The sequence below is a fragment of the Pedobacter sp. 22163 genome, assembly GCF_052045595.1.
Classification (GTDB): Bacteria; Bacteroidota; Bacteroidia; order Sphingobacteriales; family Sphingobacteriaceae; genus Pedobacter.
The window spans coordinates 173,015-230,685 of sequence record NZ_JBQEPM010000002.1 but is presented as its reverse complement, the minus strand read 5'-3'; the positions used below and the strand labels follow the sequence as shown (position 1 = coordinate 230,685).

Below are 57,671 nucleotides of genomic sequence, written 5' to 3'. Positions count from 1 at the left end.
GATAAACATTAAACTCCTGCCCCTTGATGAAAATCTGAACGATGTTGTGATTGTGGGCTACGGCACCCAGAAAAAGGTAAACCTTACCGGCGCGGTTTCACAGGTTTCGGGCAAAGACCTTGCCGCGCGGCCCATGGGACAGACTTCTGCCTCGTTGCAGGGAATGGCACCCGGCGTTACCGTGAGGCAGAGTTCTGGAAGACCTGGAGGTGACGCTGGAACCATCAGGATAAGGGGCATCGGAAATTTTCTCGATTCGAATCCCCTTGTAATGATTGACGGCATAGAAGGCTCTATGAATAACATAGACCCCAATCTGATTGAATCTGTATCCATTTTAAAAGATGCTGCCTCGTCGTCTATTTATGGCTCGAGGGCCGCAAACGGCGTAATTCTGATCACCACAAAAAGGGCAGTTGCCGATCAGGTAAATGTATCTTACAATAACTATATCGGCTGGCAGGAAGCAACGAATATGCCAAATCTGGTTGATGCACTGGATCACATGCTTTTGACCAATGAGGCCTATGTGAACACAGGACGTACTCCACTATATTCTGAAGCACTGATACAAAAATACCGCGAGCAAGGTGGAGTTAGTTCCGATCTATATCCAAATACTGATTGGCAAAAAGAAACCTTAACCGGCTCAGGCTTACAGCAAAGCCATTTTCTAACCATCCAAGGTGGCACCCAAAAAGTAAGGCTATTGGGTTCTTTCGGCCTTTTTGATCAGAAAGGGATTATTGAAAATTCGAGCTTCAAACGCTATACCATCCGGAACAATGCAGACATTACTTTTTCGGATAAGCTGAAAGCAAGAGTGGATCTGCAGTTTGTAAATGCCATCACCACCGATCCTGCAGCCTCTTCGAGTGAAATTTTCCAATGGATGAATGGAATCCCTGCAAATCAGATCGGCATCAACCAAAGCGGCCAGTGGGGTGTTGGATGGAACGGTTCTAATCCGATTTCGGCCAGTAAAGATGGCGGCACCAACCGCACCAGGGGGCCTTTTGGGAGCATTAATGCTACCCTGACTTACAAACCTGTAGAATGGCTGGAAGCTGAGGCCGCGTATTCACCAAAATATGCGCTATCCTCATCAAAAAATTTCAGAAAGGCAATCCAATCCTATCTGCCAAATGGCGCTACAAGTTTCCTTACCCCTGCCCTAACTTCACTCTCGCAAAACAAGAGTGAATCATTCTTTAACAACATACGTGCAACCATTACTGCTTCAAAAGTACTTGGCAGCCACAGCTTAAAATTTTTAGTAGGGGCATCACGCGAGGATTATTTCAATGAATGGACCAATGCCTTCCGTGATACATACATCCTGCCAGATTATCCGGTGTTGAACGCCGGTTCGGCCCTAAACCAACAGGCAACAGGCAGTGAAGAAGAATGGGCATTACAATCGCTGTTCAGCAGGTTTAACTATGTGTATAAAAACAAGTACCTGCTAGAAGTCAATGCCCGTTATGATGGCTCCTCGCGCTTTTCATCGGGAAACAAATATGGCTTTTTCCCATCTGCATCTGCAGGTTGGCGCATCTCGGAAGAAAACTTTATGGCTGGCTTAAAAAAAGTGGTCAACGAAGCAAAACTAAGGCTTTCATGGGGAAAATTGGGCAACCAGAATATTGGTACCTACCCTTCTGTAACCACAATTCTGCTTGAATCGTATACCCTTGGAAAACAGATTGTAAATACTGCCGCCTTAAATAACCTGGCAAACAAGATGATTTCATGGGAAAAAACGGAAGAAAAAAATATCGGTATAGACCTTACCCTTTTCAACAACCTGAGCATAACTGCAGATTACTATAGACGGAGAACAAGTGATATACTACTTCAGTTGGACATTCCATTAATAGTTGGCGTAGGCAAGCCCTTTCAAAATGCCGGTATTGTTGATAATAACGGCTGGGAGCTCGGGCTTGCTTACAAAGGAAAAATAAAGGATTTTAATTATAATGTCAGCTTCAACGTTTCAGATGTAAAAAACACTATCGTAGACACAAAAGGTGTCAATCAGACGGGATTAACGGTAAACCGTGAAGGTTATTCCATTGGTTCTCTTTTCGGTTACCAGGCTGAGGGACTCTTTGCTTCTGACGCGGAGGTTGCTGCCCATGCCAAACAGTTTGGTACGGTAAAGGCCGGAGATATCCGCTATAAAGACCAGAACGGCGATAACCTGATCAATGAGGCCGATAAAATTGTAATCGGCAGCACCATACCAAGATTCACCTATGCTTCAACCCTGAGCGGTTCTTACAAAGGTTTTGACCTTTCGGTATTAATTCAAGGGGTTGGCAAAGCAAATGGCTACCTAGCAGGTCCAGGAATCCTGCCATTTAATGTTGGCGGCGCAATAGGCGGAACCATCAGGGAGGATAACAAAGACCGATGGACACCGGACAATCCAAATGCCAAATATCCGCGCCTTGCTTTCGGCGAAACCAATAACGAACAGGTTTCTACCTTCTTTTTAAAAGATGCATCATACCTGAGGATAAAAAACATACAGATAGGTTACACTCTACCAGTTAGTGTTGCCCAGAAAGTTGCACTTAAAAGGCTTCGGATTTTTGCAAACGGGTCTAACCTGTCATCATTCGACAGGTTCTGGGAAGGATATGATGTAGAAGCGCCAGTTGGCGGTGGGAATATATACCCTCAGGTTAAGGTTTATAGTTTCGGTTTAGAAGCCACATTTTAAAAACAGAACAGATGAAAACTAAAATATACTACTTGATCTTTGCTGTTTTATTTACAGCATTATTATCCTGCCAAAAGGACTATCTGGATAAGAGCCCTTTGAGTGGCCCCTCTGATGAAACATTCTTCAGCAACCAGGATGAACTGATACTGGCGGTAAACGGGCTTTACCGTTATGCAAGTTATGCCCCTTTGGATAATATGCCGCTTAACCTGCTCACAGATAACGGTACCGATATTGGCTGGGACCGGAACAACAGCGCACTTCAGAGTTTGGGCAAGGGGAACCAGGATAGCAATAACGGTTTTTCTCTGAGCGTATGGACAGAGGGATACAAAGTAATTGCCAAATGTAATTTCATTTTGGACAATATCGACAAAGTAAAAGATAAGGCCACCACTGCCATCTACAACAGAAGTAAAGCTGAAGCACGTTTCATGCGTGCCTACACTTACCAGTACCTCATTGATTATTTCGGGAGCGTACCCTTGGTTACCAAGGTGCTAACACTCGAAGATTCACAACTACCCAAAACCCCGAAAGCTGAAGTGCTGAACTTTGTGCTCAAAGAACTGACAGAATCAGCCGCTGATCTCCCTGTTAGCTATGGCGCTGCAGATGTAGGAAGGGCAACCAGGGGCACCGCGCTGGCCATTAAAGCCAGAGCTGCCCTGAACAATGAGAGATGGGCAGATGCGGCAGAAGCTGCAAAAGCGGTTATGGACCTGAAAATTTATAGCCTGCACAATAATTTCGGCACGCTGTTTTCTTACGCCGGACAAAACTCGCCTGAGATCATATGGGCTTTTCAATACCTGAAGGCTTCAAAAACAAAAATGCATTCCACCCCCAATAACCTGGTGTCGCGTAATGGATTGGGTTTCACCAATAAAGTACCGTCCCAGTCTCTGGTAGATGCTTATCCATGTACAGATGGGCTCAATATTGATAAGTCTCCCCTATACGACCCTACATCCCCATACAAAAACAGAGATCCCCGGCTTGGTTTTACCATAGCAGTTCCGGGTTCTATATTTTACAACTATCAATTTGAAACACACAGAGACAGCGTAAAATGCTGGAATTACAATACCACTCCTGCTACACGCGTAGATAACCAGGATGCCCTGAATGCTTTCGCTACTTTTACCGGCTACTGCTGGAAAAAATATGTTGATCTGGAAGATAAGGCCGATCGGACAAATTCAGAACTCAATGTGATCCAGATCAGATATGCAGAGATACTGTTGATTTATGCGGAAGCAAAAAATGAACTCGGACAGCTTGATCAGTCTGTATATGACGCCATAAACCTGGTAAGAACCCGGCCTAGCGTTAACATGCCGCCGATCGCAACTGGAAAAACAATGGTAGAGTTCAGAAGCCTGGTCCGTAAAGAACGGATGTATGAGCTTGCCATGGAGGGATTCAGGCTTTCTGATCTGCGCAGGTGGAAAATTGCCGATAAAGCGATGACCGGAAACTTTTATGGCAGGGTTCAAAAAGGTTTGTTGGTAGCCGCACCACAGATTGATGAAAACGGTCTGGCCGATTACAGCGCTGTACCAAACAGGACAGAACTTAGGGTGATTGAAGTCCGTGTTTTCGATACCGGAAGAGATTACCTTTGGCCGATTCCGAATATAGAGACCGTTACCAACCCGAAACTCATTCAAAACCCCAAATACTGATGATGAAAAATATTCTTGTATACATTTTACTCGCATTCATATGCCCTTTAACAGGTCTTAAAGCACAAAGCTCATTGTATAGAAACTATGATATCTGCATTTATGGTGGAACCTCTTCAGGAGTTATAGCAGCTTACACTGCCGCCAGATCGGGAAAATCCGTTCTATTGATCGAGCCCGGAAAAAACCTGGGCGGAATGAGCTCTGGGGGGCTGGGCCTGACAGATATTGGAAATAAATATGCCATTAGTGGCCTTGCCCTCGATTTTTACCGAAGGATAGGCAAACATTATGGCAAGTTTGAGCAATGGATCTTTGAACCCCACGTTGCTGAAAATCTCTTTAACGAGTACATCAAAAAAGCAAAGGTACCTGTCCTCTACGAAAACAGGATTACAGGGGTAGAAAAAAAAGGAAGCCTGATAACAGCCATTACGCTGGAAAATCCGGCAAAAAAGAAAGTGGGCACCGTAAGGGCAAAAGTATTTATCGACTGCTCTTATGAGGGAGATCTGATGGCTAAAGCAGGGATATCCTATACGGTGGGGCGTGAAGCAAACAGCACTTACGATGAAACCTTCAATGGTGTACAGCTCATGAACGGACATCAGCTTCCGGACGGTATAGATCCTTATAAAGTTAAAGGGGATCCGTCCAGCGGACTACTTTGGGGGATTACTCCAAGTAAACTGATCGACAAAGGCAGCGGAGATAAAAAGGTACAGGCCTATAATTTCAGGATTTGTCTCACCAATAACCCCGCCAATATGATCCCGATCACCGAGCCTGAAGATTATGTTCCCGAACGCTATGAGCTGCTCATCAGACAGATGGAAAAAAGAAACTGGAAGTCCCTTCAGGATGTTTTTATCTGGAGCGGGATGCCTAATCAAAAGACCGATATCAACAATAGAAACGGTTTTTCAACCGACATGATCGGGATGAACTGGGAATATCCCGATGCAGATTATAACAAACGCGAACAGATCTGGAAAGCCCATACCAATTACACAAAGGGACTGCTTTATTTTGTTGGCCACGATACCCGAGTTCCAGAACATATCCGAACGGAGATCAGCCAATGGGGATACCCTAAAGATGAATATACAAATAACGGCAACTGGTCTCATCAGCTCTATGTGAGGGAAGCGAGAAGAATGCTTGGCACCCTTGTAATGACCCAGCACCACTGTCAGGGCAAGGAAATTGTAACAGATGGAGTCGGGATGGCAGCCTATACGATGGATTCGCACAATTGCGACAGGCTGGTGGTTAATGGTATGGTCAAAAATGAAGGCAACGTAGAAGAAGGCGGATTTGGCCCATACCCTATTTCCTACCAGGCAATCATACCAAAAGAAAGTGAAGCTTCAAATCTCATTGTTCCGGTATGCCTTTCTGCTACGCACATTGCTTACGGTTCCATCAGGATGGAACCGGTTTTTATGGTACTTGGGCAATCTTCGGCAATGGCCGCTGTTCAGGCGATAGACCGCAAACTTTCGGTTCAAAAAATCGATGTAAGCCGTTTGCAGCAGCAATTAAAAAGCAATCCCCTGGCCGATGGAAGTACCCCCGACATCCTGATTGACAACAACAACACGGATAAAGTACAGATAAAAGGAAACTGGACGGTGCAAAAAAAAGGTGGTTATGGCCCTGATTATTTTGAGGCCAAAGAGGACGCAGACACCAGCAGATCTGTACGGTATAGCCCGGGAATAGCTACAAACGGAAAATATAATGTTTATGCCTACTATCCGAAAGCCGGATCGCCAGATATAGAAACGGTTGTTAAAATATTTGATGGCAAAGGCTACAAAACCATTTTGATAAAAAGTGCCGATGTGAAAGTGCTTGGTCAAACTTCGGGAGAATGGGTGAGCCTTGGCAAATATTCATTTTCGGGCAGTAACCGGCCATATATCGAAATCAAACCGAACGGAACAAAAGCAGTTGCCGATGCAATGTTATTGGTCCCTTCTCCTTAGGAATTTGGTTCAAAGTAATATTAAAATGATAATACGAGTTATCATTCAACGCTTTCTTAAAATGTTTTACTTAATTGGTGAGCGACACAAATTGGCGTAAGTTTCAGCAAACAGAAACTACGCCAGTTTGGCTTGTCATGCAGAAGATTTAAAGATATCCTTTTAATTTAAAAACTGTTCCCTATATTCAGTAGGTGTAACTCCTACTTCTTTTTTAAAAAGCCTTGAAAAGTATGGTGGATTTTCAAATCCTAATTGATACGCTGTTTCGGCAACAGTTTTGTCGGTACTCATCAGCAGGTTTTTTGCTTCCATTACCAATGCAATGTGTATATGGTCTAACGCCGTTCTGCCCGTTTCCTGTTTTAATAAATCGCTCAAGTACCTTGCTGACAAGAATAATTCAGATGCCATATATTTTACCGTTGGCAATCCCTCTTCTTTAAGTTTGCCACTATCAAAATATGCTTTTAAATGATTGGTAAATTTCGAAACTGTTGTACCCGAAAGTACTGTCCGATTTAAAAACTGACGTTTATAATAACGTTGGGAATATTTTAAAATAGAGTCGATATGGGTTAGCATAATGTCTCTGCTATACTCATCTTGATTATTATAATATTCGCTCCTTATTTTATTGAACAAATCCCAAAGTGTTTCTTCTTCACTCGGTGAAATGTGCAATGCCTCATTGGCTTCATAATCAAAATAACCGTATTTCTGAATGCTTGAATGTAATGGATGATTGACTAAAAAATCTTCATGAAAATAAATCATAAAACCTTTCTCAGTAAGCTCTATGTCATTCATCTGCACGATTTGATTGGGTTTTAGGAAAAACATAGAACCGTTCTCATGGTCGTACTTTGTTTTGCCATACATCACATTGCCCGACTTAACCTTCTTCAAAGCTATTTTGTAGAAGCCCAAGGTAAACTCGGTTTCTACAAACTGGCAACCCTTTATATCTTCAAACGTTACTAAACCTAACATCGGATTTTCTGGCGAAAGAAAACCATTTGTAGTATAAAGTTCCGTGATTGTTTTATAATGCTTCATGATTTATGATCAATTTAAATTTATTAAAATTTTGATACATGAAGGTAGGCTTTTAATAAAATGATTAGTGTCTTGCCTGTTTTAAACCTCCTTCAGATAAGTCACCACTGGTGCAGTTTTCAGTTTTCCATCTAAAAAATTAAAGAAACTTTTGACATAATCCTGCTTCAGATGCCACTCATAAGTTTGTTGAGATGTATATACTGCAAAAATAACTAATGTGCTCTCACTTTCTTTTTTATTGGTTAAAATAAATGTCTCGCAACCTTCTTCCAACAATATTTTTTCCTTTGTGGCCCTGGCTTGTGGTAAAACTTCCTGCATCACTTCAGGTATTACAATAATTTCTGCGTGGGTAATTATTTTTTCGGTTTTCATTGTAAATAACTTGAGATTTTTATTGGTTGTTAATCATTATTTTACACTTTTCAAGATAGAGCCCTCAAACATTTTTGGGGCAAAGGACTGTAGGAAGAAAATCATTCCACTCATTTTACCTACGGGGTTACTGAATTTCGGTTCTTTAGCTTTAATTAATTCCGTGATTTTTGAAACCACAACTTCTGGTGACTGCGCCTCGTCTATACCTTTTTGTGTTGCTGCATTAACTTTTTTTCTGTATACATCATAGTCGGCAATATTGCCTGTTGATGCAATCGCATTGTGTCCAAGATTAGTTTTGAACCAAACAGGTTCTACTACGCTAACGCTAATATTGAATGGGTTTAATTCAAATCTCAATGATTTAAAGTACCCTTCCACTGCATGTTTCGAAGCAGAATAATAAGATAAATTTGGTGGGCCAATCAAACCGACTATAGAACTAACGGTAATAATCTGTCCGGATCTTTGCTTTCTGAAAACAGGCAATAAAGCGTTGGTCACTTTTACTGTCCCCCAAAAATTAGTTTCAAATTGCTGCCTTGCAACATCGATAGGCGTTTCTTCTGCAATACCAGTAACCATGAAGCCTGCATTATTCACCAAAACATCCAACTGTGTGGTTTCACTTGTAATTTGTTCAGCAAAGGATTGGATTGACCTGTCATCATCAATATCGAGCCTTAGTAATCTAAAAGGAAATTTCCCTTGGTACTTTTCTGGTTCTCGGCTGGTGCCGATAACATTAAAACCTTTCTGATGAAGGCTTTTTGCAAGCATTAGTCCAAATCCTGACGATGCTCCTGTAATTAGAATTGTCTTACTCATTATTATAATCTTTATTTTGTTAAACGATGAAGCAAAGATGAGACAAGGGCACTTTAGGTTAGTTATACAGAAGTGGGAAGATGTGATACATTTTTACGGAAGATCGCTTTTTACTGTTGTAGAGGCTTCTGATTGTGCCCGTTGAATTACCGCATATGGTTTCTTAAAAATAAAATGGCGAGACCCGATAGATATATTTGAATTTCTTAATTTTGTTAAATGAAAGAGAAGGTAACAAGAGCAATTTCCAAGTTTAACAATGAGCTGAAACTGCAAGGTTTTAAGGCATTTCAAATAGAAGAAGACACTACTGACACCCGTACTTATAGCCGAAAGGAGTTCTATAAAATTTGTTTGACGACTGGAAAAAGCAGGATTCACTATTCAGATAAAACTTACGAACAAGAAGGAACCATTCTTTTTTTTGGAAATCCGCATATCCCTTATTCCTGGGAAACCATTTCTACAACTTATGTTGGCTATACCATTCTTTTTTCGGAAGAGTTCTTTAAAAATTCCGAACGGTCTGAAAGTCTGCAACAATCTTCCTTTTTTAAAATCGGCGGAACGCCCGTTTTGAAAATAACCGAAGCGCAAAGAACATTTCTCAATACCATTTTTCAGAAAATGATTACTGAACAAGAAAGTGATTATGTATTTAAAGATGAGTTGATTCGCAATTACATCAGCCTGATTATCCACGAATCGCTAAAGATGGAACCTTCGGAAGGTTATGAGAAAAACCAAAATGCCTCCTCGAGATTAACTTCCGTTTTTCTGGAGTTGCTGGAAAGACAATTTCCGATTGAAACTACTGCAAATCCGCTTCAGCTAAGAACTGCACAACAATATGCACAACATCTGAATGTACACATCAATTACCTTAATCGTGCGGTAAAAGAAGTAACAGGAAGATCAACAACTACCCATATTACCGAGCGAATTCTCACAGAAGCAAAAGCACTTTTACAACATACCGACTGGAGCATTTCAGAAATCGCCTACGCGCTGGGATTCGACTATCCCACCTACTTCAACAATTTCTTTAAAAAATTTACCGGAACCAATCCTACTGCATTTCGCTCAGCAGAAGTTTGAATTTCTTAATCATTGGTTTGATAATCGTTACCACCTTGCCTAAAGGCGGGGCTAACTTTGTACTTGGTAATCAAATCCAAATACGATGTCAGATTCAAACCATATTCCCGGTTCTTTGCCACCTCAAAAAAATATTTTTGAGCGGCTGTTAGCTGGTGAAACCGTACTCCCCACCGACCCTCAAATAGGCAGATTGAGGGAAGAAGCATTCGCTGTGAAAGAATTGCTTATTCAGATGAATAATTCCTCAAATCCTAAAGAAATCTCTGAAATACTGAGCAGAATTTTAACTAAAGAAATTCAGGATGTTACCGTCTTCACGCCGATATACATCAATTGCGGCAAGTACATCAACATTGGCAAAAACGTATTCATCAATTTCGACTGCGCCTTCCTGGCATTGGGCGGAATAACCATTGAAGATGATGTTTTAATTGGCCCGAAAGTCAGCCTCATTACAGAAAATCATCCAATAAATCCTCAAGAGAGAAAAGGACTGATAGTTAAACCCATTCACATTAAAAAAAATGCATGGATTGGCGCCAATACCACTATTTTACCGGGCGTTACCATTGGTGAAAATGCTGTAATTGCAGCAGGAGCAGTAGTTTCAAAAGATGTTCCTGAGAATACAGTTGTGGGTGGAATTCCGGCAAAGTTCATTAAAACTATTCAACCTTAAGATGATTAACGATGAGAATGAAAGCTATAATTCTGGTTATGATGATTGGTATGCAACTTAACGCCTGCTCCAAGAATGAAAGTCCCGCACAAGCAGATACCCCAGATGCATCATCAAGCACAACTAAAATAAAAATTACAGTCGGCACAACAGTTTTTACGGCAACTTTATTTGACAACCCAAGTGCAACTGCATTTAAAGCCAGGCTACCACTTACCATAAATATGACTGAACTGAATGGCAATGAAAAATACTACGATTTTCCCAGTGCATTGCCAACAAATGCATCAGTTGGTGGTGATATGAAAGCAGGTGATTTAATGCTTTATCGAAGCAATGTACTAGTGCTTTTTTATAAAAATTTCAACACCCCATACAGTTATACAAAACTTGGATATGTTGACAATCCTAACGGACTTGCCCAGGCATTGGGTGCCGGAAATGTGATCGTAAAATTTGAAAATAATTAGCATAAAATGAGAAGTAGCTATAGATCCACTTTGTTATGGATATCTGTCTCACTGACAGCACTATCATGCAACAATCAAAATAAAGAAAATATGAAAAATGATAAAAGCACACTAACCGAAATTTTCCCTAAGGGAGAAAAAGGCCCGAGCGAGACCTTTACCGGGAGTGCTTATCCTACCAGCTTGGTTGCTTCAGATAGCATTTACAATACATTAGTTGGCAACGTATATTTCGAACCCGGTGCCAGAAGCCATTGGCACAGTCATCCTGCGGGGCAAATCCTCATTATTACCGATGGAGTGGGCTATCATCAAATCGAAGGACAGCCTGTTGAAATCATCAGAAAAGGAAGTGTCGTAAAATGCCCACCGAATGTAAGGCATTGGCACGGAGCGAGTGCTGACCTGGGTTTGCAGCAGTTGTACATCATTCCGAATACCGAAAAAGGCATTGTAAACTGGAACGAAGCCGTAACAGATGAGCAATATTCAATTAATAAAAAATAAATCAAAATAAAATAAAATGAGAAAAGCATTAGCAATCGCAATACTATTCCTGGCATCAGGACAATTATCTGCACAAAAAGTAAAATCAGATTCAGAAAAAATGAATACATCAAAAGAACATTATACATTCCAACTCAGCGATAAAGTAATCCGTAAAAAAGTTAGCTTCAAAAATCGATATGGCATTACATTAAGCGGAGATTTATACCTTCCAAAAAATACAGGAACCGAAAAATTATCGGCATTGGCAATCGGCGGACCTTTTGGAGCAGTAAAACAACAATCGTCAGGATTGTATGCCAATCAAATGGCAGAACGTGGTTTTGCTGTTGTGGCATTTGATCCATCTTACACCGGTGAAAGCGGTGGCGAGCCAAGAAATGTAGCTTCACCGGAAATCAACACTGAAGATTTCAGTGCCGCAATTGACTTTCTGGGATTACAGAAAAATGTAGACAGAAACAAAATCGGCATCATTGGAATTTGTGGATTTGGAGGTTTCGCATTGAATGCAACAGCAATTGATAAACGAGTAAAAGCGGTTGCCACTACGAGTTTGTACGATATGACCAGAGTAATGTCGAGGGGATACAATGATGTTGTGACGCTTGAGCAAAGAACCAAAACGTTGGAAAATTTAAGCGAGCAACGTTGGAAGGATGCCAAAGCCGGAAAACCTGCAGATGGTCCGAGAAATTTACCGGAAACATTGAAAGGCGATGAACCACAATTTGTAAAAGAATATTTCGATTATTATAGAACCCCACGTGGCTTCCAGGTCAATTCAGTTAATTCAAACGGGGCATGGCTGATTACCAATCCAATTTCATTTATGAATATGCCTATTTTAAGTTACGTGAAAGAAATTTCGCCACGACCAATGTTAATGATTGCAGGAGAAAATGCGCATTCAAGATATTTCAGTGAAGATATTTTCAAAATTGCGAATGAACCGAAAGAATTGATTATTATTCCAAATGCAGTTCACGTAGATTTATATGATAAAGTAGATGTAATCCCTTTTGATAAATTGGATAGTTTCTTTAAAACTAATTTAAAGTAATGAATGGCTAAAATACTTGTTACAGGTTCAGCAGATGGGCCTGGAAAATTGGCAGCGATGCAATTAATAGCAATTAGTTCATCTGCCAAAAAAGTAAAGGGCGCAGCAGATATTTTGATTGCTGATTTATCCAGTATTAAGGAAACCCAGGCATTCACCTAAATAGCGGGGCCGGTTGCTCTGCATTAAGGTTCTTAATCAACCCGATAACTATCGGGTTGGGAATGACGAACCGCCAAAACCTGTCATCAACACGCCGATGTATTAGAAAAATTCCAACCTCTATCAATGGCAGATTCTAAAAATCGTCGTCATCTCGTCCCGAGTAATGCATAGTGGCGAGATGACGATTCTTCGCGGCTTATCAATTAACAATATAATTTAGGTTTAAGGTGGCAAATTAATTTTTCAGCTATGACTGTACCTCCAATTACTCCGATTTTGGATTTTTAGGAAATAGAGAGCGGTTAAATTCCACTATCTCCTCATGCAAAGGCTGGGTATTGCGCTCAGTGAATAGTTTAATCACAGAATCCCTTATTTGAGCTGCAACTTCCCTCACACCATCGTTGAGTGCCTGTTTCAGGTCCGATACATTTAATTCTGTACAATAGGCCGGAGTTCCTGGCTGGTGTCTCCATGAACTTTCCAAATCTCCAGCATCAACCACATCAAAGCCTGCTTGGTCGATAAGTCCGGATACAATTTCTTTTGCTTTTGGATCATCTCCGGATATAGCCATTGCTATACGCCCTGGTGCACCTTTAGGTGTCCCCCCAAACGCAAGACTTTCTGCCAGCAGATTATTGAATGCTTTAATGACAGGGCGCCCTATTTGTTCAGCAACCCACACGCTCTCCGCTTTACCGTTCTTGATTTCCTCGATGTCGGCATCGCGGAATGGATAGTAGTTGGACGTATCTACTATGATGGTATCAGATGGCATTTCGTTAAATAAAGTTTTTGACAGGCCAGGAATAGCTATGGTTGGCACTGATAGTACGACCACATCTTTACCTTTAACAAGATCCTCCAAGGGCGAAGGCAATGCACCTAATTCATTTGCCCGCTTTTCCAGTTCTGCAAATTCAGCCGAATTGGTTACGAAAACCTGATGTCCTGCTGCAACCATTTTTTTCGCAATGGTACCTCCAATGGCACCTGTACCTATTATTCCTATTTTCATATTCAGTATCTTTAATATTTGTTTTGATGTATTATCAGATTATGCTAACCTTTCCTTGAAGTCTTTTCCTACCATATTGATTTGTAGATAAAAAATTCAATTGTTTCATTAGTCCTTATCAACCACCCTATTTCAAATAATTATTGCAAAGTTATCACATTTTACTTTCCTTTGTATAGTACTTTCCCAAAGGAAAGTCATTATTATTTAAGGGATGAGACTATGGCCAAGAAGAAAGAACACTGTGACTGTTTGAATACCGTTAAGCCGGTAAGGGACGCGCTTGATGTAATTAGTGGCAAATGGAAACTGCCCATTATTATTTCGGTGGGTGTTGGTAATGATCGTTTTACCGACATACAGGAAAGCATTCCAGGAATAACCCCTAAAGTCCTGGCTAAAGAACTCAAGGACCTGGAACAGCATAAACTATTAAAGCGTACCGTTTTAGACGGCTACCCCGTTAAAATCCTGTACACCCTGGAACCTTATGCAGATACCTTAACGCCGATAATATATTCTCTAAAAGATTGGGGAATCAACCACAGGAAAGTAGTTACAAAAGAATAATGCATTTCACTATTGTTCGCAGCAGTTAAGCAGATCAAAAAGAGCATAATATAGATCAACGTAGAAACGTTTCATTATTGCCTACTTTTGTATCACAATAGCTGTTAATAATTGATTGAAATTTGTCATCATCAAATATTAAATAATAATATAATGACAAAAACGATTTTTATAACAGGCGCATCCCGCGGATTCGGCAGGATCTGGACAGAAGCATTTTTACAACGTGGCGATAATGTTGTTGCAGCTGTGCGCAACCCGGAAACATTGACTGAACTTGCAAAGGAATTCCCTTCGAATCTATTGGTCTTAGAACTTGATGTAACCGATAGAGAGTTGAGTTTTGAATCGATCGAAATTGCAAAAAAACACTTTGGCTGTATCGATGTATTAATTAATAACGCAGGCTTCGGTCATGTTGGAGCTGTAGAAGAGTTGAGCGAGCAGGACGTGAGATTGCAGTTTGAAACGAATGTACTGGGTTCATTGTGGACTGTACAGGCGGTCCTCCCTATTATGCGCGAGCAGAAATCGGGGCACATCATTCAGCTTTCAAGTGCGCTGGGACTAAATACAGTATCATTGATGGGACTTTATAGTGCATCGAAATTCGCGGTCGAAGGCCTTACTGAAACATTGGCCGGCGAAGTGAGTGGTTTTGGCATTAAGGTAACCATACTGGAACCGGCTGGTTTCTCCACAGATTTTTTCGGTACCAATTCGCTTGCCTTAAGTGCAACTGTAAATGCTTACGATGAGATGAGAAAAGATTTTTATGAGCATGCCGGAGCGCAAGATTCCGGCAATCCTATTGCAACTATCGGAGCGGTTCTAAAATTGGTTGATACTGAAAATCCGCCGTTGAGGTTACTACTGGGCAAGACCGCTTACCCTTGGGTAAAATATACTTACGAAGAGCGCCTGAAAACATGGGAATCATGGCAGGACGTTGCTGTGGCAGCACATGGCTAATAAAGTTAACTTTACAGGATCCGGATTTGCTGGATTCTGTTTTTATCACTACTGAAAAATGGATCATTTTAAAAAAATAAGTGAGCTGCATGAAGCGCTTGGCGTTAATCCTCCAGAGCATCCGCTTTTTAGTGTGGCATACGGTGAGCGGGGCACTTGCGACGGAAATAATATACTCGAATTTTCTTCGGAATTTTACATCATAGGATTTAAGAAGCTGAAATCGGGCAGCATGCAATATGGGAAAACAAAATATGACCACGACCGTGGCTCGATGTCTTTTGTAAAACCCCACCAGAAAGTAGCCTTTAAAAATGTCGAACTTGAAGAGAAGGGTTTTCTGATTATTATCCATGAAGACTTCTTACCCGGAACCATCCTTTACCACGAAATTAAGAAATACGGCTATTTCGATTATGAAGTGAATGAGGCCTTGCATCTCTCTCCTGCAGAGGAGGAAATCATCTGGAATTTGTATTTCAGCATTGATAAAGAATATCATAATAATACCGACGAACTTAGTAAGGCCATCATAGTTAGCCATCTTGACGCCATGCTCAAATATGCACAGCGCTTTTATAAAAGACAGTTTATCAACCGTACACAATTATCCGGCTCAACAGTAACAAAGTTCAACGAATTACTTGCAGCTAATTTTGAAGAGCGGACAACTAAAGAGATTGGACTCCCCACTGTTTCTCTAATGGCAGAAAAGCTGCATATCTCTCCGCGCTATTTAACCGATCTACTAAAGGAAGAGACAGGAAAAACAGCATTAGAACTAATCCATCTTTTCCTGATTGCTAAAGCTAAAAACCTATTGGCAGAAGGCGAATTGAATGTATCAGAGATTTCGCACTTACTGGGTTTTGAAAACACAACCTATTTTTCCCGGCTGTTTAAAAAAGAAGTGGGAACATCACCCACGCAATTCAAAGACCACTTTCTAAATTAATAGCAACGTTGGTAAGCTAGCCTTCTTATGTTATAATTAATTCCCCCCTGAAAAATTCTCGATTGAGGGACGTGCAACAAGCGACGCTAAATGTTGTTAGAGATTCTAATCTTAAATTATTAGTTTTTCAGCAAAACCATTAGGTTAAGTAAAATATATAGAAGAATATTTGTTTTATTGAACACTGTTCAATACATTTGTACTATCAATTAAAATGAGAAGCTGCAAATGAAAAAGTTATTTCCTTAATCAGGTTAATATCTTTATTAATTATTTTATCCCATGGGCATTACAGAAAGAAAGCAAAGAGAGAAACAGGAAATGAGACAGCGCATATTAAATGGTGCCAGAAAAGTATTTCTTCAGAACGGCTATGAGCAGACCAGTATGCGCAACATCGCCACTGAGATCAGCTATAGTGCAGGGGTGATTTATTTCCATTTTAAAGATAAGGGTGAAATCTTTCAGGAACTCCATAAAGAGGGCTTTAGCCTGCTTCTTAAACAACTTCGGGTGCTGGACTCGGTTATAGATCCATTTGAACGCCTGAAAGCCTCTGGACGTGCATTCATCCAGTTTGCGCAGGAGAATAAAGATTATTATAACCTCATGTTCCTGGTAGAAGAGCCATTAAAAAATTCAGAAGAAAGCGGTTTCCAGATTGCAAAAGAAGCAATAAAGTACCTACACGACTTGGTCTTAGAATGCCAACAGACTGGCCGCTTTAAAGACATGGATCCTGAGTATCTTACATTTATGATCCTATCTGCTATCCATGGCATCTGCGCTCTTTTCTGTAAGGACAGAACGATGAGTTTTGAACACAAGACCAACAAGGAACTTATGGATAATGGCTATGCATGTTTTGTTTCACTACTTGAGAAGGGTTAACCCTTTTTTTTAACATCATACTGAACACTGTTTAAATTTATTACAATGATTAATTTTATCAAAAAACTACCCGCCTTTTGTTGGTCAGCAGTAATGTTACTGATCATCTTCTTTCCATCAGGACTCAATGCCCAAAATCGTTTGAACGACTATATCGCTCAGGGGTTAGCGTCAAATCAGAGCATCAAGGAACAGAACTTCTTTTTGCAAAAGAACATCTATGCCCTCCAAGAAGCAAAAAGCATGTTCCTGCCCAGTGTAACTTTTTCTACAACTTACACAAAAGCCGATGGAGGCAGAACAATTGATTTTCCTACAGGTGATCTTTTTAATGCCGCCTACGCTACATTGAACCAGCTTACAGGAAGCAATTCCTTTCCCCAACTCGAGAACCAGAGCATACTGCTTAATCCGGATAACTTCTACGATGCCAAGTTCCGCACCAGTCTACCTATTCTGAATGCGGAGCTGGTATATAATAAAAGGATCAAAGCACAACAGGTAGACTTGCAGAAAGCGGAAATACTGATGTATAAACGTGAACTGGTCAAAGAAATCAAAACGGCATATTACAACTATCTTAAAGCCACCAATGCAATAAAGATCTATCAATCCTTTCTAAAACTGCTCGAAGAAGGTGAACGGGTAAACCGGAAACTCTTTGAAAATAACAAGATCAACCGCACGGCTGTGATCCGCAGCCAGAACGAGGTATCAAAAATAAACGCATCACTTACCGCTGCCCAAAAAACAGAGGAATCTGCCCGTTATTATTTCAATTTTCTATTAAACAGGCCATTAACCGATCTCATTCTAACAGACGATGTTCCATTACTGCCCGCACAGGATAATCTATTGCTTAATGATGTGAATGGCCGCGAAGAACTGGCGAAGCTTGAAATTGCCAAAGGAATAAATAAGAACCTTACCGGCCTTGCCAAATCTTATCTCATACCTAAAGTTGGTACTTCGCTCGATCTGGGTGCTCAGTCTTTTGACTGGAAGTTTAACCAGAAAAGCAGGTATTATCTGCTGGGCGTTTCACTGGAATGGAACCTATTTTCCTCAGGACGGAACAGCTATAAGATAAAACAGGCTATTGCCAGTGAACAGGGTATATCGGCGCAGACCAATCATGTAACCCAGCAACTGCTTACTGAACTGAATGTGCGTAGGGCAAACCTGCAAAGCGCTTCTGCTCAGTACCGGGCAGCCCAATCACAACTAAAAACCAGTCAGACCTATTATAATGACGTGACCAAGCTATATAAGGAGGGAATGGCAATTTATATAGAACTACTTGATGCACAAAACCAATGGGTAGATGCCCAACTTCAATCAAACATTGCCCTATTCGACACCTGGATATCCCTTACCGCTATCGAACGTGCCAGCGCTAGTTTCAACATACAATAAATATCATGAACAAGACACAACTCACACTTATTGCACTTACATCACTATTGTTTGCCTGCAAAGAAAAACCGAAAAATACAAATCCCCTCGGCCAGCCAGATATTATCTCTGTAAAAGTTGCGCCCGTTTCCTCTTTTGGGGTAACAAATTCCATACAGGTTACCGGACTGGTTGGCACCGAAAATGAAGCGAATTATTCCTTCAAAATTGGTGGGGTAATCAGCAGCATCCTGGTAGATGAGGGACAATTTTTTAAAAAGGGGCAATTGCTGGCCACCTTGAACACTACCGAAATTGCGGCCGGCCTGGCTCAAGCAGATCTTGGTGTAGATAAGGCCGCTCGTGACTATGCCAGAGCGGTAAGCCTTTACAAAGACAGCGTATTTACGCTGGAACAGCTGCAGAATACCAAAACGGCATTGGATGTTGCAAAAAAAACAAGTGAGGCAACGGCCTTCAATCAGCGTTATGCCAGGATCTATGCGGCCTCTGACGGTTTTGTAACCAAAAAGGTTGCCAGTGTAGGCGAAGTGATCGGTGGCGGAATGCCGGTGCTGATGACGGGCTCAACCCAAAAAAGTGATAGCTACCTGTTAAAGGTTGGGGTAACTGACCTGGAATGGGCAGGGATCAGTGCAGGGCAACGGGCGGTTGCTTATCTTGATGGATATCCCGAACAGCCATTCCAGGCAACAGTATTGCGTAAACTTCAATCGGCTGATGCCGCTATCGGATCTTTTCAGGTAGAGCTGAAGCTCCAGATGGGCAATCTGAAACCTGCAATTGGCATGTTCGGGAAGGCGGCAATCGAAACCAATGCTTCAGAAAACAGGACTGTGATCCCATTTAGCGCCCTTGTAGAGGCAGATGGAGAGACGGGTTACATCTTTACCCCCAATGGTACAAACAGCGTTAGAAAAGTGCCTGTAACCATCCTGAAGTTCGACAATAAAAATGTTTACCTAAAAGATAAACTGGAAGGAATAGATCGCATAGTTATTTCTAATAGCGCCTACCTCAACGAACAGTCCACCGTAAACATTATCAAATAAAGACCACGAGATGAAAATTACAAATTTTGCTGTAAAGAACTACCAATTTACCCTGATCATATTTGTGCTTGTGGCAGTGGTGGGACTGCTTACGCTCTTTACCATGCCTCGCTCGGAAGATCCGACGACCCACCCTCCGCAATATCTGGTAACGGTAATCTACCCTGGCACCAGTCCGAAGGATATGGAAGAACAGGTGGTAAAACCCATAGAAAATAAGATCTATGGGCTGGAGAACATCGATAAGATCCTGACCACGGTTGAAGATGGCGTAGCAGCGATACAGATCAAGTTCAAGTATGGTGTTGATGTGGACAACAAATACCAGGAAATATCAACGGAAATCAATGCGCTGAAAAACGGTGAGCTTCCAAAGGACATTTATCAGATCAAGACCGAAAAAATTGCCTCGTCAGATGTAAAGATTATTCAGGTTGCGCTGATTTCAAACACCGCTTCGTCTAAAATATTGCGCGACAATGCAGATAAATTGAAGACCCAGCTGGAAAAGATCACCAATCTGAGAGAGGTAAAGTACACCGGAATGCCAGAGCAGGAAATCCGCATCGACATGCAACTCGATAAACTGGCCCAGCTAAAAATACCATTAAATCTGGTGATAGGCAGCCTACAAAGCGAGGCGGCTGATATTCCAGGAGGAAGCATCAATATAGACAGTAAGGTCTTTAATGTAAAAACCAGTGGCAAGTTTAAAAATGTTGAAGATGTCGCCAATACGATCATTTATAATTCCAATGGAAAAATAATATACCTGAAGGATGTCGCCCATGTTAGCTATATGGACGGCACCATTAACCACATTACCAGAATCAATGGACAACGCTGTATATTGGTTACCTCTTCGATGAAGAATAACGTGGATATCAGTCAGGTTAAGAAAGAGTACACTCCTGTGTTAGAACAATTTTCTCAAACCTTACCACAGAACATTAAAATGGTCAAAAATTTTGACCAGGCAGACATGGTATCAAAGCGGCTGGGACACCTGGGCTTTGATTTTGGATTGGCTATACTATTGGTGGTGGTTACCCTGTTGCCATTGGGCTTCAGACCATCACTGATCGTGATGATTTCCATTCCACTCTCTCTGGCCCTTGGTCTTATTGCAATGAACCTTTTAGGCTTCTCACTTAACCAGCTCAGTATCGTTGGGCTTGTGGTAGCATTAGGGCTATTGGTTGATGATAGTATCGTTGTTGTAGAGAATATCGAAAGATGGTTAAGGGAAGGCCATTCCAGAAAGGATGCCATTTTAAAGGGTACCAAGCAGATTGGAGCAGCTGTTGTAGGTTGTACCGCAACGCTTGTGATTGCATTTTTACCATTGGCTTTTCTGCCTGATATGGCCGGAGAATTTATCCGAAGTCTGCCTATGGCCATTATTACCAGTGTCCTGGCCTCTATGATCGTAGCGCTTACACTCGTGCCTTTTATCGGCAGCAAGATCTTGAAAACCCATACCCATGGGGAAGGAAATTATTTCTTAAAAAAACTGCAGGGCTTTTTAACCTGGTCGTATCGTGGTATTATGCCATTGGCGCTAAAGTGGCCGAAGGTAACCATTAGTATTTCCATTGCATTAAGCGTATTGGCCTTTTTACTCTTCCCACTGGCAGGGTTTAAACTTTTCCCTACCTCAGAAAAGCCGATGTTTCTGATCAATATTAAAATGCCGCTACAGGCAAATATCCCAGAAAGCGATAAAGCTGCAAAGCTGGTGGAAATGGAACTGAAAAAGCATAAGGAAATCGTTTACTACACCTCTAATGTAGGAAAAGGCAATCCACAGATCTATTACAACGTGCATCAGCAGGATATAAAACCGGATTTTGCACAGATTTTTGTGCAATTGGAAGAAGAGACAAGCCCAAATGACAAAACTGAACTGATCAAAACGCTTAGAAGCAAATTCACTGATTTCCCCTATGCAAAAATAGAAGTGAAGGATTTTGAACAGGGTACACCGATAGAAGCTAATATTGTGGTCAGGGTTTTTGGAGAGAATCAGGATACACTGCGATCGCTCTCGTTCAAAGTGGAGGAGCTGTTACGTAAACATCCAGGTACTTTTTTCATCAACAATGAACTCAATGCCTATAAATCAGATGTAAAGATCAAAATTGACAAGGCAAAAGCACGGACATTGGGCGTACTGACCAGCGACATTGACAAGGTGATCAGGTTGGCTGTTGCCGGATTGACTGTTGGGGATTACATTGATGACAGGGGCGATTCGAGGAATGTCGTAATCACCATTCCACGTGATAAGTTTTCAAATCTTAATGCATTGAAGAACCTTTATGTGAACAATATCCAGGGTGCACCAATTCAGATCGATCAGATTGCAACCATTGGGCTGGAAACCTCTCCAACTGCAATTAACCATTTCAATAAATCACGGTTTGCAAAGGTTACCTCGCTCACCAAGGATAATGTTTTGGCAAACGATATCCTCAAGGATATTGTGCCCGAACTCAACAAATTAAAAATGCCAAAGGGCTATTATTATAAATTGTCTGGGGAGGCCGAATCGGAAGGTGATGCGCTGGGCGGAAATTTCCTTTCGGTGATCATTCTGAGTACGTTCCTGTTTATCGCTGTGCTGCTGTTACAATTTAAGACATTTAAGGGCATCATTATCGTTTTATCAATTATTCCATTAGGCGTTTTGGGCGGTGTGATATTTCTACTAATGACAGGAAACCCGATGTCGCTGGTATCTATCATTGGTTTTATCGGTTTATCGGGCATACAGGTAAAGAATTCGCTGTTATTGGTTGATTTTACCAACCAATTGCGGGAAGATGGAAAAAGCATAGATGAGGCGATCCACATTGCCGGAGAAACCAGGTTTCTACCTGTTGTACTTACTTCTATTACGGCCATTTGTGGTCTCATCCCGATTGCCATGAATCCCAATCCACAGATAGCGCCACTTGCTATTGTACTGATTGGGGGGCTGATCAGCTCTACCATATTATCAAGGATCGTTACCCCGGTAATGTACAAGCTTATACCTCCACAATTGCACGAAAAGATATAATATGTCAAAATAGACGGGAAGACTTGTTTCTGGAATTGAGGCTGTTCTTGATTAACCTGATTAACCGCATACTTAAAAATTAAAATTACTCACATAAATTTTACTAAAGATGAAAGAATACATATTAATTACCGGTGCTTCCTCAGGAATTGGCTACGAAATGGCGAATGAATTGGCAGCTAAAGGGTTGAACCTGATCTTGGTTGCCCGTACAGAGAACAAATTGCAGCAAATGCAGGCAGAGCTAACGGAAAAGCATGGCAATCTTGTTAAATATTTCGCTGCAGACCTCTCTGATGCAAATGTTGCTAAGGAGCTGTACAAAAAAGTTAAAAATGAAAACTTATTGGTAACTCATCTGGTAAATAATGCAGGCATAGGCAACTATGGTAGTTTTACTGAAACATCATTGGAAGTAGAATTGAGTATGATCCAATTAAATATTTCCAGTTTAGTGGTATTAAGCAAGCTTTTTGCACAAGATATGGTAAGCCGAAAATCTGGTAGAATTATGAATGTAGGCTCTGTGGTTTCATTTTTACCGATGCCATATTTTTCTGTTTATTCTGCAACCAAAGCTTTCGTAAAGGCGTTTAGTGAAACACTCGATGCTGAATTGGAAGGTACTGGGGTTGACGTTCTGTCCCTTTATCCCGGAACGGTGGATACTGGGTTTACCACATCTGAAATGCAGACTACCAATTTGCACAAAACCAAACCGATGCATCCAAAAGATGTGGCAATCCAAGGCGTGAAGCACCTATTAGAAGGAAACGGGAAAAAAGTTGTGGGTTTTCAAAACTGGTTTAACACCAAACTTCCAAATTTTGTTCCTGATGATATTATGATGAAGATTAAAAAAGCGCTGGCAAGCCAGAAATGAAAATAGTTTAGTTAGTGTTGTTGGATATCCTTACGAAATTTATATGATATGTTAAATCGAAGTACGATAACAGATGCCGCTATACAGCTTTTTTTACATTTTGGAATTGAAAAAACTCCCCTTAAAGATATAGCCAAATCCTTAAGGGTGAGTATTCCATCTCTATATTGGTATTTTAAAAACAAAGACGAGCTGGTGATCTGTGTTCTAGAAAAAATAATGGATGAAGAACGTCTTTTAATCGCAAAGCAGTGTAGACGATATAAGTCGCTATCCAATTTTATCGATGAATTGGTTGAAATAAAGCGTTTAACATTTGAAAAATATAGTCGGCTATTCCATTCCCCAGATTACTTAACAAGGATAGGTTTTTTAGACAACTTGGATTTATCAAGAAGAGTATGTGTGACTGAAAATGTTAATTTGGTTTCAAAATCTAACTTTGTGAAAGATGACAATAGCCCCCATATGTTTAAGGGGATATTCATCCAGTTCTTAAGGGAACTCGATTTGATATTTCTGAACGATGCAGCCACAGGAGCGAGATTTAACGGATCAGGCTTTTCAAAAAGAAATGCCATCTCTAATCTCATAAGTCAAAAAACTTTATTTTTTCTATCTGAAATATTAGATAAAAATATCATGGTTCAAGATCAGATTTAACGTCCATTTTTAAGCATTCAAACCCATCTTGAGCGAAGACTTAGGCTTTTTCCTCCTTTTCCCCAACCAGATCAGAAACCCCGAAATCGGAAGGGAAGCACAGATCAAAGCAGCAAAAAAAGCCAATAGCTGTGTGCCCAGACCATATATTCTACCTGTATGCATCGGAAGATTTGAATTTCTCCATTTCATGCCCAGCGTTTTTTGTGAATGTGGTAAAACATCGATTATCTTTCCAGTCCTACCGTCATAAAAATAATAACTAACACCCCGCCAGCCATCCTTATTGCTCTCAATACTAACAAATGAGGTCGAAACCTTATTGGTTTTAGTTGGGATGCCGATTCCGATCTCCGACCAGTCGCCTTTTAGTTTTTTTACCAGGTCATAATGGATGAGGTCAATCTTGTTTAATGTCGAATCACGAACATTGATTGTAGGCAATGTCCTCGCAAAACCGACCTTCCCCTTGTCTCCCAAAAGTTTATAAATGCCGGTTTCCCACCATTTGAACGACCATACCAAACCTGTAATTGCAATAAGCATCGCCACTGGCAGAACATAAAACCCCAATGAATTATGCAGATCGTAATTTACCCGTTTCCATTTTGCATTCCATTTGATTGTAATACTTTTTTTAAACTGCTTGTAGTTTTTTGGCAGCCAAAGGATAAAACCGCTGATCAGCATCAAAAGAAATAGAAGAATGCAGGAACCTACTATAAGACTTCCGATCGGTTTTACCAATAACAACTGTCTGTGCAGCTGCTCAACGATATTGAAAAATTCATAACGGACATCAATTATGCCAAGAACCTTTCCTGTGTACTGATTCACATAAACATCATTTAAATACTCAAACTGGCTAAAGTACCAAAGATTGATCTTTTCCTTTTTATTAACCTTAAAACCAGAAAACACATAGCTTTTGTTGTCTGCTGAAATCTTCACATTTGAGAGGACTTTGCCGGGGCCAACCGCTTGTTGAGCAATGGCAAGCAATTCAGAAACCGGTTTCGGCTGGCCAGCTTTCTGAACATAAACAAAATCCCGGTTAACGGTATTAAATATCTCCTCATTGAATACATAAATGCATCCCGTGATGGATACAACCACTACAACAACTCCCGTTACCAGCCCTATCCAAAGATGGAGCCAGCCGATAATCTTTTTGAATTTACTTTTGGCCATTAAAATGAATATCCAACCGTTAGCATATAGTTCTCTGGCTGCCCCGGAAATAACCGTAGGTAATCGTATCCGCCCACCCAATGTTTTTTATTGCCGATGTTATTTGCATTTAGCTGAAGCTGGAGTTTGCCGATATTATAGAACAGCCCGGCATTAAGAAGCGTGAAAGATGGTATGGTAATCTGATTTTCAGCAGAAAATTTTGCATCATAGTTCAGGTTTCTTTTGTCCATATAATTTATTCCTAACGCTATACCAAAACCTTTGGCTGCTCCATTAATGAAATTATAACGGGTCCATAAATTCGCGGTATTTTTGGGTGCATTGGGCTTTTGCAATCCAACTTCACCTACAGTACCGCTTTCAAGAATCTTTGCCCTGTTATATGAATATGATGCAATTACATTCCAGTTCGGCATAATTTTTCCAACCACATCAACTTCGAAACCTCGTGACTGCTCATTCCCTATCTGCCTTAATACATCAATCACTCCAGGCGTTGCATATAGCGCTCCGGTCTGCTTAATCTGATACACAGCGGCGGTAATGCTTAGTTGATCCCTGAGCCAGCTGGTTTTTGCACCAAATTCGATCATATTGCTTTTCAAGGGATCGAATGGCCCACCTGCATTTGGGTTTGATATGGTTGCAGAAGTCTGAGGATTGTATCCCTCAACGTAACTTCCATAAAAATTGATATTTGAATTAATAGTGTACACTGCACCCAATCGTGGTAGCCAGGCATGTGAATTGGCTTTCGCCTCGGTTTGCGTTTTATAATTGGCAAAATCAGTATAGTATTCGTAACGCACTCCAAGTAAAACCTGCAGCCCACCAATTTTTAACTGATCCTGAATATACCCTGAGTTAAGATAATAATATGCTGGGGCAACTACAGATTGAGCAAAGAAAAGTTTGCTGTCATCCTGCATTCTTTGAGATGACAACGGATCATTCAGGTTAAAGTGCGGAACATTGGGCACTGGATTTCCTGCAGCATCAAAGAGATACCTGTCCTTATTGGCGACCACATAGGTAGGGATAGAGCCGTTATTCGCTGCATTTCTATAACCACTCGCTGTCATCTGCGAACCGCCTACAGGTGTTTTTTCACTCCCAAAATCATAACCTGCTACGATCTTATGTGATACCGGCCCGGTTTTAGGTGTGTAGTTTACATACCCCGAGAAGTTATCAATAAAACGCTTGCGTTTTCTGATCTGAACATTCATTCCTGCGAGATTATTGATCACAGCGCCATTGCCATCAACACCATAAGAATTGGAAGTACGGTGCTCATTCAGATCTTCCGAATATCCTGTTTTAAGGTATGAAGCATTCAGGCTCAATACATCGCTGATCTTATGGGTAATGGAGATAGTTGCATTATAGGTTAGTTCGTTCAGGTAATCATTTGTGGTATTCAGGGATAAGGACTGAGGGGTCGAATTTAAATCAAAACTTCCAAAAATCGGCTGCCCCCTGTCAAGCCTGCTTTTTGAATCGGTATATACCAGATCAAAGTTTATCCTCGTTTTTTCAGACGGGACAAATGTAAGCGAAGGCGCTATAACAAAGTTCCTGTCAAACATTAAATCCCTGAAAGTTTCTGCATTTTCATAGCCAAGATTTAAGCGGTAAAGCAATGTGCTGTCTTTAGACGCCGGTCCGGTAAAATCGGCAAGCCCGCGGAATGTGTTGAAACTTCCCATCGTCAAACTGATGGATCTTCTGGTTTCATCAAGCGGCTTTTTGGTTACCCGGTTTACCACACCACCTGGGCTTGCGTTTCCAAAAAGTGCAGAAGACGGACCTTTTAGCACTTCAACCCTTTCCAGATAATTGGCGAGCGACTGTTTCCAGAAACCTGTACTTGTCCTTAGTCCGTTCAGCAACTGGGTATTGCTCTGCCCGTTTACACGAAAGCCACGGATGGTTAAGTCATCATAAAAACTGAATTGATTTACCCCGCTAAAGTTTTTCACCACCTCACCAACGCGCATCAGACCCTGATCGGCAATCAATTCCTTACTGGCATAGGAAACAGATTGAGGAATGTCTTTGAGTTCATTTTCAATCTTACCAATAAAGGTAGCCTTGGTTTTATAGGCTTTTTCTTTACGCCCGGTAATTTCTACCTGCTGAAGATCCGAATTTGATTCGGCCAGAACAACATTTTCATCTGTATCCCCACTGATTTCGATTGTTTTGACCGATTGTCTATAACCGATGAAATTGAAATGTAAAATTAACTTGCCCTGGCCCACGATTAACTTGTAGTAACCTTTGTTATTTGTTGAGGTTGTTAATTTTGTATTCTCAACACTGATGGTAGCACCAGGAAGTGGGTTTCCCTGACTATCACGTACATATCCCTGCAATTTTGCGGTCTGTTGCGCAGAAGCACTGTATGAGAGAAACAAAAAGAAAAAAAGGCATAATGCCGTGTGGGTAAAGATTATCTTCATGAAACAAGGATTAAATACTATTTAGACTTATTAAAAATAAAGGTACAAACATAGCGTTTTTTTGTCTGGTTGTTAAATAAAAGTTCATAGAAGTCGATCGATTCAGTTAATTATATTTTTATATATTTAAATTTAAATCATCCCATATTAACATCTCATGCGCTTTGTTATTCCTTTTTTCAGATTTATTTTGATAAGAAGGTTATACTGTATCTGCTGTTTTAGCTTCTTACATCTTTCTGTTTCCGCTCAAAGAGAACCTAGCTTATTATTTAAGCACCTTACCCTTGAAGATGGTTTAAGCGACCCGACAATACGGACATTACATACCGATAAAGACGGATTTTTATGGATTGGCACTGAAAATGGGTTGAACCGTTTTGATGGTAAAACCTGTATCACCTATAAAAGGAAAAATAACGCAGACCCTTTTCCGGGAAATTACATCACCAACATTATTGAAGAAAGAAATGGCGATCTGATTATCGGCTCGCAGCGCAACCTGGTGAAATATTATCGGGTAAAAGATAATTTTAAACGGTACGATTTCGGAAAAAGGATAAAACTGAACGAAAACTACTACGCTTTCCCCTTTTATATAGATAAACAGCAAGATCTTTGGGTATATCTTGCTGGTAATGTTTATAAATACAGCAATAAAGGAAATACTACTCAATATGTAACAACCTATTCTAATGGATATCTTTTTAGTCCGGCTCCATTCTACAATAAGCTGGATTGGTTTGTTAGCAGAGGTGTAAAAGGCATTTATATCAACAAGGCCGATGATGTTAAGGGGCAGCAACATCAGGAGTTTTTTATGAACAGCACCAATGAAAACCTCAATAGTCATATTGAAGATGTATATTTTGCATCCGACAGTTTGCTCTGGCTTGCCAGCGATAAGGGATTGATAAAACTAAATATAAAAACCAAACAGCATGAGCGTTTCAATAGCTGTAAAACGAGCAGTAACCTTTCTATAACGGCCATCGCAAAATACCCCAACAAACCTTGGCTTATTGTAGGTACCAGAAGAAATGGCTTACTTTTGTTCGATTTAGGAACGAAAAAGTTTTTTGCTGAGTATAACCACCAGTCTGATAATTCGTTTAGCCTATCAGGCAATTATATCCGAAAAATTTACATCGATCAAAAACAGAACCTGTTCGTGGGCATTAATGGTTATGGCCTCGATTATACCAATTTAAATAAAGTAATTTTTTCACGGTATCTTGATAAGGATGATGTTTATGCTAATTCCGAAAACGATGTAAGTGTAATCTTACAGCCTAAAAATGGTCAATACTGGTGCGGAACAAAGAATGCCGGCTTGCTTATCTATCGTACAGATTTAACAAAACCACTTAAACATGAATTTTTAAACCACGGAATTGCCCAACTCATTGAGCTAGATAATGGCAATATTTTAACTGGACTTTATAATGGTCTTTTTTTTATTTACGATATCCAAAAGCAAAAATTCAATCCATTTAAAATAAAGTTTTCAGAAAAGTTAAACGGAAAGGTTCAGATCAACCAGATTTCAAAAATAGGCCCTGATTTATTTGCTGCTACCGAATATGGTGTAGCCAGGGTTATCATTAAACCAGAAAACGTGTTATATTTTGAAATGGATCAGGGCATTAACCATGCAGTATTATGGCCCAATATACAGCGGATAATACCTACGAAGAATAATCAGGTCATCATCCAAACCTATTATACATCCATATATCTTGCGCAATTAACAGCCGGAAAATTTGTTTTCATTAAAGAAATTACCAGATCGCCTTATGGTATAAATGGCAGCATTACAGTTGACAAAGCTATTTACCTGGCTACAACCTCGGGGCTTTTAAAATTCAACCCAACTACAAATGCCATAGAAAAATTGGCATTGGCAGATCTAAACTGCCGCAGTGTTTTAGCAGATCAATATAAAAACCTGTGGGTAGCAACCAGCAATGGTCTGTATTTCTACAATACAAAAAGCAATAATCAAACCCGTTATAACATTAGTGATGGGCTACAGAGCATGGTTTTTAATCCTAACGCTGCTGCATTACTTAAAAATGGGCTATTGGCCTTTGGGGGGATCAATGGGATTAATGTGATAGATCCAAAAAAACCGAATGTTTATACCAGTCATTCCAAACCCCAGATTACCGACATTCTGATCAATGACCAGATCCATCAGGGCATTGGCAACCCGATTACAGCCAAAAGCTTAAAACTGCACCATGATGAAAACACCATCACAATTGCTTTCAGTACGATGGATTTCATTAACCCTACACACAGAAAAATAGTTTACCAAATGATTGGCTATGACAACAAAAAGGTTAGTGTTTTGGGCAGCAATAGCATCCGGTTTCCAAATATGCCGCCCGGCAATTTCAAACTTGTACTCACAGATGTTTACAGTAATAAAAAAACTATTTTAACCATAGTAATCAACGCTCCTTTTTGGCAAAAGAACTGGTTTATTGCGCTGTTTATTGTTAGCTTAACGATCATTTCACTGCTCACACTCTTTATTTATTTAAGATGGGTTAAACATCGTCAGATGCTGCAATTACGTCAAATGATCAACTTTCAAAAAACGGACAGAGAAAGAATAGCCAATTATCTCCATGATGAATTAGGGTTAAAGTTATCCTCGTTAAAGCATTACCTTTTAGCTGGCGACATTAATAAAATGATCGATGGTGGCGAACTCCGTAAATTATCAACAGAATACATTGATTCTTCCGTGAGTATGCTCAGAACAACTTTGATTAATTTAAGTCCTAAAACGCTCGACGAAAATGGCTTGATTACTGCATTGGAAGATCTTATCGATAGCATCAACAAATTAGGCATTATAAAAATCCATTTTGATTATTCGGGCTTTATCGTCGCACTTAAAAGTACGCCTGAGTATGCCATTTACAGGATTTGCCAGGAATTAATTTACAACACCATAAAACATGCTGAAGCAAAAAATATTCATATCGTAATTATCAACCGCCACGAAAAGCTGATTTTGCTTTACGAAGATGACGGCAAGGGATACGATTCTCAAACCGCAAAAAGAGGTTATGGCCTATTTAATATTGAAGCACACATCCATGCTATAAAGGCAGAATTGAATACCGATACTGCAATTGGAAGAGGCGTTGCCGTTACCATTACACTTAACCTAAAACGGATTTTAAAACAAAGAATTAATGATTAAGCTACTAATCGCAGATGATCATAACGTGTTAATTAACGGGCTAAAACTTATTTTGGCCGTAAGGAAAGATTTTAAAGTAATCGCAGTAGCCAATAATGGAGCTGAAGTGATCGATCTTGTTAAAAATGAAAGGCCGGATGTAATACTGTTAGACATCAATATGCCGGTTTTAAACGGTTATCAAACCCTTAAAATTATCGAATCAGATTATCCAGAAATCAAGGTAATCATACTGTCCATGCTTAATGATAAAAGAAATGTGCTGAATATGCTCGAAGCCGGCGCCAAAGGTTTCCTTTTTAAAGATACAGATGATAAAAACCTATTTAAGGCAATTGATTACGTTTATCAGGGAGCGTACTATGTATCAGACGGCCTGGAAGATATCCTCGAAGAATTTTTATGCGATAATAAATATCCGGGCAAAAAGAATAAACACATCCTCTCCTCCCGCGAGCTTGAAATTGTTAGTCTCATTGTTGAGGGCAATACCAATGCCGAAATTGCCGATCTGCTTTTTTTAAGCACCAGAACAGTTGACACGCACCGTAAGAATATTTTTTACAAACTCAATTTAAACAATACTGCATTGCTGGTTAAATATGCTTTGGAAAACAAGGCATTTCTAGGCTTATAATAAGCGCTGTTCATAAAAAAAATACCGTAAAAAGCGTATTGAATTAATTGATTGATTTATGTCAATTTGTAGCGGTCATCCATTAACACTCATCCTTTCTACCTATTGGGCGGTGAAATTATGGTTGAATTTATAGAATGCTAATTCTATAAAACCTAACTAAATAACTTTCCTGCGCTCTATGAAAAAGATACTTTTATGCTCTTTAATTTTTTCCCTGTGCTTATTTAAATCTTATGGTCAGGCCGCGCTTACCCGCAGTGTAGTAGCCAGTACAGGTGGCAGTGCTCCGGTGGGCAATACATTGGTTCAGTTTACCATTGGCGAAGTAGCCACCCTCACACTCCAAAATGCTGGTATTATGCTTACCCAGGGCTTCCAGCAGCCAGAAATTACCGTTTCTAACTTTGTTCCCAATGCAGTTGGTAATATGCGGGTTTATCCCAATCCGGCCATTGGAAAAACAAAAATAGATTTCGACTTATTAACCGATGGCAAAGTGATCATCAATTTGGTTAACAACGCCGGTCAAATTGTGCACTCCAGCTCAGTAAAAAGTTTAGCCGGAAAAATCGAATATATAATGCCATTAAACGGACTAGCTTCAGGAAGCTACCATGTTGTACTTTATGTCAACTACCGTACATTCTCTGAAAAACTTATCATCCAATAAACTTTATTGCTAACCATCTAAAATACCTCCATGAAAACGCTTATCAAAACTGCATCGGCTGTACTGATTTTGCTTTGTTTGGTCAATTATGCAAAGGCTCAGCTTCAAAATCAATATAGTACGGTAACAACCGGCGCTGCATTTTTATTAATTAGTCCCGATGCACGGAACTCAGGTGTTGGCGAGGCAGGAACCGGATTAACCAGCGATGCAAATTCTAATTTTATTAATGGTGCAAAACTTTCGTTCGCAAATAAAACAGGTGTAAGTGTTTCTTATGTGCCTTGGATGATGGAGATTGACAAAAACCTCCATCTAGGTAATTTAAATGCCTACCATCAGTTAAATGATAAAGAAGTAATCGGCGTTTCACTAAGATATTTTGATCAGGGTAACATTAATTTCCGTGATGAAAACGGTGGACTTCTGCAGCAATACAATGCCAATGAGTTTGCTATCGATGGCACGTACTCCAGAAAATTCGGAGAAAATCTTGCCATTGCATTAACCGGTCGTTTTATCAGGAGCGACCTGGGCAATGGAACATTTAATGGTTTGCAGGTAAACCCTGTTAATGCCTATGCAGCTGATATTAGCGTATACTCAGAAAAAACATTAAATAATTCGCGTTATGCCTGGGGCCTGAGCCTAACCAACATTGGTACTAAATTAAAATACTCTTCAGGTGCTACAGTTGAATCATTTCTACCCATGAATTTACGTATTGGAGGCGGGTACACCCTGTTAAAAAACAAATCAAACAGCCTGACCTTTCTTGTAGATGTAAATAAATTAATGGTTCCCTCTCCACCAAGATATAAAGTGGATGCAAATGGAATAACAACAAATGAAATTGAAAAGGGAAAAGATCCAACCAGAAGCGTTCCCAGTGCGCTGTTTACTTCTTTTTTTGATGCTCCAGGCGGTTTTAGAGAAGAAATATCAGAGTTTACCATTGCCGGCGGGATGGAGTTTGCCTACATGAACCAGTTTTTTCTCCGTACGGGATATTTTTACGAAGATCCCGACAAGGGGAACAGACAACATGTTTCGGTTGGCCTTGGTTTAAAAGTAAAAACTTTTCAGTTCGACATGAGTTATGTAGCGCCCACAGCAAGGCGTTATGTGCTTAGAAATGGAATCAAATTTACTTTAAGTTATGCTATTGATTAAATTTTAAACCTCAAAAACAATCTATAAAAAATGAAAAAGTTATTCTTCTTGTTAATACTGACGGTGGTTGGTATTGCAAATGCAAAAGCGCAGAAATCAACCATCAATACCTTATTCCCTAATAAATCAACGGAGATTGAAAAATTAAGCGCTAAAGAAGAGGCGCCAAAAAAGGATGTTTCTACGCCTACCAAGCAAAGGTTATTTCAAAATTATAGCCAAAGTGGTGCAAAAAGCGCGCTCCCCGCAGCAAGCAGAAAAGGGGCAGAAAATGTAAAAACAGCTTCTGAATCTGAAAATAAACCAGATAAAAGCGAGCCCAAAACAGAGGTTAAACTACCACCAATGCAACAGGAAAGTACAACCAAACAGTAAAATATACATCTAATACCTCTACACCTTAAATTATTTAACATGAAAAAGTTTACGCTCATTATTGCGGTTATCCTTATCTTTTTCGGAAAAGTATCTGCTCAAAGTGGCCTTACAGGGATCAACTATCAGGCGGTGGCCCGTAATAACGATGGTACTGTACTTGCCAAACAAAATGTAAAGGTTAGGATCTCGATACTTGGAACAAGCGCCAGTGGCCCCGTTCAATATCAGGAAAGCCATGACCTCACTACAAACACTTTAGGTCTTTTTACCTTACAAATTGGTAAAGGATCACCTTCAACAGGAACGTTGGCTGGCGTTCCATGGCAAAATGCAAACCAATATTTAAGAGTCGAACTGGCCATTGGCGGTGGAGCTTTTACAGATTTAGGAGCAACACAATTAATGAGTGTGCCATTTGCACTATATGCAGCAACCGGTAACCCTGGTCCGGCAGGTGCAACAGGACCCGCAGGACCAACTGGCGCACCTGGACCAATTGGTCCTCAAGGATTAGTAGGCCCAGCCGGAGCAACGGGTCCAATAGGACTGACAGGCCCAGTTGGTCCAATAGGCCCTCAAGGATTAGTAGGCCCTGCAGGTGCAACTGGACCAATCGGATTAACAGGCCCAATAGGTCCGCAGGGATTAGTTGGACCCACCGGCCCAATAGGACTAACAGGTCCAGCCGGGGCAACGGGTCCCATCGGATTGACAGGTCCAGCAGGTCCGCAAGGATTAGTTGGTCCCGCTGGAGCAACCGGACCAATAGGACCAATAGGACTAACAGGTCCTACCGGAGCAACAGGTCCAGCAGGTCCGCAAGGATTAGTTGGTCCCGCTGGAGCAACCGGACCAATAGGACTAACAGGTCCTACCGGAGCAACAGGACCAATCGGATTAACAGGCCCAGCAGGTCCGCAAGGATTAGTTGGACCAGCCGGAGCAACCGGAGCAGTTGGACCTATAGGCCCTGCCGGAGCTCCTGGTAGTCAAGGCCCCGTGGGCGCAACCGGTCCTGCCGGACCAATCGGACCCATTGGCCCAGCCGGGCCTGCAGGCGAACTTACTGGTGTAGCAGGTGGAGATTTGAGTGGAAATTATCCAAATCCACTGGTTAAAGGCATTCAAAACATTGCAGTTGCAGCTACCGCACCAGTTAATGGTCAGGTTTTAAAATATAATGGAACAAACTGGGCTCCTGGCTCCGATGCAGGAGGTTCGTTAACACTTCCCTTTGCTGCTACAGAAAACTCGGCAACAACCTTATTTTCGATTACCAACAATGGTGATGGAACATCAGTTGAAGGAATAAATAATACAACAAGCTCCAGTATTGCAGCTGTGAGAGGTATTGTAAGTTCAACTGCACCTGGAGGCTTTTCTTCGGCTGTTCGCGGCATCAACAATGGCACTGGCGGCTTGGGGGTTGGAATGTGGGGAAGCCATAATGGAAGTGGGTGGGGCGTTTATGGTGTTACCCCTTTAGGTATTGGCGTTTACGGAAATTCGAGCGGTGCAGGCTATGGTATATACGCCAATAGCAATACCGGCATAGGTTTAAATGCCACATCTACCAGCGGAACTGCAGCAAATATTGCCATCTCAAACAATGCCAATGCAAACAACGCATTAACGGTTAACACATTGGGTAACGGAAGGGTAATTGACGCTTCAACATCAGGCAGTGGCGAAGGTATAAGAAGTACCAGTGGCAACGGCTTAGCAATACATGGAATTACAAGCAGTCAGTCTTCTGCAGGTATTTTTGGAGATAATAGTGGTGCGGGTGAGGCGGTTGTTGGCCGTACTACGAGTAATATTGCCGGGGCAGTTGTTGGAAGAAACGATGGTGGCGGTTTTGGTGTGCGTGGTTTTATTGCCACAAGTACTGCAAATACCGGCGTTGGGGTTCAGGGTGAAGTTGGTAACAATGGAAGTACAGGTAGAGCAGGTCGTTTTGTCAATACCAACGCAACAAATATAGCAGCCAATACATTCGAGGTATTATCGAATGGTAATGGTAATATTCCAGATAATACGCTAGGAAATGCCGCTTCTTTTAAATTAGACAATACAAATAGTGTTGGTTCTGCGGTTCGTGGAGAGGTGAACACCATATTTGGCAACTTTGGTGCTGCAGCTATCTTTGGTGTATCATCAGGCACTGGAGGAAGAGCAGGTTTATTCTACGCTTCTAACCCTTCAGGCAATGGCGCAGCACTTGTAGCACTAACCGATGGCAATGGTAATGCTGTTACCGCCAATGCAGGTAAAAATGGCAATGCTGTTGAGGCCAATGTTGATGGAACAGGAGATGCAGTATATGGTTGGGTTCCAACATTTGGAACAGGCCGTGCTGCGCATTTCGAAAACTTTAACGCAACAAATACAAAAGATGTTTTAACTGTAAAAACTGTGGGTAATGGTATAGCAGGTAACTTTAAAGTTGATCTGGTAACAGGTATCTCTCCTGCGGTAAAAGGGGAAGTAAATTCTCAGTTTGCCAATTTCGGCACAGCAGGTGTTTATGGACTTTCCTCTGGTACAGGTGGTTATGCAGGATTGTTTTACGCATCAAATCCTGCTGGTAACGGGCCAGCACTTATAGCATTGACTGAAGGAAATGGAAATGGGATTACCGCCAACGCAGGTAAAAATGGCGATGGTATTGAAGCCACCGCTGATGGAACCGGTAATGCCGTATATGGATGGACGCCCAATTTTGGTGCTGGAAGAGCAGCCCGTTTTGCAAATTTTAATGCCGCTAACGGTCTACCTACTGTTCATATATCTAACATAGGTACTGGAACAACAATATTAGCCAACCATACTGGTCCATCAGGAGATCTTTTTATCGGCCAAAGTGCCAGCCTAAATGTGGCCAGAATTAACAAAGCAGGCCGTGGTTTCTTTAATGGTGGTACAGTTAACAGCGGCGCCGATTTAGCGGAAGCATTTGATGTAAGCGGTGAAGTAAAAGATTTTGAACCGGGTGATATTTTAATCATCTCCGTTGATAAGGATAGAGCAGTTGAAAAATCAAATGGTGCTTACTCTAATTTAGTGGCTGGAGTTTATGCTACCAAACCTGGAGTTTTATTAACTGAAGAAAACATCGATTCAGAACTCTTAGATAAAGTGCCAATGGGTGTTATCGGTGTAATCCCAACCAAGGTCTGTTTAGAGGGTGGCCCGATTAAAAGAGGCGATATGCTGGTAACTTCATCACAGAGCGGGGTTGCCATGAAAGCAGATTTAAATAAAGTTAAAGTTGGACAGGTTTTAGGAAAAGCCTTACAGGATTTTAACCAACCAACAGTATCAAAAATTAAAGTATTAGTCAGTATTAAATAACGTTCTGTTCTTTTTTAAGGAAGAAGGCACTTCATTTTTTGAGGTGCCTTTCTATTTTTAAATATCATGCTAGTTCAAGCTACATTTTCAAAAAGATTCTTTGTATTTAGCATTCTTCTATATTTTTCCTACTGATGACTCTGGATTAATGTTAATTCCTTAACAGCTATATCTTCCTAACGGTAAAAATGAAATTCTTTCTCAATAATCAAATAACCCGCCCTATCACCTATTCTAATGTTCTCCCAGAGCATTTAACTTTTTTCCCTCAGCTATCACTGCCCTGTTTATTTCATTTACCCGCTTGATATCCATTTTTTCAACCGCACGGTCATAGGTCAGCAATCCGTTAACCTCATGTTCCACATCGGTTGTCTGGGTGTAAACGGCTACACTAAGGCCTTTGTATTTCATCAGCTGTTCAACCTGGCTCATCAGCAGTACATACCTATCCGTCAACGCAGCACTGGTAGGTTCATAGGCATATGCATTGTTTTCTACAGGCCACATGTGCTCCCTAACAAAAAGTCCTACACCACCGAACTCCCCCAACGATGCAGCCCTTTTATCGTCAGGTCTGGAGGCATCATAAGGGCCTACATAAATATGAGTATCCACAAAGTCTCCATTACCCGGATCACCGGCCGCCTTCTGATAACCTGGATTATTGTTAAATCCAGAATTTCCATTTACAAGTCTTGATGGATCATAGTTTTTTACCCAGTCCGTAATCGCCGGTACATCGAAAGCACCCCAGTTTTCGTTAAAGGGTACCCAGGCAATAATTGAGGGTGAGTTGTAATGTTCATCCATTACCGCCTTGAGCTCCTTACGAAAAGCGGAGCGTACTCTCGCGGTATCCTCATTCTGGTACCAGATTGCCGGCATGTCCTGCCAAAGCAGTACCCCCAGTTTATCTGCCCAATAGTAAAAACGTTTCGGCTCAGTTTTCATATGTTTACGGATGAGGTTGAAGCCTGCCTTTTTTGTAAATTCCAGATCAGATTTCAGCGCTGCCTCAGTGGGAGCGGTCAGAATTCCATCTGGCCAATAGCCCTGATCGAGCAGGCCAACCTGCATGATGAACTTTCCATTCAATAGCGGGCGCATCACACCAGACACCTTGCCCAACCTGATATCGCGCATACCGAAATAGCTTTTTACCTCATCAACGGTTTCACCGCTCTGATCTTTGAGCGTGATTTTAAGATCATAAAGAAAAGGTTCATCAGGAGACCATAACTTTGGATTTGAGATGGGCAGATAAAAAGTCTTTCCGTTACTTCCCTGCGCCTGGGATATTACCTTATTGCCATCAAGTGCTATCGCGGATATGGCGGAGGAATTTGCATCGACAGTTACCTTGAGCCTGTTATTTTCCAGATCGGGCAATAGCTTGATATTTTTGATGTGAACTGTAGCCAACGGTTCAAGCCATACGCTCTGCCAGATGCCCGAGCTGAAGGTATAATCTCCCCGTGGTCCATTTTTGCCCGAAGGCATCCTGCCGTCATTGGAATCGTAAGCGGCAACAATTAACTCATTAACCCCAGATTTTAGCAATGGGGTGATATCCAGCGAAAAGGCATCATAGCCGCCTGCATGAGCCCCCGCCTTTTTTCCGTTAACGAAAATAGTTGCATCATGATCAACAGCCTCAAAATTGATTAAAATATTTTTACCCTTCCAGTTCTGTGGGATTTCGAAACGCCTGCGATACCACATGTTAACCTCCTGCTTGCGCTCAATACTCGAAATCACCGATTCAGGGCAGTATGGAACAAGTATCTGTTCAGATTTTCCAGCAAATGCAATCGGCATTTTCGGATTGAATGCATTAAGTTTATCTTTTCCACCAATATAATCCCATTTACCGTTTAACGACTTCCATTCTCCGCGTACCATCTGGGGCCGGGGATAATCGGGAAAAGGATTTTGGGCCGTCATCGCTTGTTCAGTCCATTTGGTGGGTAGTTTTGCTGTCTGGGCGCAAACATTTTCACCATATACCTGCAACAGTATGATCAGGAATAGGATTGGCAAACCTCTATTTTTCATATTATCTGGAGATTAAGGGTCTTTGGTTCTAAGACACTAATATATTATTTTTCATTCATCTAAATCGATTTATTATAGAAAAACCACAACAACAAGTATCGTTTTGTAATGGTAATTTCTTTACGCGGATTATAAAGTTCATTCCACCTGAAGCGATGGCCATAACATAAGGATAGGAAATCAAACCCTTGATTTATGAACTGGTTGCATAGCGTTACTTCGATTCAAGTGATATCAATATGATCAGGCAAATGCGCACAATCACAAGGAGAAATTGCTGCTTGTCTGATGCAATAATTTTCTGTTTGCGTGGAATTTTTCAGGAACGGCGTTATCTATTTAAGCCAGGAAATTGATATTATTTGTTCAGGTTCCGGAGCTTCGTCCTAATGTATTTCCCTGCCGGACTAAGCATTTCCGGCTTCCATTTTCCTTTTGGAGATGCGCCAGGCATTAACAGCGCAGTTGTTTCCTTTTTATCGGTAATATTCCAATTTGCCCAGCTCAGTTTGTTTTTCTCCATCCAAGAAAACCATTTATTGGTTTTACCAGTATCGAATACACCATCACCATTAGCCTCGCCCACGCCCCACTCCGTTACAAAAATGGGCAGACCGGCAGAGATTGCATTATCAGCCCGTCTCATTAAAACTTCCTGATGGCCTGGTTCAGACGCATAAAAATGAAAAGAATAAGCAATGTTGCTGAATCCTTTGATTGGATCTTTGGCAACCACATCTATATCCTGATCCCAATGCGGACTACCAACAACAATTACATTTTCAGCATCATATTTCCTGATCTCGGCAATTACCTGCACGGCATAATCCTTAACGGTTTGCCATGCTATTTTTTCTGGCTCATTAAATATTTCATAAATAATATTCGGTTTGCCGGCGTACCGTTTGGCCATTTTTGCAAAGAACACTTTTGATTGATCAAGATGTTCATCTGCATGGTGATCATGCCAGTCAAGCAGTACATACAGATTTCTCTTAATGGCCGCATCAACCGTCTCGGTTATGAGCTTTTCCTGCCCATGGGGATCTTGCAGATAACCACTATCTGGCTGAACCGCCATAGACACACGCAATAAATTGATATTAAAATCGGATTTAAGCCAGTTTACAACATCTTGGTTATAATACTTTTTGCCTCCCCAGATGCTCCATGACAAACTTATACCACGGAGCTGTGGTTCAATATTTTTTCGGTTTAAGATTTTCCCACCAACAACTTTTAAGGCGCCGTTCCGTTCAACCCAGTTTACGTTTTGTGCAAGGGCAATGATGCTAGAAAAGGCAAAAACTGAAAGTAACACAACTCTTTTCATAAGAAATTTATTTAATACGGTACATTGACGATGTTTTATCAACAAAAAGCATAAAACCATCGTCTAGACTATTCTTGTGGCTACCCTGGAGGCAATTTTGCACAGAGCCCCTTTTTAACCTGCAATAAGCTAAAAAAATACCATATCCGAACTAAATAAAATTCAAAATAATCATTATCAAACTATTTCCAAAGTATCCCCTTTATGAAGTAGGTGATTGAAAGCAATCAGTAAGTTAGTTTTCGGCCTTGCCAGCCTGTACTGCGCAGAAATTGTTCCCAACTTAGACTCCTTTGGTTAACCTGGCGGCTCCATAACAAATCGCGTTCCTTGGCGAAATAACCGTAATCGACAGCATATTCTGCCATTCCTAAAATTTCCTTTACCAAAAGCTCATTTGTAGCGAATTCAGGGAAATGGCGAAGTAGGGCTTCTTGTGTAAATGCGGAACTATAGATAGCCTTTTTACCTGTGACCCGAATAAAGGTATCTATCATTTCCCGGGGCGAAATAATGTCGCCGATAACAGGCAAAGATTTACCTGCATACTCATCTGGATTAGAAAATATCGCTAAAACCGCTGGCCCCGTAGCAGTAAGGGGATCAACAAACGGGGCACGAAAATCCTCAGGTAAATAAATCGGAAATACAAGCGTATCTCCAACCAGTTTCGGTGGATAAAACTCCATTAGATTGGTGTAGAAAAAGGCCATATAAATAAACGAGCTGGTAATTGGAAGCGTGCGGATATATGCCTCAATCATTGCTTTATCGGTAAAATGAGGAGCAAACTTTTTTCCGTTTGTAATTTTTTCTACATTTTCCAAACTACTAAAGATAATATGCTTAACTCCTGCCTCAACCGCCGCTTCCGCTAATTGTTTACCCAGCTCCATTTCGTGGGTATGCGGCGGCACAATACTTGGTGTCATGATGAAAACGCCTTCTGATCCCCGGAATGCTTCAACGAAATCTTTCTCATAGCCCAAATCAAGCGGTAAACTCAACAGCTCAACTCCCATTTCAGTCAAATTAAGTGCCTCTGGTGAATCTAAACGACGTGTAATGCCCCGTACTCGATAACGCCTGCTTTGTAATAGCGTAAGTGCTGCGCTGCGCCCCTGTTTCCCCAAAACACCAACAATAGTAATCAATGGTTTGTCTTTTTCGATTACCTCATTTGCTTTAAAATCTGGTCTCATTTATATTATTTTATTAACTATAAAAATTATAGTTGCAAAACTATCTATAGTCATATAAATTTGCAATAACTATCCAAAAGGATAGGTTAAAACAGTAGGATGAAAACAGAATGTATTAGCGATTACGTAAAACTAAACGAGGAAATTTATCCTTGTACGGTTAGCCTTGCAATGAGCTTGGTGGGCGGCAAATGGAAGGCTGTTATTCTTTATCATTTAAAGGATAAAGCAAAAAGGTACAATGAGCTTCGCAAAGACATACCATCTGTTACCGAAATGACATTGAGTCTGCAATTAAAGCAATTAGAAAAAGATGGCCTGGTGTCGAGAAAAGTTTACGGAGATAAACCGCCAATAAAAGTGATTTATAACCTAACCGATTTTGGAAAAACCTTCACCCCAATTTTAGAAGCGATTACAACATGGGGTAATCAGATTGCGATGCAAGAAGGCGAATTTGTTAAAAATCCTATCGAAAATAACCATTAACGATAACATACTGAAAGTCTAACAAAAAGGGTTGCCTTTTTAACTAGCAACCCTTTAAGGTTTAGGGCTTAAGCCTGGTTAATACCCGGCGCCGGACTAATAGCCTAACCTATTCCAATTTCACATCCCACACTTCCCATATCATACATCCCTCATCTTATCGATTCCATTCCCTCCTACATCATCTTCTTAAAGCCCTCCCATTGCACCTTCCAGGTTCCGTCTTTAGGGAAGCCAGGATTTGTGGTATTATTTCCGTCCCAGCCAGCACACATTAAAGCCACAGCGGTAAGTAAGCCTCCATTTCCAGGCAGATAAATGCGTAGACGGTCATCCTGGTAGTTATGGCCATTAATCAGATAAGTATTGGTTTGTACAGGCATCAGCAAGGCATCAATCGCTTTGTCGGGCATGCCTAAGCGTGTGGCTGTCATGGCTGTCATCGGGAAATCCCATCCCCAGGTATCATTCCAGCTCCAGTCTTTCCAAACCAGATCAAAGGTTTTGCGCATGGTTGCTTTATCCAATAACTTTGTTTCTGGCAACATACCAAATGCCCCCAATACGGAAGGGTGATCGGTTTTATATTCGGGATTTGTGTAAGAATCAGGCGCACTTTCTGTAGCCAGATACACGCCATTTTGCACCGGCAGAGGTGACAATTTAGTCACCACTTCATCCCATTTTGGATTTCGCGGCAAACCTAAACGCAAACGCCATTCCTGAGCAGTTTTCAATCCCCACTCCCAATAAGCCAGCTCATAGGTGGGATTAAAGGTTGTTTCGGCCTTAAAACGTTCTTGCGCGGGAATTAGCCCAGGCCCGAGAACATAACATCCTTTTGCAGCATCGAAATGTGCAAATGAAGCCATAAAATCGGCTGTTTTAAATACAAGGTCTTTGTATTTTTGCAATACCTTTTCATCAGTCTGCGCACGGTATTCCAGTTCGGCAAAGGTAATGAAATGTGGCTGTTGCCAGATCAACATGGCACCGATTGATGAGGGGCTTTCATTACCTTTGTTGTCGGTCATTTTCTGCCACCGTAGGCCATCAAATCCTTGTATCTGCGCAATTTTCTTTGCCTTATCCGCAACCTTAAAATACCAATCAGTACTCCGGTTTAACAATTCTGGTCTGCCCCATAGTGCAAAATGAACCCCATGCCACCAGTGCATTTCGAGGTGTGGTTTACCAAACCAGCTATTGTAGGTTAAGCCGGTTTCTTGTGGGGGGAAATCGCCCGAACATTGTACTTTGGTGAGGTATTCGGAAAGGATAATCCTGCGTTCGAGTTCAAATGCACGTTTATCGGTACTTCCACTAAAATCGACCGCAGCACCACTCATCCAAAAGGCTTTCCACTGCTCCTGGCTATTCTGTTGGCTCAATGCAAAAGAAGGAACAGCCTGAGTGCTTCGCTGCTGTGAAAAAAGACAACTGAAACTAAACTGTCGACTGGCTTTATTCGGTGTAATGGTAAAATAATGTACCTGTTTCTCGGTCAGATGCGCCTTACCCTTCCACGAAAAGGAAGTATAATAAACCGCAGAATCGATCTGGCGCTTAATCACCCCACCATCGGCACTTTGTGCTACCAACTGTGAATGATGCTTGCTGCTGTTGCTCCAATTATTCCCTACATCTGCCCATTCGCCAGTAGCTACGGGGTACCTAACCCTGATTTTTAATCTTCCAGCTGCAATTAATGGCGATGAAATCGATGCACTGATCAGGTCAAGATCCTGATGCCCAACCGTAGTTACCTCAACAGGAATTCCTTCTAAGGTAAAACTACTCTTAATTTCACCTGTCCAGGGGTTTAGGCTTTGGTTAATGTTTTTAATATCGTTGGCTTTGGCCAGCTGTCCGTTCTTTTTAATCAGATCGAAACCAATATTACCCAATTGTAAACGGTGTACATTCTGGCGGAAATAATTAGTAGCCTCTTTAGCCCTAAGTGGTGTATTTAACTGTACGGTATAGGGTACTTTGCGGCCGTATTGATCATAATATTTATAGGCTTCGGTGATGTTAAACTTACTTTCATTTTTGTACGATCCCCATCCCCATTGCGATTGGGTACCAAGTGGAACGCCTTTGGCATAACGATCCGGAAAGCTTTGCAATCCGGTAGCATCAACGGTAAAAGCAAAACGGCCATTGCCAACCGATAAGGAAGATAGGGAGTCTATTTTTTTTACGATGACGGTATGCCGCGTTACCAACGCCTCCCGATCAATCTGTGCAAAAACAGTACTGCAGATGAAAAGCATTACAAAAAGCATCAAGCACTTAAATTGGTTTTTGATTCTACACATACCGCTTATTTTACTAAATCATTTAAATATTGCTCCAGGTTGCTATAGCCATTTGCATTAATTTGCTGTGCATCCGTAGCATCTGTCGGGTTTAAGCGTTTTGATTTTTCCCAAGCATCTTCATTAGGGTAGTTATAAGCTGAGCTAGGTGTTCCGCTCCTACCACTATATTGCAATGCATCGCTAGCCCAAATGGCTGCATAGGTATCATAAAGACTATTATCATCCACATCAAAAACTCTTTTCTCCCAGGCCAAAAAGCAAACGTTATATAGCTGCTGGTTTATTTCTGGTTAATATATAAAACGTGGCGCGCCCAACCGTCCTGCTGCATCCTGCATAAAGACGCCTAAAGATGTTGTTAGTTTGTGCTGCTATTCTTTTGCCAAACAATCGGGCAAGTTCTTTTAGTTTATCCGCAGACAGCCCTACAAAAGGATGAGTAATTTTCTGTAGTTCGGCGGCTTTGTGAAGCTTATCATAAACAGTTGAATCAATATAATCCTTATACATAGATTCTAAAATGAGATAATCTTGAACTTTAATATTGAAAAGGTTACTTTAGAGAACATAACGGCTTCTTCCGATGCGAAGGACTTAAACCAACTTAAATGATTAATGAACGTTTCGAATGTGAAATTTTAAGAGCAAGCAGGACTAGGCTATTCCAATTAATGGAAGCAAGTAACTACGAAATATTATTTAAAATTCCAGAGGGTTTTAACAATAATATAATTTGGCAAATTGGCCATTGTATCACTTCTCAACAGCGGCATATGTATATGCGTAGCGGATTACCAATGTATATAACTAAAGAATTCATGGAGTCCTTCAAAATTGGATCGTCTCCGGGTTCCTGGAAAATTACTCCAGATGTTAATGAGGTGAAACAGTTATTGATTGAAACAGTTAACCATCTTGAATCAGATCTGGAATCCAGATTATTTGTCAACTATGAGCCTTTTGAGCTACCCATCGGATTTCAAGTGAAAAATCATGTGCAGGCATTACAAGCCGCTAACTATCACGAAGCGGAGCACAGTGGAAAGATTTTTACATATCTGAAGCTGCTATCAAGAAATGACGTACATCAATGAATAACGCACATCCAAAAATCAGGCAAACCACTGCCATGCTTATAAAGCCTACAGCCTGATCAAACTTAGATGGATATAATAATATTCCATTCTTTTAAGATTGTCCGTTAATGTGCCTAATTTATAGCTTTATGGTAAAAGTGAAATCTGCGCTTGAGACAATTCCTAACCTATGCCTGGTCCTTACCTTGTGTGTGTAATCATTAAATAATTCTTCTATTGAATGTTGGTTGAAAACTTCCCGATCAAGGCACCCTTGTAACGAAATACTTAAACGGGAATTCTTTGAGTACCTACTGGGCGTCAAAAAAAACCTGATTTTAAACAAAAAATCCAGACTTTGATGGTTCAAAGTCTGGATAATGCCTTCATCGGGCTTTCTTTCAATCGTACCCAGCGCCGATATCAAACTAATTTCGTAACGACCTATTAATTAATTGGTTGATAGAAATATTTATTGAAAAAAAATGCGATGTCGGAACATTTAGTCCCCTTTCATGCTATTTTCTTCTGTCCTTTTAAAGATGTTTTTATCCAGGTTATTCGGTATAAAAAAATATTATGAAAAAATTCATTTTAAAATTGAGGCTAAAACGTAATCTTAAAAAAATCGAGTTTTTAAAGAGATTGAAAACAGGCCTCTGTCCCGAGGACTCAAATGCTAGAAGACTTTACAACCAGATTGATGGAGAAATAAAGTTCCATTCTCTTAAGATAAATACATTAATCATTGATTTTAAGAACCAAAGCAATTAACCTCAAAACCTGTTTAAACGCTCTCAACTCTAAGGACTAACAAAAAAGCCTAAAGGCTCGTCTGGTTTTTCAACATACAACTCCAACTCATTAAGGTGATATTCAGAATAAACCAATATTGCACCTGGTGCTTCATATCTGCACCCCCACCATCCCGGGTTCGGGAGGCGCCGTACTACTAACATTTTTGGAATTTTTGGAAAATGTTTATTCTTAACCCAGATCCCTTCACTCATTTCATTTTCTGTCATAATTTTTATGATTACATTATTGTAAATCCCATTTTAACTGCTTCATTTCTAATATTTGTCATCAGCTCGCCCATTCTGCTAATTTGCTCGGGGGTGGACTTAAGCTTAATGGCAAGTGACATTTCTATAATGTCGTAAGGCTTTTCGGTAGTTTCGGGAGTTTTGTTAGGATACAGATATCCTGTAAAATCTAAGTCCGTAGCGTCCTTTAACTTTTGTAAAAATTCAAGGTCGAAAGTTTTACGCCTGTCAATTTGATTTATGATTTGCCGGCTAACTTTCATCTTATCGGCAATTTTAGATTGGACTAACCCCTTCTCTTTGATTGCTTTTAGGATCTTTTCACCCAATGTTTCCTCAAATACCTTTGACATAATGCAAAATTATCATGCTGATTGTCAATAATTTGCAGCTTTAACGCTAATAATTATTGCTTTTTGTAAATATTAATTTGCCTTTGTCAATTTTTAAATTGACATTTGGCTTAACGTATTGACAACGTTTTGACAACGCAAACATAACGCAATAGCAACGCAATAAAAATCCCATTTAACTACTATGCTTACAGCTACAGACCTTAAGGCACTGAAAAGACGATTACCTGATGATTGGGTAACAAAGGTTCAGGAAAAAGTAACCTTCGGCGGCACGAAAATCCGTGAAACCCTTCGTGATCCAAAAAAGTACAATAAAGAGATTATCGATGCGACGATTCTAGTTGCAACAGAATTTGAGCTGGAGTTAGAAACGGTTGCCGCTATCCAAAGGCAAAAAATTCATTCTAAAAGCTTAACAACTATTTAAATGGAAATTACTGCAGGCCTAATTTGTGAAAATGGTGAGCTGTTTGGTATAAACGGAACCAACTTCGCTATTATCGGCGGTCAGTGTTTACCATTCATTGACGCTCCAAAAATAATTCATGATGCTGTTGATGCATCTATGACTCCGGAAGATGCGAGCGAGCTCGACTCTATGGGTTTAAGTGATCCCTTCGACCGTAGAAATAAATGGGTTAGCTGTAATGCTTCCAATAAAGATATTGTTCCAGACTACGTTAAGGGCCGGATCACCATTGCCCGGGAGTTTACCATCTGTGACCAGCGAGATGTTTGCTCAGCACAGGGAAAGCTCTGCAGAACCCAGGCACAATTAACCGGTTTAACAGCAAAACAAGTAATTGTAATGCGGTTGATTTACAACGGCTATCAAAACAAGGAAATCGCTCATAAAATGGGAATTAAACTGGAAACAGTGGAATCCCATATCCAAAATATTCGCATTAAAACAGGTGATGCAAGGAAAGCAGACCTGGTGCGGACAGCTCAAAAACTCAATCTAACACAAAACGTATGAACATTACGCAAACACCACTAACGGAAACGCTCGAAACCCTCCGTTCGGTAGACAATGACATCAGAGCCATTAAGGCCAGATTGGACAAAGGCATTGAAGATGACAAAATGGTAGTACTTAACTACCGCGTATTACAAGATGCCATCCAAACCAGAAACTCTGCAATTGAAATCCTGATCTCCATCTTCTTCAAAGGAATAAATTTCAAGGATTTAGGGTTAGACATCAATTAAGAAATCAAAGTTAAGCGTGGATCAGTTCTTTATTTCGCAGTGGTCTTGTTAGGGATGTACACTGTAACCATGTCTGATTGATAAGGGAAATTAGGCATAGTAGTGATCGCTCGCTGGATGCACTACTGAAAATGAAAGGCCGGTTAAAAACTACTGGCCGGCCTTTTAAACTAAAAAATAACTATAAATAAGAATGGGCAAACTAATTACATATAAATGGACCGAAATGACTACCGAAATGAAAAAAGGAGTTATTGGGAGTCATGCTGATGGGCACAATTTAAGCGATAACGATCTTAGAACTTTAGTTAGGATCTATGAACAGATTAAGCCGGATATAAACTTTACCCGGGATCTTAAATCGTACAGCATTAATGAGCATTTTTCTAACGAGATCAACCTGCTTACAACCAAATATCTGAGCAAATAAACAAACAAACTATATGAAGTCAAAAACTAAAAACCCGTACCATTTCGACGCTGATCGGCAAAAGATCGATCCGCTGATGAGGATTGCTTTTATCTCGATTGCATTGATTGTGATCATTGCTGGAGCAATTAGCATTTTGAGGCAAATTAACAATGAGACTAAACGCAAATTCCCTACAGTTTATGAGAATCGCTTGGGATAAAGTGTGGTTAATCACCGGTATCTCAATTTATATCATCGCTCTAACATATCAACTAACCAATCTTTTAAACCTTTTCTAGTCCCGTAAAAATGAACTTAACAGAAATACAGGCCCTTGGGCATAAAACCAATAAAATTATTGAGATAGAAGAAACTCTGAAGGAATTAACCAGGCTCGCTGAGCATTCCCTTGAGGAAGATTCAAGTTCGATTACGCTTTCTATAAATCACAGCTGCAATAAGGATCCGCTAAAGAAGGAATCAAAAGAAAAATCACCTATTCCGGCATTTCTCGAACATTTATTCCCTCAGGGATTTAAAGGTACAGTGATATCTACCGAGATAATGATCGGAAAACCTCATGTTAAGATGGAGTTTAATGGAAAATTCCAGTTAATAATTATTGATGCTCTGATATCCACGCTTAAAAAGGAACAATTAGAATTAAGCAACCAAATTAAAAAAGAGACGGGTAACTAATGATATCAGAACAATCAATCGACGAGCTGAGAGATAAAATTGATATTGTTGAGGTAATCCAAAGACACAACATAACTCTCAAACAGAAGGGCGAAAAATGGTCTGCCTGCTGCCCTTTTCACGATGAAAAGTCACCCTCCTTCAGTGTGTCAACATCAAAACAGATTTATAAATGCTTCGGTTGTGGCGAAGGTGGAGACGCCATTAAATTCGTAATGAAAAAAGAGAACTTGGACTTCATTAGCGCAATCAGGTCAATAGCATCGGCATACAATTTTACTCTGGAGGAGATGGAAGAAACTCCGGAGGAAAAAGCAGCTGCCGTCAAAAAAATAGATCTTTTTGCGGTTAATGCTGAAGCTTGCGACCACTTCATAAGTCACTTATTTAAGATAACAGATTTTTATCACTGGTGCGCACAAGAACTCGCTTTCGTAAGAATGTACAGTTTAGATGTTATAATCGACTTTCAAATTGGTTACGCTCCCAACGACTGGAAATTTTTAACGCAAAATTTGGTCAACAAAGACCTATATGCAATCGGTGAGGAACTTGGTCTATTAAAAACCAATACCACGGGCTCAGTTTATGACGTTTTTCGCGATCGGCTTATATTTCCGATCCACAATGAGCAGGGGCAAATCGTAGGGTTTGGAGGTCGAAAATCGAGAGAGTGCAAAGACAAGGAAAATCCAAAGTATATCAATTCCAAAGAAAGCGTGCTCTACAAAAAAGAACGGGTTTTATACGGGCTTTTCCAGGCCAAGACTCACATTAAAAATCTTGGTTTCGCTATTCTGGTTGAAGGATATACTGATGTAATAACATTGCATTGGGCAGGTGCGCCGAATACAGTGGGTGTTTGCGGTACAGCCTTTACGGATCATCATGCAAAACTTTTGAAAAGATACACTAATCGTGTGGTTCTGATGGGTGATGGAGATTCCGCAGGTCAAAAAGCCAACTTTAAAGCCGTTGATATTTTACTGGCCAACGACATCCAGGTTCATATCTGCCCACTCCCTAAAGACGAGGATCCTGACAGCTTTGCAAGGACACTATTTATATCTACCGAATAAGATGAGCGTAACGATTTTAGAATATATACTGGAGAAACAGGTAGATGCAGTGATTTATAAGGCCGAAAAGCTGTACGAATCTGCAGGCGACGATATTTATGCGCAGAGCATGATGTTAGAGCCAATAACAGTAATGCTTGCATGTGTGAAAAGCGAAATGCTTGCTGAGCACTACACCAAAACAATCAGTAAAAAATTAGGCATCAAAGCAAACCTGATCAGCAACCAGGTTAAAAAAGACATTGAGAAAAAGAAGGAGGCTCAAGTTCAATTCGTTGCTGAAGGCCAGAAAGCTTTGGCCAGTTGGATAAATAAGGACCATTATTACCGGTTCGGTTTCGATCAACGCGTTGACTTCAACTTTAAAGAAAATACCGGCATTTATTTCGCCCGGAGCAATAACGAATCTGTACAGCTTACCAATTTCACCATTAAGCCATTAATGCATGTTTTTACTTCAGATGACAGTAACCGCCGTTTAACGGAAATTAATAACGGATGGGTACGGGAAGTAATCGAGCTGCCGAGCAGAGCATGGTCCAGCTGCGACATGTTCGAGTCGACCCTAATGGATAAAGGCGTGTTTTTCACTAACGATGGTTTCGGAAAGCCACACCTCAATAAGCTAAAAAGTGCGATTCTACCACAATACCAGAGGTGCTATGAGCTGAAGAACCTTGGATGGCAAAAAGAGGGATTTTTTGCCTACTCAAACTTAATTTACAAGGACGGTACGCAACGCTTTGACGAATATGGAATAGCCGAAGTTGATGGCATTAATTACCTGAGTATGGGAGCCAGTAAAATATTGGCAGGCCTCCGTGATCAGGACGACGATTACAAAAACGACAAATATTTGAAATACGTTGATTCTGACCTGACTTTTTCTCAGTGGACACAGTTAATGATGGATGCTTACCTGGAGAAGGGAATGATGGGCGTTTGCACTGTAATCCTTGCCTGTTATCGCGATATCGTTTTTAAAAGGAACAATAACTGTCCTATCCCCTATTACTATGGTGCTGCACAATCTGGAAAGAGTAAGTTCGGAGAGAGTGTTACCGCTCCGTTTACACTGGATATGCCGGCGCTTAACTTAAACCAAACTACCGAGTTTGCGCTTTGGGAAAGTTTAAGCCGCTTTTTTAACGTGCCAAGACTATTTAATGAGTTTGATGAGAAAAGTATTAAAGAAGAATTCACCAGGGCTTTTAAAGGCGCATTTGATGGCGAAGGCCGGCTCCGGGGATCAGGTAGAAAAGGCAAAACGCAAACACAGCAAATTAATTGCCTTCCGGTTCTGCTTGGCCAGTATCTGAGCACCGGCGATGACGGAGCATTGCTGCAGAGAACTTTGCCAGTAAAATTTGTCGAAGATAATAACCGGACTGAGCAGCAAAAGAAAAGGTTTCAGGAACTAAAAGACCTGGAGAAAATCGGAATTACATCGATCAGCTGCGAACTATTTAAGTACAGGGATTACGTTTCCGACAACTTTAATACCCGTTTCTATAAAATGCTCGAGAAGATGACTGAATCTTTAAAAGCAGATGGTTTAATGCCAAAGACCAGGATTCTGGAGAATTTTGTAAACGCATTAACCATTACGAGCCTGGTGGCTGATAAAATCAATTTTGCTTTTTCAATTGATGCGTTTTTTGAATACTGCAAAGAACAGATCAAATCGTTGAGCCTGATCATCAGCGAAACCAATGCCCTGGCCGATTTCTGGAAAACCGTGGAACTTATGGTTGATGAGGACGATATCGAACAGGGATATCACTTTAAGGTCGAAACGAAATCAGAAATTCTACTGGCCGCGAAAGAACGGAACCAAACGTTTAAAAAGACTTTTACCGAGCCAAAAAAACTGCTTTACCTACGTTTCAGTACTGTTCACTCAATGTATTTGAAGCAGTACCGGAGCGCCACCGGCAAATCGGGAATTGGATCCGCGACCGTGGAAAGCTACATGAAGGATCTGCCAAGCTTTATAGGTAGCAATCCTGCAAGCAGCTTCCGCGCACGCAATGGAAAATCAACAAATACAAGCTCTTATATTTTCGATTACGATTTGCTTAATGTGAACCTGGAGCGAACAAAAGACGATGATTCCGAAAGTATAGAAGCCAAAATTACAGGAGTACTTTCTGAAGACTCAAAAGCAGTTGATGTACTTGGTAAGCTCCACCTGGAGTTCACAGTTCTCCAGGACGAAGGATACTGGATGGATACCGTCTGGATAAACAAACAGACCTATACCAAATGCAGGTCAAAAGAGATCAATGCCGTATCCGCTCTTAAAAAGGGAACCAAGGTTTCTTTGATCGGTATGCTCGAGGAGCGGTTGATCAATGACTCCTTAAGGCGAAAATTAGAAGTAATGTCGGTTCAAATACTAGATAGCAATGGAACAGCAAAAAAAGAAGGCATCTTTTAGCGATATCGTCATCTACCGGTATGATTGGCTCGTGAACAAGACGGGAAAAATGGTGGTAATAGTCGATTTCTGGTATGAAGGATCACAAAAACACCGGGTTGGCATGTTAGAGGTCGGAAAATCGACCACTATTGAACCGTGGCCGCTCTATACGGATCTGCAGAAAGAAATTTTCGAAGGAAACTTAAAATTTTTTATAAAATAAACTAAATACAAAAATGGGGAACATTAAAAACCTAGTAAAAAACGCCTCAAAGAATGGCACAATCAGCGAAGACGCTGCAACAGCAATTGCATTAGCTGCAGATAATCTTTTGGGAAGATCAGTATTGCTCTTAACTGAACTAAAAAAGCAAGTGGGCACGGTCACCGGCGAAAAGATAAACGAATTGCTGACCGATATCACCGGTGTAAAATCAAAAGACCTGGTTTACTTTTTCGAAAAGGAACCTGAAGGACAATAAAAGCAAAAGCCCTGGTTCGTGGCCAGGGCAATCACTAATTAATTTTTAACAATCACAAAGATGGGAAAACAATTCAAAAATGCAATCGAGGTTCCGGTTGATCAGGCAGCAATGATTGCCGAAAAATTCGAAAAGGACATGGTGGTAATCATTACCTACTCCAGGGATCAACACTCTGAAACCGTAACAACATTCGGAAAAACTGTTTCCGATTCGGACTATGCTGCAGCAGCTGGTAACAATCTAAAAAAGGCCCTTAGATGGGATGAAGCAAAAACCCGGGATGTGTCGGCCAAAGTGTTAAGGCTAGTAAATGCCTTGGAACGTGCCGTTCCAATATTGGAATTTGCAGATGGCGACTCTAAAACATTGCAAGAAATTAAAGATGTATTGAAAATTTACCGTGACCTAGAAGGTCAGGAAGGAGCGGAAAATGGCAATTAGAAAATATGAATTCGATTATTCGATCGGTGAAGCAATAGTCTGCTTCACCGTGGATACTGATGTTTTTACCGAGGAGCTTGCAAAAGGTACTTTGGAGTTTTTTAGATGGGATTATGATCGCGAAGCTGATCAGATCGACGAAGCAATGAAAAAATACGCTTTGAAGGCCATCGAATTTGCGACGTTTAACGGTAGGACCGAACTAGGTGTGATTGAAGATTTCAATAACGCAGAGGGCTATGCTCCCATAGATGGTAGCCTTGGCATCATCTTGACCGAAGTTGATAAATATGAGTTTCGCGATTTCTTTTTAGAAATGGAGGTGAAGCATGCCTGATCTAACATTTGATGATATACAGTTTAAATGTCCGGCCTGTGACTTCGAACATGACCATGTTTATCTAACAGCCGAGATAGGCAAAGATCACCAGCTATACTATTGTGATAATGACATTGGCGGCTGTGGAAATAAAATAGTATTGCAAACTAATGTTGCAATTGATATCAAGGTTTTTCCTTTTAAAATACCTACTACCGAGCCATAATGATCAAAAATTTTATCGATTGGTTCAAAATGCGGATGTATCTGCATATAGCCAGAAAAGAAACAACAATTATTAGAAAACACTTTTAATCTCAACTTATGGCAATTATAGAAAATGCAAAAAACCTTGTTTTTCAGTCTGAAGACGATAAAGGCTACTTTTTTTTACGAATCACAAAATCATACCCTATTCAGTTAAAGGTTGGTAGGCTTGAAGATTTTACCGGAGCTCCAGATGAGTCGGATTCGTGTAACGTATCCGCTATTGAACTTGAGGAAATACAGGAAGTTATTAATCGGGCATTGATCCACTTTAAATAAGATGAAAAATACCCTTCAAGCCTACACTGAACTTTACGAGTACTTCCAGTGCTGCATTCTGCATTGTGATCAGCTATTATTCGAGAATGATACTGGAGAAAAGGATTTCAAGGCAGATTATCATCGAACAATGCATTCGGAAATTGATAATACTATAAGTGAATTGCAGGAAATGAAGACTAAACTTAAAAAAATATGAAATACTTAATTCGCATCACAAACACTTACAATACCCATAATTCATTGGAACGAGAGGTTCAGGAGTTTTTAAAAGCTATTGATCGGACGTTAATAAGGTCGGAGTACATTGAAAATCTTAAATCTGGTATTTCAGATGAAATAAGCAGGCTTTCAAAAGAGAACAAGCGTTGTAAAACGATAAGCACCCATTGGTATAAATCAGGGACAGAAGACCAAGACTGGAGCATGTTTCTGACTGGTATATGTGGACTTACCCTCTTACATGTAAATGATAGGCACCTTGCAATAAGAGCCAAAGGTGAAGCCAGTTTTTTATACGCAACATCTAGACAAGATGAAACAGCCAGCGAAACTTAAACCGGTGGCCAACCGGCGCTACTACATGAACCGGAAGCTGAAGGAATACGGGATTGATTTTAACATCAAAACCGGTGAAATTAAATTGCCTTACAAAAGGTTTATGGATATCCCGGTCGGCTTACGTTTTTATATCGGGGAATGCATTAAACTCCAATACAATGTCCAGTACGAAATCGATGAAAATTTTAAAGCTAGATCTATTGAAAAAGCTAAGCCGGACAAGAAGAAGAAACGGGATCCGGATATAAAACCGAGGCAGTACACCAGGAAAGAAACCAATGTACCCGTACCGAATCAAATCGAATTATTTTAATAAAATTCTGTGATTCGGTTAAAAGCAAAACGGGGAAGCAAATTTAATTGCCTCCCCGTCTCAATCTAAATTAACGCTCTCGCCTCAAAAGTAGCAATCTTAATCTAATTACAAAATCAAAACTCAATTAAAATGAACAATCTTAACACAACACAAAGAACCTTGGACCATGAAGGTCGCGAGGTTTTTATTCAACATGATTATGACTTCGTATCGAAAGTCTTATATAAGAAGAAACCTAATTTAGTTTGGTTTCTAAGGAATAAGTCCAACAAGTTTGAGAAGTATGAACCAAATTACAGTGATTGGTACATTGCTGTGGCAGTCGAAAAACTGGAGAAGATCAAAGAAGATCGTCATTTGATAGATTCTAGCCTTATTATGTCTTATCGGTGGGCCATACGGGAAGGGTTTAACCACCAGTTAGATCCCGCCTTAAAAAAATCATATGACTATCCAGGTAATCGAAACAATATTAAAGGTGTTTTAGCATACATCGACCGGATAAAAAAAGCGTCTGGTAAAGAAATGGAAGAGATCCTTTCATCAGACAATAAATCCTCTTCTACTAACGAAAAGTAATTTTTTATCCAAGTTAGTAGAACAAAAAACCCCGAGCAGATCTGCTCGGGGTTTTTTGTGCATTTTATTTCACACCTGTAAAGCACAATTTTACTAAAATACTGGTCCTGCTCCTAAGTAAAACGGTCCCGATCCTAATCGATCCTTAAAAAACACCCCTGTTCCTAAGCGGAAACATTTTTACCGAAATTTCAACAAAATGCTTTTAAATAGCATTAGAGGCATATCGTTTATAAAATTTTGAAAATTTGGTAAAAAAGTGCGCAGCGCAGTATTTCTGCTCCTAATGCTCCTAATTCTCCTAATTATATTAAAATATAGCTTTATTATACTTTAAATACACTTTTTATCTAAATATTGCCTTAGGAGCACTTAGGAGCAAACGGAGACCTTAGGAGCATAGGAGCACATTTTTCAAAAAACATGCTGTCCTGTATAGAAATGTGAAATTTCTATTACTTCATACTAAGGAATTTGATTTATTTTTAACCAAACGTATCTCATTATATGGATATAGTACTTAGGGTACCAGTTAAGACTTTCGTGTACAAATACATTACTGCCAAATACGGCAGCCCTTGGCATTTAAACTCAAAATGCAAAGATGGTAAGATGCTCCAGGAGTTTTTGGAACGAGCGCCTCACCGTCATGAAAAGTATGCCAGCAATCAAAAGATTTTAGAGATCGTAATTCCTTCCCGGATATTCCTTCAAAAAGGCAGCTACCTTAGCCAGGCGCGGATCAATGCTTTTATCGAGATCATCCACATGGATATTATGAACGAGATCAATAATTTTTATTCGGCGATTACCGATGGCCTGGGCCTGAAGAAATATAGTGTTGTCCGGGTAGATGTAGCTGAGCCTGGTCAGAAGGTTAAGACCAGGAGACTGCAACCATCAGTGGCGCCGAAATTCTTTGAGCAGAGGGAAGTTATATATGATTTTTTGAAGAAATATGACATCACTGAGGACGATCTGACGTTCGATGCGATGAAAAAGCAGCTTTACCGGTCAACCAAGATCAAAAATTGATCTCATTATCAGACCGTTACAAGACTTTTTACGTTTTTGTCCCCTATTGGACCAATAAATATGATGTTCTAAAAGCCACCGCAACGGCTGAAGCAACCTGAAAGGGTTGCTTTTTTTGTTTATAGAGCCTGTCCTTTTCGGGACAACACATCTTGTGCAATTTGTATGCCATGATAGAATTGCTGAACATAAATAATTCGAACCTGGGCGGAGTATATATATTAAGGTTTGCACCGAGGTTCTTTTTTTCAAGTTTAAATCCTTTGGATTTATTATTTAAAGAGGGTTTTGAATGGATAACGATTAGACTAACCTCTGAATCCGGACAGGTTGATCACGAATCTGCCCTGGATAATGGTGATCCCTTCTATAACGTAAGCATTACAGCGTCACTTCCAAAGGAGCGTCCGGAGATTGATACAGTCCTGGATAAATAT

At 40.6% G+C, this 57,671-nt stretch carries 58 protein-coding genes (2 of these 58 running past the window's edge); 44 read left to right on the top strand and 14 right to left on the bottom strand.

Annotated features, from left to right (window positions below):
* The 3 genes in view from ACTJKN_RS05540 to ACTJKN_RS05530 are tightly spaced (at most 11 nt apart) and all read left to right on the top strand, a layout consistent with a single transcriptional unit that may run on beyond the window.
* A protein-coding gene (locus ACTJKN_RS05540; protein WP_440823366.1) for a TonB-dependent receptor crosses the window boundary here: on the top strand, positions 1-2,728 show its 3' portion. It extends 581 nt beyond the left edge of the window; the window shows 2,728 of its 3,309 coding nt (coding positions 582-3,309); its start codon lies off the left edge, out of view; it ends in the stop codon at positions 2,726-2,728.
* An 11-nt stretch (positions 2,729-2,739) separates the two neighbouring features.
* Positions 2,740-4,419 carry a RagB/SusD family nutrient uptake outer membrane protein gene (locus tag ACTJKN_RS05535; RefSeq protein WP_440823365.1) on the top strand — a complete coding sequence of 560 codons (1,680 nt, stop codon included), beginning with the start codon at positions 2,740-2,742 and terminating at the stop codon, positions 4,417-4,419.
* A gap of 2 nt (positions 4,420-4,421) precedes the next feature.
* Positions 4,422-6,410: an FAD-dependent oxidoreductase gene (locus ACTJKN_RS05530; RefSeq protein ID WP_440823364.1), complete on the top strand. Its 1,989-nt coding sequence runs from the start codon at positions 4,422-4,424 to the stop codon at positions 6,408-6,410.
* A 162-nt stretch (positions 6,411-6,572) separates the two neighbouring features.
* Here the strand turns inward: ACTJKN_RS05530 and ACTJKN_RS05525 are convergent, their stop codons facing one another.
* From ACTJKN_RS05525 to ACTJKN_RS05515, 3 genes are all read right to left on the bottom strand, one after another.
* Complete coding sequence (locus ACTJKN_RS05525) at positions 6,573-7,469, bottom strand: helix-turn-helix domain-containing protein (protein ID WP_440823363.1); 897 nt, start codon at positions 7,467-7,469, stop codon at positions 6,573-6,575.
* A gap of 81 nt (positions 7,470-7,550) precedes the next feature.
* Entirely contained in the window at positions 7,551-7,847 is a 297-nt protein-coding gene (locus ACTJKN_RS05520) for a putative quinol monooxygenase (RefSeq protein WP_440823362.1), read from the bottom strand.
* Positions 7,848-7,883: 36 nt separating this feature from the next.
* A complete protein-coding gene (locus ACTJKN_RS05515) occupies positions 7,884-8,678 on the bottom strand; it encodes an SDR family NAD(P)-dependent oxidoreductase (RefSeq protein WP_440823361.1) in 795 nt (264 codons plus the stop codon).
* 219 nt (positions 8,679-8,897) lie between these two features.
* Between ACTJKN_RS05515 and ACTJKN_RS05510 the strand changes: the two genes are divergently transcribed.
* The 6 genes from ACTJKN_RS05510 to ACTJKN_RS05485 all read left to right on the top strand — a co-directional run bounded on the left by ACTJKN_RS05510 (position 8,898) and on the right by ACTJKN_RS05485 (position 12,660).
* The gene (locus tag ACTJKN_RS05510) at positions 8,898-9,776 is read left to right on the top strand and encodes a helix-turn-helix domain-containing protein (protein WP_440823360.1); all 879 of its coding nucleotides are present in this window, start codon (positions 8,898-8,900) and stop codon (positions 9,774-9,776) included.
* Between the two features lie 85 nt (positions 9,777-9,861).
* Positions 9,862-10,458 (top strand): sugar O-acetyltransferase, encoded by a 597-nt coding sequence (locus ACTJKN_RS05505; RefSeq protein WP_440823359.1) that lies wholly within the window; start codon positions 9,862-9,864, stop codon positions 10,456-10,458.
* A 17-nt stretch (positions 10,459-10,475) separates the two neighbouring features.
* On the top strand, positions 10,476-10,928 hold the full coding sequence (locus ACTJKN_RS05500; RefSeq protein ID WP_440823358.1) for a cyclophilin-like fold protein: 453 nt from the start codon (positions 10,476-10,478) through the stop codon (positions 10,926-10,928).
* A 90-nt stretch (positions 10,929-11,018) separates the two neighbouring features.
* Positions 11,019-11,435, top strand: a complete 417-nt coding sequence (locus tag ACTJKN_RS05495; protein WP_440823357.1) for a cupin domain-containing protein — start codon at positions 11,019-11,021, stop codon at positions 11,433-11,435.
* 16 nt (positions 11,436-11,451) lie between these two features.
* A complete protein-coding gene (locus ACTJKN_RS05490; RefSeq protein WP_440823356.1) occupies positions 11,452-12,498 on the top strand; it encodes an alpha/beta hydrolase in 1,047 nt (348 codons plus the stop codon).
* Between the two features lie 3 nt (positions 12,499-12,501).
* Positions 12,502-12,660 carry a hypothetical protein gene (locus ACTJKN_RS05485; protein WP_440823355.1) on the top strand — a complete coding sequence of 53 codons (159 nt, stop codon included), beginning with the start codon at positions 12,502-12,504 and terminating at the stop codon, positions 12,658-12,660.
* Between the two features lie 268 nt (positions 12,661-12,928).
* On the opposite strand, the gene ACTJKN_RS05480 is transcribed toward ACTJKN_RS05485, so the two are convergent.
* Positions 12,929-13,702, bottom strand: a complete 774-nt coding sequence (locus ACTJKN_RS05480) for an NADPH-dependent F420 reductase (RefSeq protein ID WP_440824065.1) — start codon at positions 13,700-13,702, stop codon at positions 12,929-12,931.
* Between the two features lie 204 nt (positions 13,703-13,906).
* On the opposite strand from ACTJKN_RS05480, the gene ACTJKN_RS05475 reads away from it, so the two are divergent.
* The 9 genes from ACTJKN_RS05475 to ACTJKN_RS05435 all read left to right on the top strand — a co-directional run bounded on the left by ACTJKN_RS05475 (position 13,907) and on the right by ACTJKN_RS05435 (position 24,150).
* Positions 13,907-14,254 (top strand): winged helix-turn-helix transcriptional regulator, encoded by a 348-nt coding sequence (locus ACTJKN_RS05475; protein ID WP_440823354.1) that lies wholly within the window; start codon positions 13,907-13,909, stop codon positions 14,252-14,254.
* A 153-nt stretch (positions 14,255-14,407) separates the two neighbouring features.
* Complete coding sequence (locus ACTJKN_RS05470; protein WP_440823353.1) at positions 14,408-15,226, top strand: SDR family NAD(P)-dependent oxidoreductase; 819 nt, start codon at positions 14,408-14,410, stop codon at positions 15,224-15,226.
* Positions 15,227-15,284: 58 nt separating this feature from the next.
* Entirely contained in the window at positions 15,285-16,181 is an 897-nt protein-coding gene (locus ACTJKN_RS05465; protein WP_440823352.1) for a helix-turn-helix domain-containing protein, read from the top strand.
* A gap of 282 nt (positions 16,182-16,463) precedes the next feature.
* Positions 16,464-17,072 carry a TetR/AcrR family transcriptional regulator gene (locus ACTJKN_RS05460; protein WP_440823351.1) on the top strand — a complete coding sequence of 203 codons (609 nt, stop codon included), beginning with the start codon at positions 16,464-16,466 and terminating at the stop codon, positions 17,070-17,072.
* A gap of 45 nt (positions 17,073-17,117) precedes the next feature.
* A complete protein-coding gene (locus ACTJKN_RS05455) occupies positions 17,118-18,488 on the top strand; it encodes a TolC family protein (RefSeq protein ID WP_440823350.1) in 1,371 nt (456 codons plus the stop codon).
* 5 nt (positions 18,489-18,493) lie between these two features.
* Entirely contained in the window at positions 18,494-19,540 is a 1,047-nt protein-coding gene (locus ACTJKN_RS05450) for an efflux RND transporter periplasmic adaptor subunit (RefSeq protein WP_440823349.1), read from the top strand.
* Between the two features lie 10 nt (positions 19,541-19,550).
* A complete protein-coding gene (locus ACTJKN_RS05445) occupies positions 19,551-22,604 on the top strand; it encodes an efflux RND transporter permease subunit (protein ID WP_440823348.1) in 3,054 nt (1,017 codons plus the stop codon).
* Positions 22,605-22,713: 109 nt separating this feature from the next.
* Complete coding sequence (locus tag ACTJKN_RS05440; RefSeq protein ID WP_440823347.1) at positions 22,714-23,487, top strand: SDR family NAD(P)-dependent oxidoreductase; 774 nt, start codon at positions 22,714-22,716, stop codon at positions 23,485-23,487.
* 48 nt (positions 23,488-23,535) lie between these two features.
* A complete protein-coding gene (locus ACTJKN_RS05435; protein WP_440823346.1) occupies positions 23,536-24,150 on the top strand; it encodes a TetR/AcrR family transcriptional regulator in 615 nt (204 codons plus the stop codon).
* 9 nt (positions 24,151-24,159) lie between these two features.
* Here the strand turns inward: ACTJKN_RS05435 and ACTJKN_RS05430 are convergent, their stop codons facing one another.
* Together ACTJKN_RS05430 and ACTJKN_RS05425 are read right to left on the bottom strand one after the other, a co-directional pair.
* On the bottom strand, positions 24,160-25,341 hold the full coding sequence (locus ACTJKN_RS05430) for a PepSY-associated TM helix domain-containing protein (RefSeq protein ID WP_440823345.1): 1,182 nt from the start codon (positions 25,339-25,341) through the stop codon (positions 24,160-24,162).
* Entirely contained in the window at positions 25,341-27,809 is a 2,469-nt protein-coding gene (locus tag ACTJKN_RS05425; RefSeq protein ID WP_440823344.1) for a TonB-dependent receptor domain-containing protein, read from the bottom strand. The genes ACTJKN_RS05430 and ACTJKN_RS05425 overlap by 1 nt, the downstream gene beginning before the upstream one ends.
* Before the next feature lie 190 nt (positions 27,810-27,999).
* On the opposite strand from ACTJKN_RS05425, the gene ACTJKN_RS05420 reads away from it, so the two are divergent.
* From ACTJKN_RS05420 to ACTJKN_RS05395, 6 genes are all read left to right on the top strand, one after another.
* Complete coding sequence (locus ACTJKN_RS05420; RefSeq protein WP_440823343.1) at positions 28,000-31,029, top strand: ligand-binding sensor domain-containing protein; 3,030 nt, start codon at positions 28,000-28,002, stop codon at positions 31,027-31,029.
* The gene (locus ACTJKN_RS05415; protein WP_440823342.1) at positions 31,022-31,666 is read left to right on the top strand and encodes a response regulator; all 645 of its coding nucleotides are present in this window, start codon (positions 31,022-31,024) and stop codon (positions 31,664-31,666) included. Before ACTJKN_RS05420 ends, ACTJKN_RS05415 begins: the two co-directional genes overlap by 8 nt.
* 181 nt (positions 31,667-31,847) lie before the next feature.
* On the top strand, positions 31,848-32,339 hold the full coding sequence (locus ACTJKN_RS05410) for a T9SS type A sorting domain-containing protein (protein WP_440823341.1): 492 nt from the start codon (positions 31,848-31,850) through the stop codon (positions 32,337-32,339).
* Positions 32,340-32,369: 30 nt separating this feature from the next.
* Positions 32,370-33,512, top strand: coding sequence for a type IX secretion system outer membrane channel protein PorV (gene porV / locus ACTJKN_RS05405; protein ID WP_440823340.1), 1,143 nt, complete (start codon positions 32,370-32,372; stop codon positions 33,510-33,512).
* 30 nt (positions 33,513-33,542) lie between these two features.
* The gene (locus ACTJKN_RS05400) at positions 33,543-33,887 is read left to right on the top strand and encodes a hypothetical protein (RefSeq protein ID WP_440823339.1); all 345 of its coding nucleotides are present in this window, start codon (positions 33,543-33,545) and stop codon (positions 33,885-33,887) included.
* Between the two features lie 39 nt (positions 33,888-33,926).
* Positions 33,927-37,244 carry a beta strand repeat-containing protein gene (locus ACTJKN_RS05395; protein WP_440823338.1) on the top strand — a complete coding sequence of 1,106 codons (3,318 nt, stop codon included), beginning with the start codon at positions 33,927-33,929 and terminating at the stop codon, positions 37,242-37,244.
* A 234-nt stretch (positions 37,245-37,478) separates the two neighbouring features.
* Here ACTJKN_RS05395 and ACTJKN_RS05390 read toward each other — a convergent pair whose 3' ends face one another.
* From ACTJKN_RS05390 to ACTJKN_RS05380, 3 genes are all read right to left on the bottom strand, one after another.
* Positions 37,479-39,302 carry a glycoside hydrolase family 2 protein gene (locus tag ACTJKN_RS05390; RefSeq protein ID WP_440823337.1) on the bottom strand — a complete coding sequence of 608 codons (1,824 nt, stop codon included), beginning with the start codon at positions 39,300-39,302 and terminating at the stop codon, positions 37,479-37,481.
* A 358-nt stretch (positions 39,303-39,660) separates the two neighbouring features.
* The gene (locus ACTJKN_RS05385) at positions 39,661-40,635 is read right to left on the bottom strand and encodes a glycoside hydrolase family 5 protein (RefSeq protein ID WP_440823336.1); all 975 of its coding nucleotides are present in this window, start codon (positions 40,633-40,635) and stop codon (positions 39,661-39,663) included.
* 227 nt (positions 40,636-40,862) lie between these two features.
* The gene (locus tag ACTJKN_RS05380) at positions 40,863-41,837 is read right to left on the bottom strand and encodes an NmrA/HSCARG family protein (RefSeq protein WP_440823335.1); all 975 of its coding nucleotides are present in this window, start codon (positions 41,835-41,837) and stop codon (positions 40,863-40,865) included.
* A gap of 99 nt (positions 41,838-41,936) precedes the next feature.
* Between ACTJKN_RS05380 and ACTJKN_RS05375 the strand changes: the two genes are divergently transcribed.
* On the top strand, positions 41,937-42,326 hold the full coding sequence (locus ACTJKN_RS05375; RefSeq protein WP_440823334.1) for a winged helix-turn-helix transcriptional regulator: 390 nt from the start codon (positions 41,937-41,939) through the stop codon (positions 42,324-42,326).
* A gap of 176 nt (positions 42,327-42,502) precedes the next feature.
* On the opposite strand, the gene ACTJKN_RS05370 is transcribed toward ACTJKN_RS05375, so the two are convergent.
* The 3 genes from ACTJKN_RS05370 to ACTJKN_RS05360 are packed head-to-tail and all read right to left on the bottom strand — an operon-like array spanning position 42,503 to position 45,160.
* The gene (locus ACTJKN_RS05370; protein WP_440823333.1) at positions 42,503-44,647 is read right to left on the bottom strand and encodes a hypothetical protein; all 2,145 of its coding nucleotides are present in this window, start codon (positions 44,645-44,647) and stop codon (positions 42,503-42,505) included.
* A gap of 5 nt (positions 44,648-44,652) precedes the next feature.
* A complete protein-coding gene (locus ACTJKN_RS05365; RefSeq protein ID WP_440823331.1) occupies positions 44,653-44,904 on the bottom strand; it encodes a hypothetical protein in 252 nt (83 codons plus the stop codon).
* 10 nt (positions 44,905-44,914) lie between these two features.
* A complete protein-coding gene (locus ACTJKN_RS05360) occupies positions 44,915-45,160 on the bottom strand; it encodes a hypothetical protein (protein WP_440823329.1) in 246 nt (81 codons plus the stop codon).
* Positions 45,161-45,258: 98 nt separating this feature from the next.
* Between ACTJKN_RS05360 and ACTJKN_RS05355 the strand changes: the two genes are divergently transcribed.
* A complete protein-coding gene (locus ACTJKN_RS05355; RefSeq protein ID WP_440823327.1) occupies positions 45,259-45,744 on the top strand; it encodes a DinB family protein in 486 nt (161 codons plus the stop codon).
* Between the two features lie 785 nt (positions 45,745-46,529).
* On the opposite strand, the gene ACTJKN_RS05350 is transcribed toward ACTJKN_RS05355, so the two are convergent.
* Together ACTJKN_RS05350 and ACTJKN_RS05345 are read right to left on the bottom strand one after the other, a co-directional pair.
* Positions 46,530-46,751 (bottom strand): hypothetical protein, encoded by a 222-nt coding sequence (locus tag ACTJKN_RS05350; protein ID WP_440823325.1) that lies wholly within the window; start codon positions 46,749-46,751, stop codon positions 46,530-46,532.
* Positions 46,752-46,762: 11 nt separating this feature from the next.
* Positions 46,763-47,125 (bottom strand): helix-turn-helix domain-containing protein, encoded by a 363-nt coding sequence (locus ACTJKN_RS05345; RefSeq protein WP_440823323.1) that lies wholly within the window; start codon positions 47,123-47,125, stop codon positions 46,763-46,765.
* Positions 47,126-47,309: 184 nt separating this feature from the next.
* Between ACTJKN_RS05345 and ACTJKN_RS05340 the strand changes: the two genes are divergently transcribed.
* The 18 genes from ACTJKN_RS05340 to ACTJKN_RS05255 form a co-directional block, all read left to right on the top strand.
* Positions 47,310-47,555: a hypothetical protein gene (locus tag ACTJKN_RS05340; RefSeq protein WP_440823321.1), complete on the top strand. Its 246-nt coding sequence runs from the start codon at positions 47,310-47,312 to the stop codon at positions 47,553-47,555.
* Positions 47,556-48,107 (top strand): helix-turn-helix transcriptional regulator, encoded by a 552-nt coding sequence (locus tag ACTJKN_RS05335; RefSeq protein ID WP_440823319.1) that lies wholly within the window; start codon positions 47,556-47,558, stop codon positions 48,105-48,107.
* Positions 48,104-48,340 carry a hypothetical protein gene (locus ACTJKN_RS05330; RefSeq protein ID WP_440823318.1) on the top strand — a complete coding sequence of 79 codons (237 nt, stop codon included), beginning with the start codon at positions 48,104-48,106 and terminating at the stop codon, positions 48,338-48,340. The genes ACTJKN_RS05335 and ACTJKN_RS05330 overlap by 4 nt, the downstream gene beginning before the upstream one ends.
* Before the next feature lie 193 nt (positions 48,341-48,533).
* Positions 48,534-48,770, top strand: coding sequence for a hypothetical protein (locus tag ACTJKN_RS05325; RefSeq protein ID WP_440823316.1), 237 nt, complete (start codon positions 48,534-48,536; stop codon positions 48,768-48,770).
* Positions 48,771-48,783: 13 nt separating this feature from the next.
* Positions 48,784-48,972 (top strand): hypothetical protein, encoded by a 189-nt coding sequence (locus tag ACTJKN_RS05320; RefSeq protein ID WP_440823314.1) that lies wholly within the window; start codon positions 48,784-48,786, stop codon positions 48,970-48,972.
* Between the two features lie 89 nt (positions 48,973-49,061).
* The gene (locus ACTJKN_RS05315; protein ID WP_440823312.1) at positions 49,062-49,451 is read left to right on the top strand and encodes a hypothetical protein; all 390 of its coding nucleotides are present in this window, start codon (positions 49,062-49,064) and stop codon (positions 49,449-49,451) included.
* Complete coding sequence (dnaG, locus tag ACTJKN_RS05310) at positions 49,451-50,530, top strand: DNA primase (protein ID WP_440823310.1); 1,080 nt, start codon at positions 49,451-49,453, stop codon at positions 50,528-50,530. The genes ACTJKN_RS05315 and dnaG overlap by 1 nt, the downstream gene beginning before the upstream one ends.
* 1 nt (position 50,531) lies before the next feature.
* On the top strand, positions 50,532-52,970 hold the full coding sequence (locus ACTJKN_RS05305) for a hypothetical protein (RefSeq protein WP_440823308.1): 2,439 nt from the start codon (positions 50,532-50,534) through the stop codon (positions 52,968-52,970).
* 218 nt (positions 52,971-53,188) lie between these two features.
* Positions 53,189-53,434 carry a hypothetical protein gene (locus tag ACTJKN_RS05300; RefSeq protein ID WP_440823306.1) on the top strand — a complete coding sequence of 82 codons (246 nt, stop codon included), beginning with the start codon at positions 53,189-53,191 and terminating at the stop codon, positions 53,432-53,434.
* 60 nt (positions 53,435-53,494) lie between these two features.
* On the top strand, positions 53,495-53,878 hold the full coding sequence (locus ACTJKN_RS05295) for a hypothetical protein (protein ID WP_440823304.1): 384 nt from the start codon (positions 53,495-53,497) through the stop codon (positions 53,876-53,878).
* Positions 53,868-54,215, top strand: coding sequence for a DUF2528 family protein (locus tag ACTJKN_RS05290; protein WP_440823302.1), 348 nt, complete (start codon positions 53,868-53,870; stop codon positions 54,213-54,215). The genes ACTJKN_RS05295 and ACTJKN_RS05290 overlap by 11 nt, the downstream gene beginning before the upstream one ends.
* Positions 54,208-54,423 (top strand): hypothetical protein, encoded by a 216-nt coding sequence (locus ACTJKN_RS05285; protein WP_440823300.1) that lies wholly within the window; start codon positions 54,208-54,210, stop codon positions 54,421-54,423. The genes ACTJKN_RS05290 and ACTJKN_RS05285 overlap by 8 nt, the downstream gene beginning before the upstream one ends.
* Before the next feature lie 98 nt (positions 54,424-54,521).
* Positions 54,522-54,743: a hypothetical protein gene (locus tag ACTJKN_RS05280; protein WP_440823298.1), complete on the top strand. Its 222-nt coding sequence runs from the start codon at positions 54,522-54,524 to the stop codon at positions 54,741-54,743.
* Positions 54,744-54,938: 195 nt separating this feature from the next.
* Positions 54,939-55,301 carry a hypothetical protein gene (locus ACTJKN_RS05275; protein ID WP_440823296.1) on the top strand — a complete coding sequence of 121 codons (363 nt, stop codon included), beginning with the start codon at positions 54,939-54,941 and terminating at the stop codon, positions 55,299-55,301.
* Positions 55,279-55,617 carry a hypothetical protein gene (locus tag ACTJKN_RS05270; RefSeq protein WP_440823294.1) on the top strand — a complete coding sequence of 113 codons (339 nt, stop codon included), beginning with the start codon at positions 55,279-55,281 and terminating at the stop codon, positions 55,615-55,617. Before ACTJKN_RS05275 ends, ACTJKN_RS05270 begins: the two co-directional genes overlap by 23 nt.
* Before the next feature lie 132 nt (positions 55,618-55,749).
* Positions 55,750-56,199, top strand: a complete 450-nt coding sequence (locus tag ACTJKN_RS05265) for a hypothetical protein (protein ID WP_440823292.1) — start codon at positions 55,750-55,752, stop codon at positions 56,197-56,199.
* 507 nt (positions 56,200-56,706) lie between these two features.
* A complete protein-coding gene (locus tag ACTJKN_RS05260) occupies positions 56,707-57,234 on the top strand; it encodes a hypothetical protein (protein WP_440823290.1) in 528 nt (175 codons plus the stop codon).
* Positions 57,235-57,404: 170 nt separating this feature from the next.
* Positions 57,405-57,671, top strand: partial view of a hypothetical protein gene (locus ACTJKN_RS05255; protein WP_440823288.1) — the 5' portion only. It continues 186 nt past the right edge of the window; 267 of the gene's 453 nt are visible here — the first part of the coding sequence; the start codon lies at positions 57,405-57,407; the stop codon falls past the right edge of the window.

Excerpts from the sequence above, each read along its gene's own strand:
- ACTJKN_RS05430 (WP_440823345.1), bottom strand. The coding sequence starts at position 25,341 with ATGGCCAAAAGTAAATTCAAAAAGATTATCGGCTGGCTCCATCTTTGG.
- ACTJKN_RS05515 (WP_440823361.1), bottom strand. The coding sequence starts at position 8,678 with ATGAGTAAGACAATTCTAATTACAGGAGCATCGTCAGGATTTGGACTA.
- ACTJKN_RS05435 (WP_440823346.1), top strand. The coding sequence starts at position 23,536 with ATGTTAAATCGAAGTACGATAACAGATGCCGCTATACAGCTTTTTTTA.
- ACTJKN_RS05465 (WP_440823352.1), top strand. The coding sequence starts at position 15,285 with ATGGATCATTTTAAAAAAATAAGTGAGCTGCATGAAGCGCTTGGCGTT.
- ACTJKN_RS05485 (WP_440823355.1), top strand. The coding sequence starts at position 12,502 with ATGGCTAAAATACTTGTTACAGGTTCAGCAGATGGGCCTGGAAAATTG.
- ACTJKN_RS05505 (WP_440823359.1), top strand. The coding sequence starts at position 9,862 with ATGTCAGATTCAAACCATATTCCCGGTTCTTTGCCACCTCAAAAAAAT.
- ACTJKN_RS05355 (WP_440823327.1), top strand. The coding sequence starts at position 45,259 with ATGATTAATGAACGTTTCGAATGTGAAATTTTAAGAGCAAGCAGGACT.
- ACTJKN_RS05275 (WP_440823296.1), top strand. The coding sequence starts at position 54,939 with ATGAAATACTTAATTCGCATCACAAACACTTACAATACCCATAATTCA.
- ACTJKN_RS05335 (WP_440823319.1), top strand. The coding sequence starts at position 47,556 with ATGGAAATTACTGCAGGCCTAATTTGTGAAAATGGTGAGCTGTTTGGT.
- ACTJKN_RS05530 (WP_440823364.1), top strand. The coding sequence starts at position 4,422 with ATGAAAAATATTCTTGTATACATTTTACTCGCATTCATATGCCCTTTA.
- ACTJKN_RS05400 (WP_440823339.1), top strand. The coding sequence starts at position 33,543 with ATGAAAAAGTTATTCTTCTTGTTAATACTGACGGTGGTTGGTATTGCA.
- ACTJKN_RS05315 (WP_440823312.1), top strand. The coding sequence starts at position 49,062 with ATGAACTTAACAGAAATACAGGCCCTTGGGCATAAAACCAATAAAATT.
- porV (WP_440823340.1), top strand. The coding sequence starts at position 32,370 with ATGAAAACGCTTATCAAAACTGCATCGGCTGTACTGATTTTGCTTTGT.
- ACTJKN_RS05350 (WP_440823325.1), bottom strand. The coding sequence starts at position 46,751 with ATGACAGAAAATGAAATGAGTGAAGGGATCTGGGTTAAGAATAAACAT.
- ACTJKN_RS05520 (WP_440823362.1), bottom strand. The coding sequence starts at position 7,847 with ATGAAAACCGAAAAAATAATTACCCACGCAGAAATTATTGTAATACCT.
- ACTJKN_RS05305 (WP_440823308.1), top strand. The coding sequence starts at position 50,532 with ATGAGCGTAACGATTTTAGAATATATACTGGAGAAACAGGTAGATGCA.
- ACTJKN_RS05490 (WP_440823356.1), top strand. The coding sequence starts at position 11,452 with ATGAGAAAAGCATTAGCAATCGCAATACTATTCCTGGCATCAGGACAA.
- ACTJKN_RS05385 (WP_440823336.1), bottom strand. The coding sequence starts at position 40,635 with ATGAAAAGAGTTGTGTTACTTTCAGTTTTTGCCTTTTCTAGCATCATT.
- ACTJKN_RS05300 (WP_440823306.1), top strand. The coding sequence starts at position 53,189 with ATGGGGAACATTAAAAACCTAGTAAAAAACGCCTCAAAGAATGGCACA.
- ACTJKN_RS05375 (WP_440823334.1), top strand. The coding sequence starts at position 41,937 with ATGAAAACAGAATGTATTAGCGATTACGTAAAACTAAACGAGGAAATT.
- ACTJKN_RS05320 (WP_440823314.1), top strand. The coding sequence starts at position 48,784 with ATGAAGTCAAAAACTAAAAACCCGTACCATTTCGACGCTGATCGGCAA.
- ACTJKN_RS05260 (WP_440823290.1), top strand. The coding sequence starts at position 56,707 with ATGGATATAGTACTTAGGGTACCAGTTAAGACTTTCGTGTACAAATAC.
- ACTJKN_RS05360 (WP_440823329.1), bottom strand. The coding sequence starts at position 45,160 with ATGTATAAGGATTATATTGATTCAACTGTTTATGATAAGCTTCACAAA.
- ACTJKN_RS05470 (WP_440823353.1), top strand. The coding sequence starts at position 14,408 with ATGACAAAAACGATTTTTATAACAGGCGCATCCCGCGGATTCGGCAGG.
- ACTJKN_RS05270 (WP_440823294.1), top strand. The coding sequence starts at position 55,279 with ATGAAACAGCCAGCGAAACTTAAACCGGTGGCCAACCGGCGCTACTAC.
- ACTJKN_RS05285 (WP_440823300.1), top strand. The coding sequence starts at position 54,208 with ATGCCTGATCTAACATTTGATGATATACAGTTTAAATGTCCGGCCTGT.
- ACTJKN_RS05460 (WP_440823351.1), top strand. The coding sequence starts at position 16,464 with ATGGGCATTACAGAAAGAAAGCAAAGAGAGAAACAGGAAATGAGACAG.
- ACTJKN_RS05525 (WP_440823363.1), bottom strand. The coding sequence starts at position 7,469 with ATGAAGCATTATAAAACAATCACGGAACTTTATACTACAAATGGTTTT.
- ACTJKN_RS05370 (WP_440823333.1), bottom strand. The coding sequence starts at position 44,647 with ATGTGTAGAATCAAAAACCAATTTAAGTGCTTGATGCTTTTTGTAATG.
- ACTJKN_RS05445 (WP_440823348.1), top strand. The coding sequence starts at position 19,551 with ATGAAAATTACAAATTTTGCTGTAAAGAACTACCAATTTACCCTGATC.
- ACTJKN_RS05475 (WP_440823354.1), top strand. The coding sequence starts at position 13,907 with ATGGCCAAGAAGAAAGAACACTGTGACTGTTTGAATACCGTTAAGCCG.
- ACTJKN_RS05380 (WP_440823335.1), bottom strand. The coding sequence starts at position 41,837 with ATGAGACCAGATTTTAAAGCAAATGAGGTAATCGAAAAAGACAAACCA.
- ACTJKN_RS05390 (WP_440823337.1), bottom strand. The coding sequence starts at position 39,302 with ATGAAAAATAGAGGTTTGCCAATCCTATTCCTGATCATACTGTTGCAG.
- ACTJKN_RS05440 (WP_440823347.1), top strand. The coding sequence starts at position 22,714 with ATGAAAGAATACATATTAATTACCGGTGCTTCCTCAGGAATTGGCTAC.
- ACTJKN_RS05510 (WP_440823360.1), top strand. The coding sequence starts at position 8,898 with ATGAAAGAGAAGGTAACAAGAGCAATTTCCAAGTTTAACAATGAGCTG.
- ACTJKN_RS05295 (WP_440823304.1), top strand. The coding sequence starts at position 53,495 with ATGGGAAAACAATTCAAAAATGCAATCGAGGTTCCGGTTGATCAGGCA.
- ACTJKN_RS05410 (WP_440823341.1), top strand. The coding sequence starts at position 31,848 with ATGAAAAAGATACTTTTATGCTCTTTAATTTTTTCCCTGTGCTTATTT.
- ACTJKN_RS05495 (WP_440823357.1), top strand. The coding sequence starts at position 11,019 with ATGAAAAATGATAAAAGCACACTAACCGAAATTTTCCCTAAGGGAGAA.
- ACTJKN_RS05535 (WP_440823365.1), top strand. The coding sequence starts at position 2,740 with ATGAAAACTAAAATATACTACTTGATCTTTGCTGTTTTATTTACAGCA.
- dnaG (WP_440823310.1), top strand. The coding sequence starts at position 49,451 with ATGATATCAGAACAATCAATCGACGAGCTGAGAGATAAAATTGATATT.
- ACTJKN_RS05340 (WP_440823321.1), top strand. The coding sequence starts at position 47,310 with ATGCTTACAGCTACAGACCTTAAGGCACTGAAAAGACGATTACCTGAT.
- ACTJKN_RS05280 (WP_440823298.1), top strand. The coding sequence starts at position 54,522 with ATGGCAATTATAGAAAATGCAAAAAACCTTGTTTTTCAGTCTGAAGAC.
- ACTJKN_RS05290 (WP_440823302.1), top strand. The coding sequence starts at position 53,868 with ATGGCAATTAGAAAATATGAATTCGATTATTCGATCGGTGAAGCAATA.
- ACTJKN_RS05330 (WP_440823318.1), top strand. The coding sequence starts at position 48,104 with ATGAACATTACGCAAACACCACTAACGGAAACGCTCGAAACCCTCCGT.
- ACTJKN_RS05265 (WP_440823292.1), top strand. The coding sequence starts at position 55,750 with ATGAACAATCTTAACACAACACAAAGAACCTTGGACCATGAAGGTCGC.
- ACTJKN_RS05500 (WP_440823358.1), top strand. The coding sequence starts at position 10,476 with ATGAAAGCTATAATTCTGGTTATGATGATTGGTATGCAACTTAACGCC.
- ACTJKN_RS05425 (WP_440823344.1), bottom strand. The coding sequence starts at position 27,809 with ATGAAGATAATCTTTACCCACACGGCATTATGCCTTTTTTTCTTTTTG.
- ACTJKN_RS05345 (WP_440823323.1), bottom strand. The coding sequence starts at position 47,125 with ATGTCAAAGGTATTTGAGGAAACATTGGGTGAAAAGATCCTAAAAGCA.
- ACTJKN_RS05450 (WP_440823349.1), top strand. The coding sequence starts at position 18,494 with ATGAACAAGACACAACTCACACTTATTGCACTTACATCACTATTGTTT.
- ACTJKN_RS05455 (WP_440823350.1), top strand. The coding sequence starts at position 17,118 with ATGATTAATTTTATCAAAAAACTACCCGCCTTTTGTTGGTCAGCAGTA.
- ACTJKN_RS05325 (WP_440823316.1), top strand. The coding sequence starts at position 48,534 with ATGGGCAAACTAATTACATATAAATGGACCGAAATGACTACCGAAATG.
- ACTJKN_RS05415 (WP_440823342.1), top strand. The coding sequence starts at position 31,022 with ATGATTAAGCTACTAATCGCAGATGATCATAACGTGTTAATTAACGGG.
- ACTJKN_RS05395 (WP_440823338.1), top strand. The coding sequence starts at position 33,927 with ATGAAAAAGTTTACGCTCATTATTGCGGTTATCCTTATCTTTTTCGGA.